This window comes from Chryseolinea sp. H1M3-3 (genome assembly GCF_029360725.1).
GTDB lineage: Bacteria > Bacteroidota > Bacteroidia > Cytophagales > Cyclobacteriaceae > Chryseolinea.
The window spans coordinates 1-57,671 of the sequence record NZ_JARKMY010000004.1 but is presented as its reverse complement, the minus strand read 5'-3'; the positions used below and the strand labels follow the sequence as shown (position 1 = coordinate 57,671).

The 57,671-nt window shown below is 43.4% G+C and carries 45 protein-coding genes (1 of these 45 running past the window's edge); 27 read left to right on the top strand and 18 right to left on the bottom strand.

The features are described 5' to 3' along the window. Positions 1-773: the 3' portion of an epoxide hydrolase family protein gene (locus P2W71_RS13845; protein WP_276371858.1), read on the top strand. Its footprint begins 322 nt before the window's first position; only the last 773 of its 1,095 coding nucleotides appear in the window; its start codon lies off the left edge, out of view; the stop codon is at positions 771-773. Positions 774-787: 14 nt separating this feature from the next. Here the strand turns inward: P2W71_RS13845 and P2W71_RS13840 are convergent, their stop codons facing one another. Continuing rightward, the gene (locus tag P2W71_RS13840) at positions 788-1,855 is read right to left on the bottom strand and encodes a sterol desaturase family protein (RefSeq protein ID WP_276371857.1); all 1,068 of its coding nucleotides are present in this window, start codon (positions 1,853-1,855) and stop codon (positions 788-790) included. A gap of 122 nt (positions 1,856-1,977) precedes the next feature. Here P2W71_RS13840 and P2W71_RS13835 point away from each other — a divergent pair, with 122 nt between their 5' ends. Further along, the gene (locus P2W71_RS13835) at positions 1,978-3,186 is read left to right on the top strand and encodes a VCBS repeat-containing protein (RefSeq protein WP_276371856.1); all 1,209 of its coding nucleotides are present in this window, start codon (positions 1,978-1,980) and stop codon (positions 3,184-3,186) included. 3 nt (positions 3,187-3,189) lie between these two features. On the opposite strand, the gene P2W71_RS13830 is transcribed toward P2W71_RS13835, so the two are convergent. Beyond that, the gene (locus P2W71_RS13830; protein ID WP_276371855.1) at positions 3,190-3,546 is read right to left on the bottom strand and encodes a hypothetical protein; all 357 of its coding nucleotides are present in this window, start codon (positions 3,544-3,546) and stop codon (positions 3,190-3,192) included. A gap of 362 nt (positions 3,547-3,908) precedes the next feature. Here P2W71_RS13830 and P2W71_RS13825 point away from each other — a divergent pair, with 362 nt between their 5' ends. The 9 genes from P2W71_RS13825 (at position 3,909) to P2W71_RS13785 (ending at position 15,435) form a co-directional block, all read left to right on the top strand. Then, complete coding sequence (locus P2W71_RS13825) at positions 3,909-4,667, top strand: acetylxylan esterase (RefSeq protein WP_276371854.1); 759 nt, start codon at positions 3,909-3,911, stop codon at positions 4,665-4,667. Between the two features lie 50 nt (positions 4,668-4,717). After that, entirely contained in the window at positions 4,718-6,157 is a 1,440-nt protein-coding gene (locus tag P2W71_RS13820) for a family 43 glycosylhydrolase (protein WP_276371853.1), read from the top strand. A 48-nt stretch (positions 6,158-6,205) separates the two neighbouring features. Beyond that, entirely contained in the window at positions 6,206-7,123 is a 918-nt protein-coding gene (locus P2W71_RS13815; protein WP_276371852.1) for an alpha/beta hydrolase, read from the top strand. A 152-nt stretch (positions 7,124-7,275) separates the two neighbouring features. Next, positions 7,276-8,451, top strand: coding sequence for an alpha/beta hydrolase-fold protein (locus P2W71_RS13810; protein WP_276371851.1), 1,176 nt, complete (start codon positions 7,276-7,278; stop codon positions 8,449-8,451). Positions 8,452-8,466: 15 nt separating this feature from the next. Continuing rightward, positions 8,467-9,390, top strand: coding sequence for an alpha/beta hydrolase (locus P2W71_RS13805; RefSeq protein WP_276371850.1), 924 nt, complete (start codon positions 8,467-8,469; stop codon positions 9,388-9,390). A 292-nt stretch (positions 9,391-9,682) separates the two neighbouring features. Then, positions 9,683-10,705 carry an LLM class flavin-dependent oxidoreductase gene (locus P2W71_RS13800; protein ID WP_276371849.1) on the top strand — a complete coding sequence of 341 codons (1,023 nt, stop codon included), beginning with the start codon at positions 9,683-9,685 and terminating at the stop codon, positions 10,703-10,705. 680 nt (positions 10,706-11,385) lie between these two features. Continuing rightward, positions 11,386-13,473: a hypothetical protein gene (locus P2W71_RS13795; RefSeq protein WP_276371848.1), complete on the top strand. Its 2,088-nt coding sequence runs from the start codon at positions 11,386-11,388 to the stop codon at positions 13,471-13,473. Between the two features lie 392 nt (positions 13,474-13,865). Continuing rightward, a complete protein-coding gene (locus P2W71_RS13790; RefSeq protein WP_276371847.1) occupies positions 13,866-14,366 on the top strand; it encodes a hypothetical protein in 501 nt (166 codons plus the stop codon). A 7-nt stretch (positions 14,367-14,373) separates the two neighbouring features. Beyond that, complete coding sequence (locus P2W71_RS13785) at positions 14,374-15,435, top strand: bifunctional transcriptional activator/DNA repair protein Ada (protein ID WP_276371846.1); 1,062 nt, start codon at positions 14,374-14,376, stop codon at positions 15,433-15,435. 377 nt (positions 15,436-15,812) lie between these two features. Here the strand turns inward: P2W71_RS13785 and P2W71_RS13780 are convergent, their stop codons facing one another. After that, positions 15,813-16,190: a hypothetical protein gene (locus P2W71_RS13780; protein WP_276371845.1), complete on the bottom strand. Its 378-nt coding sequence runs from the start codon at positions 16,188-16,190 to the stop codon at positions 15,813-15,815. A gap of 84 nt (positions 16,191-16,274) precedes the next feature. Between P2W71_RS13780 and P2W71_RS13775 the strand changes: the two genes are divergently transcribed. Continuing rightward, positions 16,275-16,682 (top strand): helix-turn-helix domain-containing protein, encoded by a 408-nt coding sequence (locus P2W71_RS13775; protein WP_276371844.1) that lies wholly within the window; start codon positions 16,275-16,277, stop codon positions 16,680-16,682. Between the two features lies 1 nt (position 16,683). On the opposite strand, the gene P2W71_RS13770 is transcribed toward P2W71_RS13775, so the two are convergent. Together P2W71_RS13770 and P2W71_RS13765 are read right to left on the bottom strand one after the other, a co-directional pair. Beyond that, positions 16,684-17,649, bottom strand: a complete 966-nt coding sequence (locus tag P2W71_RS13770; protein ID WP_276371843.1) for a helix-turn-helix domain-containing protein — start codon at positions 17,647-17,649, stop codon at positions 16,684-16,686. Between the two features lie 75 nt (positions 17,650-17,724). Beyond that, positions 17,725-18,960, bottom strand: coding sequence for a nuclear transport factor 2 family protein (locus tag P2W71_RS13765; protein ID WP_276371842.1), 1,236 nt, complete (start codon positions 18,958-18,960; stop codon positions 17,725-17,727). Positions 18,961-19,255: 295 nt separating this feature from the next. On the opposite strand from P2W71_RS13765, the gene P2W71_RS13760 reads away from it, so the two are divergent. The 3 genes from P2W71_RS13760 to P2W71_RS13750 all read left to right on the top strand — a co-directional run bounded on the left by P2W71_RS13760 (position 19,256) and on the right by P2W71_RS13750 (position 22,537). After that, the gene (locus tag P2W71_RS13760; RefSeq protein WP_276371841.1) at positions 19,256-19,669 is read left to right on the top strand and encodes a nuclear transport factor 2 family protein; all 414 of its coding nucleotides are present in this window, start codon (positions 19,256-19,258) and stop codon (positions 19,667-19,669) included. Positions 19,670-19,727: 58 nt separating this feature from the next. Continuing rightward, complete coding sequence (locus P2W71_RS13755; RefSeq protein WP_276371840.1) at positions 19,728-20,573, top strand: RNA polymerase sigma factor; 846 nt, start codon at positions 19,728-19,730, stop codon at positions 20,571-20,573. Positions 20,574-20,881: 308 nt separating this feature from the next. Next, entirely contained in the window at positions 20,882-22,537 is a 1,656-nt protein-coding gene (locus tag P2W71_RS13750) for a glutamine--tRNA ligase/YqeY domain fusion protein (RefSeq protein ID WP_276371839.1), read from the top strand. Positions 22,538-22,802: 265 nt separating this feature from the next. Here the strand turns inward: P2W71_RS13750 and P2W71_RS13745 are convergent, their stop codons facing one another. Further along, positions 22,803-25,220, bottom strand: a complete 2,418-nt coding sequence (locus tag P2W71_RS13745; protein WP_276371838.1) for an ABC transporter permease — start codon at positions 25,218-25,220, stop codon at positions 22,803-22,805. Between the two features lie 761 nt (positions 25,221-25,981). Between P2W71_RS13745 and P2W71_RS13740 the strand changes: the two genes are divergently transcribed. From P2W71_RS13740 to P2W71_RS13725, 4 genes are all read left to right on the top strand, one after another. Next, entirely contained in the window at positions 25,982-26,314 is a 333-nt protein-coding gene (locus P2W71_RS13740; protein WP_276371837.1) for a helix-turn-helix transcriptional regulator, read from the top strand. 5 nt (positions 26,315-26,319) lie between these two features. Beyond that, positions 26,320-29,013: an ABC transporter permease gene (locus P2W71_RS13735; protein WP_276371836.1), complete on the top strand. Its 2,694-nt coding sequence runs from the start codon at positions 26,320-26,322 to the stop codon at positions 29,011-29,013. A gap of 372 nt (positions 29,014-29,385) precedes the next feature. Continuing rightward, positions 29,386-29,706, top strand: coding sequence for a PadR family transcriptional regulator (locus P2W71_RS13730; RefSeq protein ID WP_276371835.1), 321 nt, complete (start codon positions 29,386-29,388; stop codon positions 29,704-29,706). Beyond that, entirely contained in the window at positions 29,706-32,360 is a 2,655-nt protein-coding gene (locus P2W71_RS13725) for an ABC transporter permease (RefSeq protein WP_276371834.1), read from the top strand. The genes P2W71_RS13730 and P2W71_RS13725 overlap by 1 nt, the downstream gene beginning before the upstream one ends. A gap of 55 nt (positions 32,361-32,415) precedes the next feature. On the opposite strand, the gene P2W71_RS13720 is transcribed toward P2W71_RS13725, so the two are convergent. The 7 genes from P2W71_RS13720 to P2W71_RS13690 form a co-directional block, all read right to left on the bottom strand. Beyond that, entirely contained in the window at positions 32,416-33,615 is a 1,200-nt protein-coding gene (locus tag P2W71_RS13720) for a hypothetical protein (protein WP_276371833.1), read from the bottom strand. A 583-nt stretch (positions 33,616-34,198) separates the two neighbouring features. After that, on the bottom strand, positions 34,199-35,410 hold the full coding sequence (locus P2W71_RS13715) for a hypothetical protein (RefSeq protein ID WP_276371832.1): 1,212 nt from the start codon (positions 35,408-35,410) through the stop codon (positions 34,199-34,201). Between the two features lie 925 nt (positions 35,411-36,335). Further along, entirely contained in the window at positions 36,336-38,885 is a 2,550-nt protein-coding gene (locus tag P2W71_RS13710; protein WP_276371831.1) for a hypothetical protein, read from the bottom strand. A gap of 732 nt (positions 38,886-39,617) precedes the next feature. Further along, entirely contained in the window at positions 39,618-40,097 is a 480-nt protein-coding gene (locus P2W71_RS13705; protein ID WP_276371830.1) for a cupin domain-containing protein, read from the bottom strand. Between the two features lie 20 nt (positions 40,098-40,117). Beyond that, the gene (locus P2W71_RS13700; RefSeq protein ID WP_276371829.1) at positions 40,118-40,594 is read right to left on the bottom strand and encodes a cyclophilin-like fold protein; all 477 of its coding nucleotides are present in this window, start codon (positions 40,592-40,594) and stop codon (positions 40,118-40,120) included. 8 nt (positions 40,595-40,602) lie between these two features. Then, positions 40,603-41,697 (bottom strand): NAD(P)-dependent alcohol dehydrogenase, encoded by a 1,095-nt coding sequence (locus P2W71_RS13695; protein WP_276371828.1) that lies wholly within the window; start codon positions 41,695-41,697, stop codon positions 40,603-40,605. A 386-nt stretch (positions 41,698-42,083) separates the two neighbouring features. After that, positions 42,084-42,308: a hypothetical protein gene (locus P2W71_RS13690; RefSeq protein WP_276371827.1), complete on the bottom strand. Its 225-nt coding sequence runs from the start codon at positions 42,306-42,308 to the stop codon at positions 42,084-42,086. A 176-nt stretch (positions 42,309-42,484) separates the two neighbouring features. Here P2W71_RS13690 and P2W71_RS13685 point away from each other — a divergent pair, with 176 nt between their 5' ends. The 3 genes from P2W71_RS13685 to P2W71_RS13675 are packed head-to-tail and all read left to right on the top strand — an operon-like array spanning position 42,485 to position 46,215. After that, complete coding sequence (locus P2W71_RS13685; protein ID WP_276371826.1) at positions 42,485-43,582, top strand: ATP-binding protein; 1,098 nt, start codon at positions 42,485-42,487, stop codon at positions 43,580-43,582. Beyond that, positions 43,575-44,258 carry a response regulator gene (locus tag P2W71_RS13680; RefSeq protein WP_276371825.1) on the top strand — a complete coding sequence of 228 codons (684 nt, stop codon included), beginning with the start codon at positions 43,575-43,577 and terminating at the stop codon, positions 44,256-44,258. Before P2W71_RS13685 ends, P2W71_RS13680 begins: the two co-directional genes overlap by 8 nt. Before the next feature lie 22 nt (positions 44,259-44,280). After that, positions 44,281-46,215, top strand: coding sequence for a KUP/HAK/KT family potassium transporter (locus P2W71_RS13675; RefSeq protein ID WP_276371824.1), 1,935 nt, complete (start codon positions 44,281-44,283; stop codon positions 46,213-46,215). 1,219 nt (positions 46,216-47,434) lie between these two features. Here P2W71_RS13675 and P2W71_RS13670 read toward each other — a convergent pair. Then, on the bottom strand, positions 47,435-47,995 hold the full coding sequence (locus P2W71_RS13670; protein ID WP_276371823.1) for a hypothetical protein: 561 nt from the start codon (positions 47,993-47,995) through the stop codon (positions 47,435-47,437). 248 nt (positions 47,996-48,243) lie between these two features. On the opposite strand from P2W71_RS13670, the gene P2W71_RS13665 reads away from it, so the two are divergent. The 3 genes from P2W71_RS13665 to P2W71_RS13655 all read left to right on the top strand — a co-directional run bounded on the left by P2W71_RS13665 (position 48,244) and on the right by P2W71_RS13655 (position 51,487). Beyond that, entirely contained in the window at positions 48,244-49,368 is a 1,125-nt protein-coding gene (locus tag P2W71_RS13665; RefSeq protein ID WP_276371822.1) for a WYL domain-containing protein, read from the top strand. A 500-nt stretch (positions 49,369-49,868) separates the two neighbouring features. Further along, positions 49,869-50,024: a hypothetical protein gene (locus P2W71_RS13660; protein WP_276371821.1), complete on the top strand. Its 156-nt coding sequence runs from the start codon at positions 49,869-49,871 to the stop codon at positions 50,022-50,024. Between the two features lie 8 nt (positions 50,025-50,032). Next, a complete protein-coding gene (locus P2W71_RS13655) occupies positions 50,033-51,487 on the top strand; it encodes a toll/interleukin-1 receptor domain-containing protein (protein ID WP_276371820.1) in 1,455 nt (484 codons plus the stop codon). A 167-nt stretch (positions 51,488-51,654) separates the two neighbouring features. Here the strand turns inward: P2W71_RS13655 and istB are convergent, their stop codons facing one another. The 3 genes from istB to P2W71_RS13640 form a co-directional block, all read right to left on the bottom strand. Continuing rightward, positions 51,655-52,410 (bottom strand): IS21-like element helper ATPase IstB, encoded by a 756-nt coding sequence (gene istB / locus P2W71_RS13650; protein WP_276371819.1) that lies wholly within the window; start codon positions 52,408-52,410, stop codon positions 51,655-51,657. A 186-nt stretch (positions 52,411-52,596) separates the two neighbouring features. Continuing rightward, complete coding sequence (gene istA, locus P2W71_RS13645; protein ID WP_276371818.1) at positions 52,597-54,156, bottom strand: IS21 family transposase; 1,560 nt, start codon at positions 54,154-54,156, stop codon at positions 52,597-52,599. Positions 54,157-54,655: 499 nt separating this feature from the next. Then, positions 54,656-55,156, bottom strand: a complete 501-nt coding sequence (locus P2W71_RS13640; RefSeq protein ID WP_276371817.1) for a hypothetical protein — start codon at positions 55,154-55,156, stop codon at positions 54,656-54,658. A gap of 96 nt (positions 55,157-55,252) precedes the next feature. On the opposite strand from P2W71_RS13640, the gene P2W71_RS13635 reads away from it, so the two are divergent. Next, positions 55,253-55,468: a hypothetical protein gene (locus tag P2W71_RS13635; protein ID WP_276371816.1), complete on the top strand. Its 216-nt coding sequence runs from the start codon at positions 55,253-55,255 to the stop codon at positions 55,466-55,468. 68 nt (positions 55,469-55,536) lie between these two features. Here P2W71_RS13635 and P2W71_RS13630 read toward each other — a convergent pair whose 3' ends face one another. Further along, positions 55,537-56,274 (bottom strand): hypothetical protein, encoded by a 738-nt coding sequence (locus P2W71_RS13630; protein WP_276371815.1) that lies wholly within the window; start codon positions 56,272-56,274, stop codon positions 55,537-55,539. A 292-nt stretch (positions 56,275-56,566) separates the two neighbouring features. Between P2W71_RS13630 and P2W71_RS13625 the strand changes: the two genes are divergently transcribed. Continuing rightward, positions 56,567-57,529: a DUF4268 domain-containing protein gene (locus tag P2W71_RS13625; protein WP_276371814.1), complete on the top strand. Its 963-nt coding sequence runs from the start codon at positions 56,567-56,569 to the stop codon at positions 57,527-57,529. Positions 57,530-57,671: the final 142 nt, after the last annotated feature.

The following is a 57,671-nucleotide window of genomic DNA, read 5'->3' as shown; positions in this document are numbered from 1 at the left end:
AAGTTATTCCCATGCTTCAAGACTCTTTCGATCTTGTAATCCCTTCAATACCAGGCTTTGGTTTCTCTCAACAAACTGCGATGGATATTGACCGCGTTGCAGTGTTGTTCAACAAGCTCATGACAAAGGTATTGGGCTATCAGAAGTATGTTGCAGCCGGCGGAGATATGGGTGCAGATGTGACCAAGTCACTCGCGGTGCAATACCCGGAAAATATTCAAGCCATACATTTAACAGATGTGGGTTATCCCAACGGCACTGAAGACTGGAGTACAATGACACCCGAAGAACAGGCATTCGGACAGCAGATCCAACACTGGTTTTTCGCGGAAGGTGCGTTTAATATGATACAGTCTACGAAACCACAGACATTGGGATATGGTTTGAATGATAGTCCGGTGGGGCTTGCTTCCTGGATCCTTGAGAAGTTTTATTCGTGGAGTGATCATGATGGCAACATCGAAAGCTGCATCACGAAAGATGAATTGATCACGAACATTATGATATATTGGGTTAGTCAGTCGATCAATTCATCAATTAGGGTATACGCCGAAAATGCACGAGCCAGTTATAGTGGCGGATTAAAATCATCTCAACGCGTTGAGGTACCAACAGGCATATCGTTGTTTCCTAAAGAAGCTCAGTTTCCAAAAGCATGGGCCGACAGAAAGGTTAATGTTGCAAACTTTGCGGTGATGAAAAAAGGTGGACACTTTGCAGCGTTGGAAGTACCCGATGTGTATGCGCAAGAACTAATCAACTTCCTCGGATAGCCAAAGTAAAGTTATCAAACAATTGACCCTGGCGAAGAAGTCGCCGGGTGTTCGGGATTGAGCTGGTCGTCGGATACTGGGTCGACCAATGGCTGGCCTGTATGCTCTTTGATGTACTGCTGCCGGATGTCTTTCGCCAGCTTATGATTGCCGGTGTGATCCCAACCAGGTGGCATGATCAGATACAGGAATTTATTCTTTATGCCGGGAGCCCGGATGACATCTTTTACCAGGTAATAAAATTCGCCAAAGTATACATCGAAAAAATTTCCCGCGTTGATGTTCCGGGTGATACCATATTGGATCTTGATGTTATCCTGTTCCGGTTGATAAGTCTTGAAAACGCGGTCCCAGATATTCAGCAGGTTGCAGAAATTGGTGTCCATGTACAAGGCGTTGCGCGCGTGGTGTACGCGGTGGTGCGAGGGTGTGAGGATGAATTTTCCGAGGAAACCAAAACGCGCATTCTTCATGAAGTTTTCACCAACGTGAATAAATCCGCCCCATGTGCCATCAATAAACATAATGGCGAACAGCATCACGGGAGGAACACCTGCCAGCATGCAAATGGATGTCCGGATAAAATCGGCGTATGGGCCTTCCAGGAAAAAATGAGCATACGTAACGGATAGATTCATTTGCTCCGGCGCGTGGTGAGAGGAGTGGAGGCACCAGAACAATCTCACCTTATGGGCAAGGTAATGATAGATGAAATGTGCAAACTCCCAGACGATGTATCCATAGATAAACCAGTACCACGTAAGGGAAACCGGCACCAATGCGTACGGCGAGAACAGGCCTACACAATAAGCGACTATCCCAAACGAAATAAATTTTCCAATAATCCGATTGAACACGTAAATGAAGAAAGGGATCTTATACTCCGCTCTGTTAAAATTTTTATGTGCAAACGCCAGCAGGATCTCTATCATAACAATGAATGGAATCAGGGGCGAAAGAACTGTTGTAATTCCTTTCCAGGTGCGCAGCGAGTCGTAGTCGCCTGAACGAATGAGGTCGACGATTCCCTTTATGGAAAAAAAGTCGGCGAACTCGTTCTGTAATGTTTCCAGTATTTCCAAAGCAGGCAGCGTTTTTGGTAAATCAAACTTAAGGATTTTCAAGGTAGAAGAAAAGCATCCGACGGGGCAATGGTCCCGGTCAATTTGTTTCACTAAATCCGAATTGTCCGTTACTTTTGGCCATGGTTAGAAATCTGTTGACGGCATTGTCTAGTTGTGTGTTGTGTGCTGCAACCCTGGTACAAGCACAGCAAAATGAAACTGCCTGGTTTAAAGATGTAACAACAACGCACGTGCCCGTCGATGGCAGAGAACATGCGCTCGATGTGGTTTTACTGGACGTGGATAGTGATCGTGACCTGGATGCGATACTGGCACTGGAATCGGAACCCAATCGCTTATACCTGAACGATGGTAAAGGAAAATTCACATGGAAAAAAGGCGCTTTTCCAAAGAAGGATCACGATTCAGAACATGTACGTATTGCAGATTTTAACAACGATAATATAGCCGACATTATTTTCGTAGCGGAAGACGACCAAACGCACGAATATTACATTGGCAAAGCCAATGGCACGTTTACTGACGTAAGCGACCGCCTGCCTGCTAAAAGCGAGGGTAATGGTCTTGACGTCGGTGATGTGAACGGTGACGGACTACCTGATATTATTATCGGCAACTCCGGTTCTAATGCGCAGGACTTTTTATGGATCAACAATTCCGAAAAACCCGGCTACTTTATCGATTATACAACGGCTGGTCTGCCGGCTAATGAAGACCAAACGCAAGCCATAAAACTCGTTGATTTAAATGGTGACTATAAGCTGGATGTGGTGGTAGGCAATGAAGCGCCGCCAAATCGTTTGTTTTTTAACGATGGAAACGGAAAATTTAAAGAGCATTCCGAAAAACTTGAACTATTGGTACCGTTGCACACCCGTGATGTGTTGGCGTTTGATGCTAACCGCGATGGACATACAGATATTTTATTTATAAACCTTACCAGTAACGGCGGCCCATGGGATAAAGATCCAACAGCCCGTTTGCTGATCAATGATGGCAAGGGAAGTTTTAAAGACGAAACAGAAAAAAGAATTCCGGCGCAGAAATTATCCAGCTATTCGGGTACGATTGTAGATTTTAATCACGACGGTTACTCGGATATTATTTTAAGTGCAGTTAAAACACCACCGTTCGAAGCCGCGCAGGTGCAAGCTTTGCAAAATGATGGCAATGGCGTATTTAACAACGTGACCAGCAAAGTAATTCCAGGCACCACCGTATCTCGCGGCTGGGGCATTGCTGTGGGAGATGTAAACGGCGACGCTGTGCTGGATTTGATGATTGGTGGCTGGGGGTCGCAGGTCCGTTTATTGCTCGGAAAAAAATAAAATCTATTTGGTAGCGTCCCGCTTCAATGTCAATGCCGTATCGCCCATAGGCGTTCCGGTAGCTTTCATGCTGATGGTATCGTCCTCTTGTAAGGTACAATGATGCTTGATTGTCATATCGTTGAAGGAAACATCAAATGAAAATTCTTTACCATTCACGTTGGTGTTTGTAATTTCAGTATCACCGTTCGGTGTTCGGACGACACCACTCAATTTTCCGTCTGTCAGTTTGAATACGAATGTCAATTCCATGTCGCCATCGGGTCCTTGCATTTTCGCTTTCCAGGTTCCTTCTATACCCGCCGCGTAAGTGGGAATTGCGGCTACCAATAAAATAATTGCAGACAAAATCTTCTTCATGGTCTTGATTTTTTAAGTGTTAATAACGAACGATAACCATTTCAGGACGATTAGCATATCCTGGAATTTCGCTCAAACTATCGTAAACCGTGAATACTTGAAAACAAATGAAAGTTTACTAGACCATCGTCCTCATTTTATCGATCGAAGCAACCTAATATTCGACTCTGGCGCCAGTCAAGTAATGAAGCAATGCGTGATCGTCTCTAGCGACAATATTTCACGCCTCATTCACTCAGCTTTTACGTTAGCGTTGTATTAGTGTAATTTATACATTTGTTCAAAAACGAAAGAGTAGTGGCAACCCGGCTCTTAACATGATCCCCTTTTCAAAACAGATAATCACTTCAAAAGAATCTTCGATGAACAGAAAAAACCAATCCCTAATGCCCGCTTTGGCTTTTGTCGTTTTATCAGTATTACTGGTAGATGCCAATACAGCTTTAGGCCAGCCGCCTGGTGGACGACCACGGGTAGTATTGCCTCCCATACCCATCAAGGGCGATACGACACATACCCTAACGAAACATTTTGTTCAGGCTTCCAACGTTAAGAAAACTCCGGACGACAATGGATTCATTCAACGTTGGCTGGTGCTTGAACCCATCAGGAAAGAAATTGTCCGAAATAATATACTCACGGAAAAATATCTGCGGACAACCTTTTCCGCCGATAATTTTTCCACCGATTTTACTGTCGTTCCTAAAAATGGCAAAAAAGTAAAGGTGGGAGGACAGGAACTAAAATGGTATGCGCTGGACAGCAAGACATACAACTTTAATTTATATCATTTTACGTATGCGATAAATAAGCCGCCATACGGTGTCCTCTTCTGGCTTGTCACGGTCATTGATTGCCCGGAAGAAATCAAAAATGTGAGAATGACTGCAGGCGTTAATTCGGGAGGCATGTTTTGGTTGAATGGCAAGGAAGCCCTGATACTTTCCGGTGACAGAGACATGATCGTTGATAATGTTACCTCTCCACTTTTAACGCTTAAAAAAGGAAAGAACATCGTCCGTGGGGCGGTAATCAACGGACCGGGTATGTGTAACTTCTCTGTTCGTTTTTTGGATGAAAAAGGATCGCCGGTAAAAAACTTCAGCATCAGTTACGAATAAAAATTTACGGGTCTATTTAAGGTATGAATTATTCTGAAATAAAAGCATTTATGATACGAATGAAAATAGTCGGCATGACGGCCTTGTTAGCAATATTGATAACACAGACAACAACAGCGCAGATCGGAAAGCCATTTATCCATGACCCCTCAACGGTTGTTGAATGTGAAGGAAAGTATTACACGTTTGGTACTGGTGGCGGTGGATTGATATCCGAAGACGGATGGAAATGGACAGGCGGTGGTGTAAGACCTGGTGGTGGCGCGGCTCCGGATGCCATGAAAATTGGTGACCGCTACCTTGTCGTGTATGGCGCAACGGGTGGTAGTAGCAATCATAAGGGTGCCATCCTTACCATGTGGAACAAGACGCTTGACCCAACTTCTCCCGATTTTAAATACACAGAACCTGTGGTGGTTGCTACATCCGATGGCTATGAGGAATGCGATGCCATCGACCCCGGCCTTATGCTGGATCCCACTACCGGCCGACTTTGGCTCGCCTATGGTACCTATTTTGGATTCATTCGCATTGTAGAGTTAGATCCTAAAACAGGCGAGCGGGTAAAAGGGAACGAACATGTTGATGTAGCCATTGTCTGCGAAGCTGCTGTTTTAACTTATCACGATGGATGGTACTATCTTCTTGCCACGCATGGCAGCTGCTGCGATGGCGCCAATTCCACCTATAACATTGTCGTGGGTCGTTCTAAAAACGTGACCGGCCCTTTCATAGATAATGTGGGAAGAGACATGATCCAAGGTGGTGGCAAAATGGTTGCTGCAACCAGCGGAAGACTTATTGGACCTGGCCATTTTGGACGGATTATGCTGGAGGATGGAATTGAAAAAATGTCTTTCCATTATGAAGCAGATCTGGATCAGAGCGGCCGCAGCGTTCTAGGCATCCGTCCGTTGGTATGGAAAAATGGATGGCCTGTTGCAGGCGACAATGTTAAAGCAGGAACTTATGAAATTGAATCTGAGCGAAGAGGATATGGGTTGGAACTGGCCGTTGATTTAGTAAGAATGCCTGGTGGTATGCGATTCGGCCGTGACAATAACGAACCAATAAAACCAGTTCCATCACAGGAATTAGCGGATGTCATCAACACCTGGCCTACCGGAAACATTGACGCAAGAATAGGCGATTATATGGCCCGCCCGAATCAAAAATGGACCATTACGCCTGCCCCTGATTCAAGCGGATATTTAGGCGCTCCGTATTATAAGATAGTTGTCGCTGGAACCGATAGGGCATTGGCTGCAACAGCAGATGCACGTGTTATAACAGTTCCAGCATTTACCGGTGCCCCTGAACAACTATGGCGAATTGATCAATTGACCGATGGAACATATAGAATAATGCCTAAGGAAGTTCCCAATTCAAAAGAGAAATTAGCGCTGGTATCTTCCGGTGATAGCACACCGACCCTTGCAAAATTTGATGTGAACAGTGACAACTCGAAATGGAATTTTAAAGCCCCTTGAAAAAATTCACACGATGTAGATCTGACATAACCACAAAACAATAATTTGATGATGAAAAAAATTAGCATGCTAGTTCTTTTACTGATAGGCACCGGATTTTATTTTATGAATCCTGTTTCGGCACAGAATTCTGCGCCTACCGCAGCCGTTACATCAAGAGTTATAGAGGACGGTGGAACAGGACCTTTCAAAGCCATTATGGTTTCAGAAAATTCTCTTCCGACGCATACGGTTTTTAAACCCGCAGACTTAACTGCTGCAACAAAGAAAGGCAAACTTCCAATCATTGTGTGGGGCAATGGTGCCTGCGCCAATTCACCGTGGGAGCATGTAAACTTTTTATCTGAAGTAGCATCTTACGGCTTTATGGTAATCGCGATTGGACCTATGCCGAAGGAAGGTGAGCGCACTCGCGATCGTTCGACATCATCTCAAATGACAGATGCTATCAATTGGGCTATCGCTCAAAACAGTGATAAAGCAAGTCCTTATTATGGCAAGTTAGATGTCAAAGAAATTGCAGTAAGTGGGATGTCATGTGGCGGACTCCAGGCGCTGGAGACTGCTCCCGACCCACGCGTCACGACGACAGTTATTTGTAACAGCGGTATTCTGGCTAACCCAGGAGGTGGAATGCCCGGTATGCCACCGCTGACGAAGGATCAATTGTCTAAGATCCATACACCAACACTTTATCTTTTAGGTGGAGAAAAAGATATCGCCTATGCAAATGGTATGGATGATTTTAATCGCATTAACCAAGTTCCTGTTTTTGTAGCCAATATGGATGTAGGACACGGAGGAACATACGGGCAACCTCACGGAGGAGAATTTGCCAAAGTTGCCACAGCATGGTTTCAGTGGCAGCTGAAGAATGATAAAGGTGCCGGCAAAATGTTCACTGGAAATCCCAGCGGTCTTTCAAAAAATCCTAACTGGAAAGTGGATAGCAAAAATTTCAAATAACAACAAAAAGCATGATCGCCTTCTTGATATCAAATGCAAGTAATTATCATCGAGCAAGGATATAGAAAGCGCGAGTGAATCAACTTAATACTTCGTCGTTAAAAATCAACAAGACTAGTATACCCCTTATGATGATGACATTAATTTATAAAATGAATCGAACAAATATTTTTGTTCTCATTGTTGCCATGCTAATGAGTGGCTATAGTTTCGCGCAATCGGATCAGGCGAAAGCCGTAGAGGATTTTAAGCCTGCGTCTACCAATCAACTAGGTAAGCAATTTCCCCAGGTGAATTCGGAGGGTCGCGTTCGCGCCAGTATTTCAGCGCCTGAAGCAACAAAGGTACTGTTCGATATTGGTGGCGTTAAATATGAGCTAGTCAAGGATGCCAACGGAGTATGGACGGGTGATACTAATCCGCAAGATGAGGGGTTTCACTACTATCAAATATGGATTGATGGCGCAGCCGTACCTGATCCGAATAGCGTATATTTTTATGGTGCAAGTCGCTGGGGAAGCGGCATTGAAATTCCGGCAAAGGATCAAGACTTTTACAGTTTGAAGAATGTTCCGCATGGTCAAATACGCGAGCATATCTATTTTTCGAAGAGCAATAACGCCATGCGCCGCTGCTTTGTGTATACACCACCGGGATATGATAAGGATGTTAAAAAGCGCTATCCTGTTCTTTACCTTCAACACGGCGGTGGTGAAGACGAGACGGGATGGGCGAGTCAGGGAAAAACTAATCTTATTATGGATAATCTGATCGCTGAAGGAAAAGCAAAACCCTTTATCATCGTGATGGATAATGGAACATGGCGCATGCCAGGACAGGCGGCACCCCCACGACCTCAGGATCGTGCTGCCGGTACTTGGCCTCCTAAGGGTTGGGCTGATGGCTTTATGAAAACTTTGTTAGAAGACATTATCCCCATGATCGATGCCGATTATCGTACGATAGCAGATCAAGGGCACCGCGCGATGGCAGGACTATCGATGGGTGGAATGCAGACCCGCATTATCACGCTTGCGAATCCTGATAAGTTCTCGCATATCGGAATCTTCAGTGGGGGAAGCATTAGTATGGAAGATGTTAATGAAGCACCGGCTTTCAAAACGAAAACAAAGCTTTTATTTGTCAGCTATGGCAGTCGCGAGCTTGAAAATCGAAGAAGCGGCATGGGTGGTGATCCAAAAGCAAATACGGAAGCACTTCAGGCAGCAGGAATCAATACTCATTTTTATGTTTCGCCCCTTACAGCGCACGAGTGGCAAAGCTGGCGAAGAAGCCTTCACGAATTCGCGCCATTGCTTTTTAAATGACAACAAAATAAAATTATGAAGCCGAATTCACCTCGGTTGTTGAAAACAATCGTAATTTTTATTGCTTTCTTTTTAACGTATTCCGGTGTTGCATCAGCGCAGGAAATCATTAATCTATATCCGGGAGATATCCCAAATTCGAAATCTCCAAAAGCGAAAGATTCGGAGAAGGAACCAACTGCCGGGCTAGTCCGAAAAGTAATTATCCCAACGCTGGAAGTTTATCTTCCTGAAAAGGAAAAATCGACTGGTACTGCGGTGATTATTTGCCCCGGGGGTAGTTATAAGGTAATTGTTTTTCAAGGCGAAGGTGTTTCTACAGCAAAGGAGTTGGCTAAAAGGGGTATTGCCGCATTTGTTTTAAAATATCGTCTTCCGGAAGATTCTATGCTTGTGGATAAGAAAATAGGGCCTCTTCAGGATGCACTACAAGCAATTAAGATAGTAAGGACAAATGCAGCGCGATGGGGACTTGATGTCCATAAAATTGGAATAATGGGTTTCTCTGCTGGGGGTCACCTGGCGTCGACCGCGGCAACGATGTATAAGGAAACATGGATTGAAAATAAGAGCGGTACCTCGCTTCGTCCCGACTTTCAAATATTAGTTTACCCCGTCATTAGTATGCAGGATAGTTTAACGCACCTGGATTCAAGGAGGAATCTTTTAGGAACAAATGCTGACAAAGAACTGATAGATAGATTTTCAAGCGAGCTTCGTGTTGATGAGCATACCCCTCCGGCATATATTACACATGCTGCTGATGATAAGTTGGTCGATGTTGATAACAGCATTGTTTATTTTCAAAAGCTTAGACATCATAGGGTTCCGGTAGAGATGCATATTTATCCCGCGGGAGGTCATGGATTTATTTTCAAACATCAAGGCTGGATGGAGCCACTCTTTGAATGGATGAAAAACTCAAAAATGATAAGGTAACATTTGACGTTACTGCTACGAATAGCATTGAACCTTACTATCCTTTTTCCATATAGGTACGAATTGCGTCTATATCCATTACTAAACTGTAAGGCGATCATGGATCATTATCCAACAAAATCATTACTTGATTGGATGCTGCATAACATTTTCATTCTCTCAGCCGCCATCCTGCAAGAACAAACGGATTTTAATTTTTTTAGCGACTAGATAAAGGCGCTGTGTTTGGTAACCCGCCACTTTACGCGCAAATTTTTATCTTTGCCCGCTGTTATAGACCGGAGCATTCATTATGAAGAAAATTGGATTTTTGTCTTTTGGACATTGGGCTAACCACCAGGGTTATCAAACGCGTACGGCAAGCGATGCATTGCTTCAGTCTATCGACCTTGCAGTAGCTGCTGAAGAAATTGGATTGGATGGCGCGTATTTCCGGGTGCATCATTTTGCTGCGCAGCTAGCGTCACCGTTTCCTTTATTGTCAGCCATCGGCGCGAAGACAAAGAAGATAGAGATCGGAACTGCTGTGATTGATATGCGCTATGAAAATCCGCTGTACATGGTAGAAGATGCGGGAGCTGCTGATCTCATATCAGGAGGCAGGCTGCAGCTGGGCATCAGCAGAGGTTCGCCCGAACAGGTCATTGATGGATGGCGCCACTTCGGTTATGAACCCGCGGCAGGCGAAACGGATGCGGACATGGGACGCAGGAATGCAATACAATTCCTGGCTAAGTTAAAGGGTATTGGATTCGCCCAGCCCAATCCAAATCCGATGTTTCCAAATCCTCCGGGGTTGCTGAGATTAGAACCTCACTCTGAAGGCTTGCGCGACCGGATCTGGTGGGGTGCTGCATCGAATGCTACCGCAGTGTGGGCAGCCGAAAATGGAATGTATCTGCAAAGTTCTACATTGAAATTTGATGAAAGCGGCAAACCTTTTCATGTACAGCAGGCAGAGCAAATCAGAATGTACAAAGAGGCATGGAAAAAGGCAGGGCATCAGCGTGAGGCAAGGGTTTCTGTAAGCCGATCCATCTTTGCCTTGGTAAACGATCAGGACAAGTATCTCTTTGGACAGGAAAGGAACCGCGCAGATCAAATCGGTTATATCGAAAGTGACAAACGTGCTATTTTCGGAAGAAGCTATGCTGCCGAACCTGATCAGCTCATAAAAGAGTTATCAACGGATGAGGCGATCCAGGAAGCGGATACACTACTCTTGACCATACCCAATACGTTAGGGGTTGATTATAATGTTCACGTATTGTCGTCCATTTTAAAGCATGTCGCACCCGGATTAGGCTGGCGGTAATTTTGCATCCATTCGTTCAAACGGTTTATGATCTCCTCTGTGAATAACGGGTGTTCTGGCCTTGAGCCGATGTGGCGATAGAAGAAATGGCACATTACCACTGGTGTCGATATATCCGTTCGGTCGTTGGAATTCTGCGCGCCGTCTTTTCATGTTATGCACTAAAAGTCCACAGCTAAAGACTGCCCAGTACATAATGGAATAATGGAGCCTTCTTGAATAGTTGTGTCCTATGCATATTTTTTCCTGTAATTATTCGCGCCCTTGAAAGTTATGTAAGTTGATGTGGAAACAAGTCGCCAGAAATAAAACCATTGTAATAATAACTGTACATCACAGGGCAGAGACAGATATCCTCAAGGCCTCGTTTCATCTATCCACTGTTTGTTGCTGTGCAAGTTTTTTGCTATCGCGCAATTGCAATTAAAAAGTTATATAACTTTTTTCCTCTACACTTTGCTAGGTGACGCGACTTATGGAATGAGCGCCACAATTTTAAGCCACATGCATATAATAAATCGTTTCGCGTAGTTTTTTCTCCTTTTAACGTAGGTCCCGTAGTCAAGCCTTTTCGTGTAAGCCTCAAAAAATGTGAACCTCAAAGCTTGGGTGGGTGACGGTCCCGTGGCGTCCGTAACTCGCCTTCACCATGTTGAAACATTTAAATCTTTTTAAACCATATGACAAACTTTCTTAAGCCCTTACTATTTGTATTTATTGTTGCCTTCATCGCCTCGTGCAAAGATGATGAGGACGAACCAAAACCAGTTGTTAATCAAAGCCCAAGTGCAAAGGTGGTGGGAACCCCATCAAATCTTTCTGTTAAAGTTGGGGACGATGTTGTACTTGATGGATCAGGTTCCAGCGATCCTGAAAAAGAAACACTAACATTCAAATGGGAGATTCTTTCGCAGCCCCAGGGAAGCACTGTTGTTCTTACCAATACCACCACCGACAAGATTACTTTTAAACCAACACATGCAGGCTCATACAAACTGAAACTCACAGTATCCGATGGAGAGAACACGTCAAGCGTTGAGGTTACCATTACTGCGACGGCCCCCGACGTACAATTCCCGGTGACGATCTCCGAACATGTCAACGCCGATGTTGTCTGGAAAAATATTAATCCAACACCAGGCGGAACCGATTACATTGTAACGAAGTCTATACACATTCGTGCGGGCCTGACGGTTGAGCCTGGCGTCGTCGTGCAGATGGCCGCAGGAAGTCAGCTTACCGTAGATTACACAGGCAAATTCATAGCTATTGGAAACGAACAAAACCACATTATCTTCAATGGAGGTCAATCAACTGCGCCAAGCTGGACCGGGATAATTGTGAACTCACCGAGCACGGAAAATGAATTCGATTTTGTAGAAATACACCAGGCAGGCAGTGGTTTACTGGAAGGACTTACCAATCTTTCTGCAAGTCTTGCTATCGACGGAGGCAACAACTCGGTGATGAAAGTTAAAAACACAACGATCGCCGACGGTGGTGGCTATGGTATCTACGTTGAAAATTACGCATCGCTCTCCGAGGCAAGTCACGTAACAATTAGTGGTAACGCAGGAACAAGTATCGCTTTGCCGATTAATCAAATTGGAAACCTTCAGTCTGACAACAGTTTCACAGGTAACAACGGATATGACGCTGTGGAAATAATAGGTTCGTTAACGTTGCATCAGAATGAAGTAGTTTGGCATGCGTTCCACGATGGAACTCCGTACTACATTTCGGGCAATCTCGATATTCGGTCAGGTTTAAAGATTCAGGCGGGTGTTAATATTGAATTTGCAGCGGAAAAGGGTCTGAATGTTTTGGATGCTGCTGCCTACATCAACGCAGTGGGTACTGCTGATAAGAAGATTACGTTTTCAGGCCGAACACATACGAAAGGATTCTGGCGCGGAATTTCAATTTCGTCAAGCAATGTTCTGAACGCTCTTGAGTTCGTCGAAATATCAAATGCTGGCAGCGGAACTTTGCCGAACATTCCAGGCATCACGGGCAGTATAGGCCTCGATGGAGGAAATGTAACAAGTCTCTCTATCAAGAACAGCGTGATTACAGATGGGAAGGGTTATGGACTTTACGCCGAATTAGGTTCAGTGATAGCATCGTTCTCTAACAATGAGATCAAGAACATCGATGGTGCTCCGCTTGCGTTGCCGGCCAACGAAGTCGGTAAACTTGACCCTGCTTCGCTTTTCTCAAATGGCAATACTACAAAGACAGTGGAGATCCTCGGCTCGGTACTACAACGTGCGGCGGAGGTAAGATGGAAAGCGTTCGCCGATGGGACAAAATACTATGTCAGTGGAAACGTTGAGATCAGATCCGGCGTAGTGATCGATCCGGGGGCGGTGTTTGAATTCGCTGCCGATAAAACTTTCATCGTGCAAAGAATCAACAACTCTTATATCATTGCTAAGGGTAATGCCACTAAAAGGATCGTCTTCACGGGTGTGAACAAGACCCAAGGTTACTGGGGAGGAATAGCAATCATTTCAAACGATGATCGTAATGAATTTGATTTTGTTGATGTTGCTTATGGAGGTAGCGTATTCTTAACAGGTTTATCCAACACGAAGGCAAACCTGGGTCTCGATGGAGACAATTCTGCGAAATTGATTCTTAAAAATTCAACGGTTGCTAACAGCGGTGGCTGGGGATTGGTGAAAGAATCCGGTGCGACGATGAATGGCGATTTCAAAACTTCGAATGCATTCGTTTCGAATATACAGGGAGCGGTTAAGGAATAGTTTTAGGCGATCAACGTATTGCAGCAAGGGAATCAAATTTGGTTCCCTTGCTTATTTGTTGGACGTTCCATATTTTCTTTCAAATATTTGCCTGCACAATTTCGCGTTGAGCATTCAGGAAACACTCTTTTCAAGTTAGCATTGCTTTTTAAATTGAAATAAGGAGTCATTTCAGGAATAAAGATCTCACATTAAATGAAAATTCTATTTATATGAATGACGCACCACACGTGAATCTGGTGATCTGCCCGATCGAATGTTGACAACACGTATTCCTGTTTCATTTTATTTCAACGGTCGTTTTAATAATCAGTTTACAAAAAAAATGTGTGTTAATTTTTCGGTAGCGACTGCCATCGCGATTCCCTTTCATTGCAGTATAATTTTAATCAATGAAAAAGATCGTCACGCTAATGCTTGCTTTAATGTTTTTTAAACAAGTTTCCGGCCAGGAGGTAAAAGTAGATTACTTCGTTCGCTTGCCCCATGTAGTAAATTACAATTTCACAAATGAAACTGCGTCGTATTCACCTATTATTTCCTCAGGGCTGACAATTAAAATGGGAAACTATTTCGCTGATGTGGGTGCGTATATAGATGAAGGGGATTCATATGGGTATTACACTTATCTTGGATCGCCGGTATATAGTAAAGCAATTGACCAGCAGTGGACATTTGTTACAAATTGGTTTAGTGAAATTTTGTTTTTTCCGCAACAAGCTGAACTTCCTGATTCATGGACTTACACGTTCGGAATCAGTCCTGTACTAGTTCGGCCGATTTCTTTCAGTACCTTTGCCATAGCCTTAACAGTAGGAGCTGGATTTAATGAGCATACGACCAGCGTTAACACCCGACTAATAATCAATTACTCCATCCCCCTTATAAAATAGCTATTACATGAAAAGTAATTTGTCTTTTGAGGAGAAATATAAAGCGATGCTAAATAGGGATGCGTCCTTCGAAGGCGTTTTTGTTACCGCTGTTAAGACTACTGGAATTTTTTGCCGCCCGGTGTGTGCGGCAAGAAAGCCGAAGCCTGAGAACGTTATATTTTATGACTCAACCCAGGAAGCATTACAGAATGGATATCGGCCTTGCCAAGTTTGCAAACCATTGGAGAAAGCCAACGAAACCCCAAAACATATCCAGGACTTGATGCACGAACTTTTGATAGACCCCTATTTACGAATAAGCGATTTGGATTTGAAAAATCGGAATATTGAGCCGAGTCAATTGAGGAGATGGTTTCAAAAAAATCATAAAATGAGCTTTCATTCGTATCAAAGATTACTTCGCATAAACTCGGCCTACCAAAGAATTTCGGTAGGTGACGCTGTTACCACAGCAGCTTTTGATGTAGGGTATAATTCAATGAGTGGGTTTAATGAACGTTATCGTTCTGTGTTTGGCAATGCTCCAACACATTCTAAAAGGAAGGCCGTAATTCATATTGCGAGATTCACTACGCCGCTGGGACCAATGTTTGCTTGTGCAACATCAGAGGGTTTGTGCTTGCTGGAATTTACAGATCGTAAGATGCTTGAAACCGAATTTAAAGATTTAACAAAAAGATTAAATGCGGTAATTCTACCAGGAAGTAATCATCACATTGTTCAAACGCAAAAGGAACTTGATGAATATTTTGAAGGCAAACGCATAGCGTTCAGCGTTCAAGTTTTTATGCCTGGCACTGATTTTCAACATACCGTTTGGAATTCCTTGCGTACTATTCCATATGGAGAAACAATATCGTATAAAGAACAAGCGATTAAAATGAATCAACTTCAAAAGGTAAGAGCAGTTGCCTCGGCCAATGGATGCAACAGAATATCAATCATTATACCATGTCACCGGGTGATTGGGCAGAATGGAGACCTTACAGGTTATGGGGGTGGTCTTGCAAGGAAAAAATGGCTGATTGACTTCGAAAGAAGCAACCTTCAAAAAGATCTAGCATAATTCCCATGCTACTAACTTCTGTCGGATTAAAAGAGATTCATTCTATTTGTATTTTGGTGATATTCCATTGTTCCAGAAGATTTAAAATTGAATCGTTCTTTTAGTAGCGATAAGTTAAATGAAGGTCACAATGCTGGACTAAATTGTAAATACATTTAACACGCAAAAAATATAACATCCCTAACGGGATTACGAGGCGCACAGAAATATTTTTTCTACCGATATGTCGTCCCTAACGGGACTTATGAAGATCACAAAAAAATTAGCATTGGGAATGTAATTTTCCTTGCTGCTCTATCTCATTCTGTTTCCCAATGCATGATACCATGTGACCGATGTGCTCTGACTGGTAAGCAGGTGCTATAAGGCATTTCAATTTACTTTAAATTCGACATGAAAGTTAGTGTGTCGAAGTACAACGTCAGTGATTGAAGCTTTCCATTTTTAACCGTCCAATTCTCAGAGACGTTACCATTAATTTTCTGGCCGTTCGGAAACTGAAAATCATAATTGCCAATTACGCTTGCCTTGTCTTCGTCGACGACCATTTGCTTTACTCGCATTGATTCGAACCTTTGTGAAAAACGTTTTATGATTTCAATGTATGCTTGTTTTCCGACTACTGGCTTTGTATTAGTCATGTCACCGCCTACATACTGAAAGTCATCGGCGATAGTGTCTTCCCAATTGCTCTTGGCAGCAAAACCTTTGTAATAGCTCTCGAGAAGTTGCTTTGTGATTGCTCGATTTTCCATAGATATAGAGTTTTAATTATTTGTTGTTGCAAAATGCAAGTACAAATATAGGAAGTTATTGCATTTTGCAATAACTTTGTAAATATGGACAAAAAAAGATCTGATTGCCCAATAAGCTGTTCCCTTGATGTCATTGGGGACAAATGGTCGCTTTTGATTATCAGGGATGTTATGCTGAGAGGGAAAATGTCTTACAGTGAGTTTTTGAAGTCAGAAGAAGGAATTGCTACAAATATTCTTGTCAGCCGGCTGGCCATCCTTGAAGATGAAGACATATTAGTTAGAGAAGTGGCGCCTGCGAATAAGTCAAAATACATTTATAGTCTTACCCAAAAGGGCGCGGACTTAATGCCAGTAATAATTGAACTGATGGACTGGGGGGCAAAGTATAATAAGAATTGCCCTAGAAAGGAATTGGGACAGAAAATCAAAAAAGATAAAGCCGCTGTTGTTCGAGAATTAAGTAAGGTATTAAAAAATAAGGTGAAGTAACTTAAACAAGTGAAAACTTTGACCTGTATTCTATCGGGGTTAGTCCTGTCTCTGATTTAAAAACTTTGTGGAAGGAACTTATATCATTGTAACCCACTCTCCAGGTAATTTCATTAAACGCTACCTTTTTTGATTCGAGCATGCGTTTTGCATTTTCCACTCTTAGCTTTTGGAGATATGACATGGGCGAGTCCCCTGTTACTTTTTTGAACCGTCTCGTCAAAGTTTTCTTGGTAAGGTTGCAAACCTGCGTCATTTTTTCGAGTGTAACGATCTTCGTGTAATTTGCCTCCAGCCATTCCTGCACTTGTATAACTTCTTCATCGCCATGATTTTTTGTTACATGAAACATTTGATAAGGTGTTTGAATTTTTCGCCCGGAGTCGACAAGAAAAACTTTTGCACTAGCAAGAGCCAATTCTTTGGATCCATATCGTTCTACCAAAGAAATCGCAAGGTTAAAATAGGCTGTGACGCCAGCGGCTGACAGTACTGGACCATTGTCGATCACGATTTTTTCAGGTTCTACAGTAATCTTTTTGTAACGCTGCTTAAACGTGTTAACCAAGCTCCAATGTGTGGTGGCTTTTCGTTTATCGAGTGCACCCGTTTCAGCAAGTAAGAAATTGCCATTGCAGGCAGCAGCCAGCGTTACGCCTTTTTGATACTGTTTTTTTACCCAGTCAATCAATTTTTTTTGTTGGATTATTATGCTTTCCAGGTCACCAACAAATCCTGGAATATATATGAGATCAAATTCGGATTTAGTTTTAATACTCCGCTGCGCTTGGATGGGAAACTTACTGAACCCATTCGCTGGTTGTCCGGTTTCAGTGATAATGGAAATATCAAACAAATCTTCCTTTTTGTTAGCTTGATAGCGATCGTTCGCAAAGGATAATATATCGAGTACGCCTGCGATCATTGAGGGTGTGCATCCATCATAAGCCAAAAGTCCGACTTTCATAGTGCATTATTTTATGAACAAGATAGCCTCGCAATTATGTAGTCACAAGGCTATCGCGTATTGTAGGTAAAATTATTACTTGCTCATCTCCGATTCAACCGTCACGCTTCGAAACACATTTTGAAATGTTTCCACAAAGTCTTGCTTGACATCACCTGCAATCCCTCTCTCATCCATTGCATGCGTCAGGATTTGCATAAAGACATTCCATTCCTCAGCGGTAATATTTAGCCCTTTGTGCACGGCATCCAGTGGTCTGCCAAGGTATATCGTGGGACCTTCAAGAGTACTTACTAATTTATCAATGATCAATTGTCTTTGACGGTATTTGCTATTGTCAGCGTGACCAATAAAATACTTCTGAAGTTGAGGATGCACAGATACACGTGGAAATGCCAGGTCTACAAATCCCGCAATGGCATCATAACCGCCAATTCTCTTGTAGAGGGATGCCTTGAAGAAGCCGTTTTCGTGGGCCATTTTTTCAGGCATTTCCTGTAACACATCCCAGTGTTCTACAATGACGCCATCCTCTATGCGGAACAGATCAAAGAATGCCGTATGCTTGCCCGCGAATTTTCCTTCAGAGCAAACCAATGTAAAATTGCCTTCGCCAAACACTTTAAAGATCTTCTTTATTTCGATTGAGATACCTTTCTTTTGCAGTTCTTCGACTCCCTTCAATAAACCAGGCACCGTGTTGTCAATGAATGGATTGTGCTGAATAATATCCGGATGATAAAATTCTGATAGTTTATCAAATTGGCTATTGATCAATACAGTTTGCATACAGGAAGCTGCAAATTCCTTATTCTTTTGAGTAAGATTCTTATCGGCAACTTCTGTTGGACCGTCGACCATTGAATGTCCATTGACTGTTGTTTCGGGGTGGTCAGCGATGCCACTCCAGTGCTCCGCAGCCAGGCCATTTTCAAATCTGTAAATTTCAAACATAGCTTTCCTGTTTGGCCAATTGACGTCGTGGTGGAGTATTACAAATTCGCCATCTTCGAAGACTCTTACATTGTTGATTTTCGGAGCAGGAATTTCCTTGTTCTTGATTTTGGTTACAAGTATTCGTAATCCACCTTTTCCATCAGGAACATTCGGGGTGTGTTGAATATAATTCTCTGTCACCAAAGCCGCCGCGCTTTCCGCGTCGCCGCTTTGAACTGCTTTGTTGATTGCAATTGCTTTTTCTTTGTTCGTTTTCATTTTGCGTGGTTTAAAGTCATTTCTAGAGTCGGCGCTTTCACTTTCGAAACTGATAAAGAGCAGCGCCAGCAACGAGTACGTTGTAAATGATTTCATATACGATTATTAACAAGGCAAATTTATCTGGATACGTATTGTACATTACTTGGCTAAATGGACAATAGACTGGGCGGGAGGGACAGTGGCTTTTTTCCTGCAGGTCGGGCCATGATCCTTATGCTAATTTAGCTGAGGGTCTGCGAAATACTTTTTAAAGCGAATTCAACTGTAACAGTCGTGTTTGGAAGGTGTCTAAATGAAAAACGGAACAATTATGAATTTAAAATTCGTGCTATTAACGGCCGGCTCGCTAATGGCTTGCCTAGTCATTAACGCTCAAACAAAAAACACTATGGAAAAAGTAAGAACATTCACCCCGGAACAAAATGAAGTCATGGAAGTCATCCTCAATATGACTGATGCGTTTCACAAGAAAGATCTCAAAAGCGTACTGGCAAGCTATGAGCCAAATGCCGTAATTGTCTTTGACCCGGAAAAGCCTTCTTCAGGAATAGACGCTATCAGCGAAGGTTTTAAAGGGTTCTTCGCTGTAAATCCAAAATTCGAGTATTCCGGCCATGAAGTATTTCTGAATGGAAGTCTCGCTATGCACTTTGCTCCATGGATAATGACAGGTAAGACGCCTGATGGAAATGAGATCAAACAATCTGGACTCTCCGTAGTCGTGCTGAGGAAACAGGTAAATGGAAAATGGTTAATGGTTTTCGATAATCCATTCGGACAACACTTGTTGGATCAACGTTAAACAATCGGAGACTTCTGTCAGCCTTGCAATCTGGCAGAAGGTTCTTAACTATAAGTTTATGGAGGATAGCGAATTAATCAATCGAGCAATAGAAGGGGATAGAAAAGCACTTGAAAACCTTCTCGAGCGATATCGGGACTGGATATTTAACGTGGCATTATCCTTTATTGCACATAGGGAAGATGCCGCGGATATCACGCAAGAGGTTTTGGTGAAGATCATGACTAAGCTTAGTACGTTCAGACAAGAAAGTGATTTTAAGACGTGGGTTTATCGGATCGTTAAGAATCATTTTCTTAACATGAAGCGGCGTCGGTATGAAATGTATTCCATGACATTCGATTCTTTTGCCCGAGATCTTGATGAAATACCAGATGAAGAATTTCCAGGGCATAAATATGAGGTAGAAGAAAATCTTTTAGTTCAGGAAGCGAAACTCGGCTGCATGAAAGCCATGCTGCTTTGTCTGGACAGGGAGCAAAGACTAATCTTTATTTTAGGGGAGTTGTTTGAGTTTCCTGATTCTGTTGGCAGTGAAGTCATGGAGATCTCCAAAGAAAACTTCAGGATTAAATTACACCGCGCGAAGCAGCAGCTTTATAATTTTATGAACAACAAATGCGGTTTGATCAACAAAAAGAATCCGTGTCGTTGTGCGCGTAAAACTGCCAGTTATATTAAACTAGGTTTTGTTGATCCCGTCAGTCTGCATTTTCAAAGAGATGCCATTGCCACAATTGACAGCGTCTCTCCTGATAAGGTTGAAACCTATTCTAATGATGTTCTGTCAGAGTACAGGACTTTATTTGCTCAACACCCATTTCTCAAACCGAAGGAGGTACAGGAATCCATCCAAACCCTGTTGTCATCGGAGACAATTCGGAAGACGTTTAATCTTGATTGAGTTCGCTGGAGACAAGGTACAACTTTCATTTCAACCCTCATCCCATTTGGGAAGAAACGAGCCCAGAAGGAGCAAGACAAGCCGCTGATGCATTTGCCGCCGGCGTTGTGCGAGGAATTCGGGAGTCTACGAAGAGAAACTTCTCGTCAATTCTATGTAAGTTCAGATATCGCGTGCGACATCTCCAGGAGTCTCAGCGCATTTTCAAAACTGCACAGGGCCACAGATAAAAAAAATCCCAGGTTACGTAGCCCTGCCTGTTTAATGAAGGCACAATATTTTATCTTTACGCTCTTTTAAAATTCAATATGGCCGAAGAAAAGAGTTTGAACTTCCTGGAAGAGATCGTTGAGTCTGACTTGAAGAATGGAAAATATAAGAACATTGCTACGCGGTTTCCGCCGGAACCCAATGGCTACCTGCATTTGGGCCACGCCAAAAGCATTTGCCTGAACTTTGGTCTGGCGTTGAAGTATGGCGGCAAAACAAATCTGCGTTTTGATGACACTAACCCGGTAACAGAAGAAACCGAGTATGTGGAGAGCATTAAAAAGGACATTCAGTGGTTGGGATTTAATTGGGCTGAAGAATTATATGCCTCCGACTACTTCGACCAACTGTACACCTATGCTAACATTTTGATCGACAAGGGACTGGCCTATGTAGATGACAGCACAAGCGAAGAGATGGCAGCTCAGAAAGGAACGCCTACGCAGCCAGGAACAGACAGCCCTTATCGCCGGCGATCGATTGAGGAAAACAAAAGGCTTTTCGCCGAGATGAAGGATGGTAAATACCCGGATGGGTCAAAAGTTCTTCGCGCCAAAATAGACATGTCGCACACCAATATGCTGATGCGCGATCCCGTGATGTATCGCGTCAAACATGCCCATCATCACCGAACAGGTGACAAGTGGTGCATTTATCCGATGTACGATTTTGCACACGGCCAAAGTGATTCTATCGAGCAGATTACGCACAGCATTTGCACCCTGGAGTTTGTTCCCCATCGCGAATTGTATGACTGGTTTATAGCCAAACTCGAGATATACCCTTCCCATCAGTATGAGTTCGCCAGACTCAACATGACGTATACCATGATGAGTAAGCGCAAACTTTTGCAACTGGTGAATGAGAAGCATGTCAATGGCTGGGATGATCCTCGCATGCCAACGTTAAGTGCTGCACGTCGGAGGGGCTACACGCCCGAGGCTATCCGCGAATTTTGCGATCGGATTGGGGTGGCCAAACGCGACAATCTGATTGATATCGGTTTGCTTGAATTCTGTCTGCGAGAACACCTGAATAAAATTGCCGAGCGGCGAATGGTAGTGTTCGATCCATTGAAAGTAGTAATCACTAATTATCCCGAAGGGAAATCTGAGTTATTACGGAGCGAGAATTTGCCGGAAGGAGATTCCACCCGCGAGCTTCCCTTTGGGCGAGAACTGTGGATTGAACGTGAGGACTTTATGGAGGTGCCAGCGAAAAAATATTTCCGCCTTGCGCCAGGGCAAATGGTGCGTTTAAAGAGCGCGTTCATTATCAAGTGCGAAGATTTCATCAAAGACGCGAATGGAACGGTAACAGAGCTGCGTTGTACTTACGTGCCCGAAAGCCGTAGCGGTTCCGATACGTCGGGAATTAATGTGAAGGGCGTCATTCATTGGGTGAGCGCGCAGCACGCAGTACCAGCGGAAATTCGCTTGTATGATCGCCTTTTCTTAACAGAGGACATGAATGCTATCGAAGATGATTTCACAAATCACCTTAATCCCAACTCACTGCAAATTTTGAAAACTGTGTATGCTGAACCCGAGCTTGCCAAATCAAGACCAGGTGAACATTTCCAGTTTTTGCGCATGGGATATTTTTGCCTCGACGCTGATGCTACTTCGAATAAGTTGATCTTTAACCGTACCGTGACGTTAAGGGATACGTGGACGAAAGGGGCGGGGAAGTAATTCTTTTACTCCCGATAGCTATCGGGTTAGAGGTTTACATTTTACGGTTTGAATATCCAACCGATAGTTATCGGTTGTAAAATGTGAAATTGTTTCCATACCGCACACCCTTTCCCCCCTCAGAGTCACCGGTCTCCGGGACTCTGAGGACTACAATCTCTCGGTTGTAGGAAAGACCAGCATGAATTAACTTCCAGAAAAAATAAACCCGTTGTGCTACGCGCTTTACATACCAAGTGTTTCTGGTTCTATATCACCTTAAAGACTACTCGCTCTTCAACGTAGTGGCCGGGTTGATTCTTGCCAATGTCAGCGTGAGGTAGCCTAATGTAATCCATGAAAGTAAAATCAAAAACATTCCCGCGCCAATGAAAGTGATTGGATTCAACGTAACGCGATACGCAAAATTCTGAAGCCAGTTTTGCATGATCCAGATTACAACGGGTGTAGCGATGATTACGGCAATCAAAATCAGCATAGTAAAATCCTTAAGCAACAAAACCACGAGATTATGGAACTCAGCACCGAGAACTTTTCTCACACTGATTTCTTTAGTCTTGTTGCGGAATGTGAGCGCTGCGATTCCCAGCAGTCCAAAGCAGGCAATCAAAATGGCTACTCCGGAGAATGCAATGATAACGCGATTGATATTTTGCTCATTGCGATATTGCTGGTTAAGATTATCAGCCAGAAAAAAGAACTCGAACGTAAACCTGTTGTCGAATTTTTTCCAGGTCCCCTCTATTTCCTTAATCGTTTTGTTGAAATCATTGGTGTTGAGTTTTAGAACGATGTAATTGAAACCATTATTTCCCAATTTGATCAACAATGGTTTTACTGTGTGATGCAGGGATTGAAAATTAAAATCTTTCACAACACCGATCACAGTCGCCTTCAGGGCATCGCCGTCTCGCTCCCAGGTAATTTGCTTTCCAACCGGATGATCGAGATGAAGATTGCGCGCCGTAGTTTCGTTAATCAGAAATGCATTGTCTGCATCTGCAGGATTCTCCCTTAGAAAATCACGTCCTTCCGCCAGCGAAATGTTTAATACTTTAAGAAAATCGTGATCAACAACGAGTTCGGAAGCATCAATGTCATTTTCAGGATGAGTCGATTCAAAAATTTCATTTTGATTGAATGATCGACCCGGAATGCTAGATGCGGCTGAAACTTCCTTCACACCGGCAAGTTGCCTGAATTCTGTCTGAACGTGTGCGAAGCGATCTCTCAATGCATCCTGATTTTTTACTGGTATGACGATCACTTCTTCTTTGTTAAAACCAACGGATCTGTTTTGAACTGCCTGAAGCTGATTGAAGATAACGACTGCCGCACAAATCAGTACCATCGATGCACTGAACTGAAAAACAGTAAAAGCTTTGCGTACCAAAATTCCCTTTGGACTTTGCAGAAATTTTCCTTTCAGCACTGCGGTTGGTTTTACTGACGATAAGTAAAGTGACGGATAAATACCGGCAACAAGTCCAACCACTATTCCGATGGCTATCAAAATCGCGATCAATGAGATCATCGAAAACTGAATTGCACTTTCCGTCATAAAGTTGAACATTGGAACCAGTGTCTGAATCATAACAAGCGACACGAGCATCGCTGCCAAAGCCACCAGCACCGATTCACCGGTGAACTGAATGATGAGTTGCCTTCTTAAAGCGCCAAGTGATTTGCGTATACCAATCTCCTTTGCGCGCTCTGCTGATTGTGCGGTCGTAAGATTAATAAAGTTGATGCACGCGATAACAAGAATCAGAATTGCAGCAGCAATCATCATATAAACATAATCGATGTTGCCATTGCCCTCCAGTTCCCAGCGAACATTTGATTTGAGGTGAATATCCGTAATGGGTTGAAGTTTCAGTCCATAGTGATTGTCCTCAAAGTATTTGAAATCTTCAGCTGACCAATCCACATAATTTTTGAGCCAGGGCATTAACTGACTTTCAAGTTTTTTTGCATCTGCTCCAGGCTTCAGTCTTACATAATTATAGTGTCCGAAATCTGCCCAGGTGTAGTACTGACTTTGCGGATCTTCGTCAGCTTTTTCAAGAACATAGGAAACGAGGAAGTCGAAATGAAAATGCGAAAGCTCAGGAACATCTTTGAATACCGCTACTACCTCGGTAAGCGTTTTGTCGTCATTGACCGAGAGAAATTTCCCGATAGGATTTTCATCACCGAAGTATTTGTGTGCGGCTTTTTCGGATATCAGCAAGCCGCCCATTTTTTTCAGCGCCTTGTCGGGATCACCTTTTACGATCGGAAATGAAAAAACTTTGAAAAATGTGGTGTCAACTGCCAGCACACCGGTTTCATCGTATTGAATATTTTTCTGTGGGTTGCGGATGGAGAACGTTTCGCGTGTAAGGCCAGGGCCCCAGAGAGGAGAAAGGCTTACGGCATTTTCTACTTCAGGAAAGTCATGCACCATAGCCTGTGCGAGCGGATGAGGAGTTCGTGTTTGTGGATTATCGTTTTCCCAGATAACGCGATAGATATTTTCTGAACCTTCATGAAATTTATCGTACGCAAGCTCTCTGCTAAGATATTGGATGATGAGGAACACACATGTAATACCCAACGCAAGTCCCAGAATGTTGATGAGACTGTAATATTTGTTCTTGACCAGATTGCGAAGCGAGATATTTAAATAGTTGATGATCATAAGTCAGGTTAAGGGTTCCGATGCTTTTGCCATTTTCGGGCCAGTGTGTAAAACTTGCAATTACTGGATGTATTAAGGTATTTTGAAGATTTACCGTTCAGTTGCGAGGTTTGGTGTTCGGTGGCGGCCATTGGTCCCGTTTCTTTACGTGTCTGTTTCTGCCTTGCTGCGTCAGCAAGTGACTACGTGTGCCATCATTCCTCCGTGTCGCAACTTTTTTGTTACTCACCGCTTCCGGATTTCGAGTAACAACATGTAACAAAAATTGCCTAGACCTGCCATAAGAATGCCTAAGCATTCCAGATCTATTCATGCTAACGCATTGTGAAAGAAATAAATGAGTATAATACTCGATGATCAATTACTTGCCGATACAAAATGTGCCCTTCATTGAACGCCAGTACCTTGCGTACTGTGAGTAACAAAATGGTAACAAGAATTACCAAGAAAACACTTAACATATGTAAACATGCGTAAAGATTTTTTGAGTGTTCTGTTACGCGATGCAAAGGTAACGGAGTGAGGCGAGGCCGTCTAAGTTGATCAGTGGAGGCAGTGAACCTCCGCTACATTTTTGCAACAATCGTTCTCCGCCTCCTTGTATTCTTAAATCACTATTCGTCTCAATCTGTTTTCGCGAATTGCTGATCGCAAAACGTTACTGATGCATTATAATATGATAAAGTTTGATATTATTTACTACAAAGTAGTATTTAGTCCAAACTCTGACTATTATTACTTCAAAATAGTATTATTCACAGATGAAACGTATTCAACTAGGTGAATTTGAAGAGATCGTCCTGTTGACTGTAGGGATTCTTCACGGCAACGCGTTTGGGGTGACTATCAAAGATGAGATCGAACAACGATTGGATCGCGAGGTAGCCATCGGTGCGTTGCAGGTCACATTGCGAAGGCTGGAGTCGAAGGGTTTTCTAAAGTCAAAGCAGGGAGATACAAATGAAGCAAGACGCGGCCGTCCGAAGCTTTTTTTTGAAATCACTGCGTATGGAAAGAAAGCGCTTGACTATAGCAAGGAATCACGAGATGAACTTTGGAAGGCGCTTCCTAAACTGGTGTTGAAGCTTAAATAACTGCAATGAGAAGAGCCGATCCACCGCGTTTTATCATGCGCTTCCTGAAATGGTTTTGTAAACCGGAGTATCACGCTGACATTGAAGGCGATTTGCTTGAGATCTATGACAGGAGAGTAGCAGAACTCGGCCGAAGCCAGGCGAATTTGCGCCTGTATAAAGACGTCATCTTACTATGCAGACCCGGAATTCTCAGGTCCGCAACATTCGATCAACCACTAGCCAATAACGGTATGTTCAAAAGTTATTTTGTAATGGGGTGGAGAAACCTCTGGAAAAGCAAACTGTATTCTACACTTAACGTACTCGGCCTTACATTCGGGATGGTCTGCTTCCTATTGATAGGCCTTTACGTTTATGATGAACTGAACTTTGACACGCAGCATCAGAAAGGACATAGAATCTATCGGGTGATCACACATGAGAAGAATCCGAATAACGAAGCCACTACCGTTGCGGCCGCCGGATATATGCTCGCGGAAGAAGCGCCACAGGCGTTGCCGGAAGTAGAGATGACAACGAGGATGCAGAGATCAGGCAGAAGCAATCTCATTGATCCTGAAAATCCTGTTCACGTGCAGGAGACGGTTACCGTCGCCGATGAAAACTTCCTGATGGTATTTGATTTTCCAGTTCTTGAAGGCGACAGACGGAATGCCTTGAAGGAACCTAATACTATTGTCATCACAGAGGACCTTGCCATGCGAATCTTTGGGCGGAAGGATGTAATCAACAAATATGTTCAGTTTGACTACTCGCAAACTCCGCTAAAGATTACTGCAGTTTTGAAGGATCACCCGCAGAACTCAAGCTTTTCATTTACGAGCGTGATGTCTATAGCAACGTGGTTAAACGATGAGGATTTCAAACGCGAAGTACAGAGCGATTGGGCTTCCACGGGCTTCACGGTCTTTGCCTTGCTACGTCCCAACGCTAATCCCGATTCTGTTTCGCGAAAGATCACCCGGCTCGTACACGCCAATGCAACGCTGGAGCCGGGGGCAATCCTTTCACATTCAATGCAACCATTAAAGGACATACACCTCAAGTCGGCGGGGATCGCTGATGGCGCCCGCAATTCAAATGTTGATAGCATCCCGCAGGGAAACCCTGTCTATATCACCGTGTTCTCTTTTACAGCAATTTTTGTTCTACTCATCGCTGGAATCAACTATACAAACCTCACAACCGCAAGGGCATCGAGCAGGCTAAAAGAAATTGGTGTGCGAAAGGCAATTGGTGCGGTTCGTGGTAACTTGGTTAAACAGTTCCTGGTTGAATCGCTGATCACAACGGTGATTGCTTTCTTTTTTTCTGTACTGATTGTTGCCCTTTTATTGCCGGTGTTCAATGATTTCGTCCACAAGAAGTTTGAGCTTTTCACCTCTGTTGGCTTTCAGTTCTGGAGTGCTGCCGTAGCGCTTATCATTGCCATTGGATTGTTGTCGGGAGGGTATGCAGCGATTTTACTTTCGCGCTTCAATCCCGTTTCGTTGTTGAAGGGTTTGAAGTTGAAGTCAGGAGGCGATTTCTCGGTGAGAAAAGCTCTGGTCGTTCTGCAGTTTACCATTTCTACAGTCATGATCATTGGTACAATCGTGCTGTTCATGCAAGTTCGTTTTCTGAACGACAGCGAACTTGGCTTCGACAAAGATCTGATGGTGGTGATCGATGTGAATGTTGCAAAGGCGCGTTCAAACTTCGAGTGGGTAAAGAATGAGATGTCCAGGGTAAGCGCCGTGAAGCATGTTTCAGCAACATCGCGCGTGCCAGGAGAGTGGAAATCTATACCGAGGATCAAATTGAAAAAGGAGGGGAGCGTCCGTGAACTGCAAACGGCCTATACCATTGCAGCTGATAGGGATTTTCTCAGCACCTATGAAATCGAGTTACTCAAGGGGCGAAATTTCCAAAATGATACAGATACGATGTCTGTCATTATCAACGAAGCTGCTGCGGGGATCCTTGGCATCACCGATGTTTCCGATGAAGTAATGATACCGCAGGTGGCGCGAAATCAATTCTTTACGCCAATCTATGATGACGCGAATGCTTCATTTAACCCACGGGTCGTAGGAATCGTGAAAGATTTTCACTTCCAATCGCTGCGTGCGAAGATAGAACCTTTGATCCTCACGTATCATTCCAACCCGATCTTTCCGATTGATTATTACTCTGTGAAGATCCACCCGCACAACATCCAGGCAACGCTCGACAAACTGAAGGCGATCATGGTGGTCAATGATGAGCACGAGCCGTTTGAATATCACTTTCTTGACGACCAGCTTGCCTTGTTCTACATTGAAGATCAGCGGAGCCAAACTATTCTTGGTTGGGTGGCAATTGCCAGCGTCGTGATTGCATGCCTTGGCCTCTTTGGGCTTGCCACCTATTCCGCTGAACAGCGGTTGAAAGAAATCGGTATGCGAAAGGTGTTAGGTGCGAGTATGTTAAGTATTATGGCATTGCTGTCGAAAGACTTCGTTAAGCTGGTTCTGATTGCCTGCTGCATTGCATTTCCGGTTGCATGGCTTGGTGCAAGCCGATGGCTTCAGGAGTACGCCTACCATATCGATATTGAATGGTGGATCTTCGCCCTCGCAGGTGTTATTGCAACAGGGATTGCTTTACTAACCGTGAGCTACCAGGCGATCAAGGCTGCAGTTGTAAATCCAGTGAAGATATTAAGGTCGGAGTAAACGGATTGAGTTAGGCATCTACAGGAAGACGTTTGATTTCAGACTAAAAGCAAGAAGCCACAAACAAGGTCAGACAACTACTTCCGATACAAAACTTCCAGAAAATATTACCCAATAGGTCATCCGTTGGAATAGTGCCAGTAACACAGCCAAGTTTTTGATTATTCCCATTTCTTTGTTCGCGGTAGCCTTCACTCGTTATCATAGGCAACCCCGCATCCCAATGCAATGTTAAAACGCAAAACCTTCCAACTGTTCACTACCGTCCACCTGCCGTTATTTTTTCGTACACAAAGGCTTCTGATTTCCTTTAAAATCCGCTGATTTTGCATCGGCCTGCTATTTGGTCTACAAATGTTGAAATAATAACGCATGTCCGGACGCATTTACCTTGGCGAACTAGAAGAACTCATTTTATTAATGGTCGCCCTCATCGATAAGGAGGCCTATGGAGTTTCGATCACAGCAGCGCTGGAAGCGCAAACTGGCCGCGTGATTTCCATTAGCGCCGTGCACGCTGCGCTGCACAGACTGGAAGAAAAAGGATTTGTCAAATCGAAAATGGGAGGTGCTTCGATGGAGCGTGGCGGACGACGAAAGAGGTTGTTTCAAATCACAGCATACGGTCGCCAGACATTGGAGGAACTTCGTGATGTGCGCAATATGATCTGGACGCAAATACTAAATACCTGATGGCGACTTATCCGCAACCTCCGAAATGGGCTGAGACGCTTATCGAACGTCTGGCTCCTGAACATCTCGCTGAAGAGATCAAAGGCGATCTGTACGAGATGTTTTTAACGGATATGAAACGTTTCAATGAACGCAACGCGCGACGAAGATATGCATGGCGCGTGATTGGTTTTCTTGGTAAAACATTTTTTTGGAAAGGACCAACTTATCAAACGCAAAATATGACCGGAAACTATTTTAAGATGGCGAAGCGAAGCCTGCTCGCCAACAAAGGTACAACCACCATTAATGTTCTTGGATTGGTGATCGGAATCGCATCGGCACTAGCGATTATTTCTATCATCCGATTCGAACTGAGCTTCGACACATTTCACACCGATCATCAGAACATTTACAGACTCGTGAGGGTAAGCGGTGCCGACCTTTCCGAATTTCGCACGGGCGTCCCTTATGCCATCACACCTGCGATGAAAGATATTTCTTCCATCAAGAAAATGACGAAGCTGGAATACCTGCGCGGCGCCAGTGTCGATGTTCTTAGTGCCGATGGTAAATTCGAAAGACAGTTCATTGAAGAAGAGGGTGTGGTAACGGTCGAGCCGGAATTCTTCGATGTTATTGATTTTGCAGGCAGTCCGATAAAATGGATTTCCGGAGATCCAAAGACATCGCTGCGTGAGCCCAGCAGTCTTGTGATTACCCGTACCGTTGCGAAGAAATATTTCGGCGACGAAAGTCCCATTGGCAGAACACTTCGTTTTCAAAAAGTCTTCGATTTTAAAATTACAGGAGTCATCGAGGATTTTCCATCGAATACAGATTTTCCGTTCAGGATGCTGGTGTCGTATGCATCGATGCCGTTGTTGTTTAAAGACCGTATGTCGGACTGGGTGAGCGTGAATGATGGACATGCGGTGTACGTTGTGCTTCATGACGGCGTGGAAGTGAAGGATGTGGAAGCACAAATTGCAAAAATACATGCGGCCAACGTTGGAAAAGATTTGGCGGAGTATCGTCATTATTTCCTCCAGCCGCTTCGTGAAGTGCACTTTGATCCGAAGTTTGGAACATTCAGCAGACGAACCATCACACATGAAACTATTTTAGCATTGAAGTTGATCGTACTTTGCCTATTGGCAGTGGGTTGTATTAACTACGTAAATCTGTCAACAGCACATTCGACGATGCGCTCGAAGGAGATCGGCATGCGCAAGATCATGGGAAGCACGCAGGGAAATTTGATCCTGCAGTTTCTCGCGGAGACGTTGATCATTGTTCTTGTTGCATCATTCGCAGCGCTCGGACTCGTCGCCGTGTTCATGCCATCGCTTGCTGCCATGCTTGGCCTGCAGGTAAGCATCAATTTCTCCGACCCCTTCCTTTGGATTACGCTAGCATTGATCATCGCGATCGTTACGATTTCCGCGGGACTGTATCCGGCATTATTGATCTCGAGATTCAATCCGCTCACGGCTATCAAAAATCGGTTTGCTGCGGGACGTGTTGCTGGAATCAGTCTTAGGAAAACGCTGGTTGTTTTTCAATTCACAGCAACGCAGGTCCTGGCGGTTGCGACTTTTATTGTTGTCGCGCAAATGGATTTTTTCAGGAACGTTGACATGGGCTTCGATCGAAACGCCGCTGTAGTTACCATCAGGCTGTTGAACAACGATCAAGCTTCACTCAGTTCATTCGAATCTGAACTAAGAAGACTTCCTTTTGTAGAGAACGTTGCTAAAAGCTTTACGTTGCCTTCCGGTGTAGACCGCAATAGAAATTCGCGCAACATTGGTAAACCAGAGGCGAATGATGTGCAGGATTTTCAGAACTACGAGTACTCCGCAATTGACGAAAATTTTCTTGACCTGTACGGGATCCGATTGATCGCTGGACGAAATCTCACGCCGGCTGATTCCAGCAAAAATATTCTTGTGAACGAGGCGCTGATGAAAAATTTAGGATACACCAATCCGCAGGATATCGTTGGTGCAGAACTAAAGTTGGGCGGTGACGGTCTGGTTCATGTGGTTGGTGTGATCAACGACTACTACGGGAATTCTTTAAAGGAACGCGTCGACAACATTGCGCTGGACGCTAACGCTGATCGTTATCGGCAGGTGAGCGTCAGGCTCAATCTTGCCGCCGGTCAGAACATGACCGATGTGCTGACCCAGTTGGAACAGACATGGAAATCGATTTATCCGGAACATGTGTTTCAGTTTCGTTTTTTGGATGATAACATCGCGATGTTCTATGAACAGGAATTGAAGTACTCCCGGCTGTTCCAGGTCTTTTCAACGATGTTCGTTCTTATTGGATGTTTGGGTTTGTATGGCCTGATCACATTTGTAGCGAACAGAAAAGGGAAGGAGATTGCAGTACGAAAAACACTTGGCGCAAGTGTCGCTAATATTATCGTAATGTTTTCGCGTGAATATATTGTACTGATAACGGTATCATTCGCGTTGGCGGTTCCGATTGCCTGGTACGGAGTCAATGAATGGCTAATGAATTTCGAGAACCACATCGATGTGCAATGGTGGTTATTTGCTGCACCGGGTGCTATCGTATTGGCCATCGCGCTGGCAGTAGTATGCATGAAATCATTCAACGCGGCAATAGCCAACCCGGTAGATAAACTCAGGAATGAGTAAACGACCTTCGGATGTTAGACGCTTTCAATCAGCGGGATTCGATTGGACCTGCAATCTACTTTAAAACGTTGACTATTCGTTGACGAGCGCTCGTGACCAACGGTTTTGTAGAGTAGTATTTAAAGTAATTGCCTGCTTCCTCGAAGCCGTCCAGATCGTTAAGCTGAAAATATTTTAATGTGAAAGCTGACAAGTCGAGTTTTGGCATAGGAACTACGCCAGAAAAATCGGGTATCGAAAAATTGTTGGTGTTCTCAGCGCCGTAAACATGTATGAATGTTTTGTTATCTGCGGTCGTGTAATACGCATAGAAATAATCAAACTTACCGGTAAAGGTTGCGCTAAAGTTAGCTGGGTTTGGATTTACGATTTCAGCATTGAAGTCGATCGGCTGATAGTCCAGATTAAGAGATCCGTCCCTGACTTCGATGTATTGGTGTGTATCCGTGTAGTAAGAGAAGGAACTTCTGTATCTTGAGAATGACTTTGATGGATAGAAAACATCTAATCCAGCACCAATATAGGATCTTTCCATAAACAAATAGTTTGATTCATAACCTCCAACTGTCTCGAAGCCCCAAAGAAAGAAGTGGCCGCTCAATACACCAGAAATTGGTGCGACAACATTTTTCTTCACAGATGACTGCAATGATGAAAGGTCAACGGTTGCGCTATGGTTAGTTTCATCGATATCAAAGAAACCATGTTTGCCTTCCCCGTTGTGGATGACTTGCGCGTAAGCTTTCCCGGCCTCAATATAATTAAAGCTGGTTCTCCCGGTAGTATCACTGATATTGCTCGCTGTCCACGAAACGTAGTTCGTTCCATAAGTCAGGTACGAGAAGCTCGGGATGTTTAATAGTTTAATTTTTATTGGATTCTTAACACCACGTAAACCCTCGGTTGACGGAGGGCCCCAATCGCTTCCGCGCTTTATATTGAGATAGGCAGAAGTATGATAATAAGGCGGCGTCTGATTGACCACATAGAGGTTGATTGTCTCGCCCGCATAGTCGTCCGTTGCATAATACGAAGTATCTGTGCCATTAATGATTTTTTGGGCGCAAAGTACATTGGCATCCATGTCCGTGATCACCACGTACGCATCACCGTTATAATATCCAGGTGTCACGTGCATCCTGATCAGCGCTTGATCTGGTCCTTTATCCGGTGCGGGATCATCGCTGGAACAGCTCGTCAACAGGCAAGCGAGCGATAACAAAAAGATTGCTTTCAATGCGATATTATTGATCATAAACACAACATTTTTAGGTCTTAATCAAAATTGCCAGAAGATAGTAACCAGGAGATTATTTAAAAAATTTGATGCTGACATTGTCCTTTAGTACCCCCTCAGAGTCACCGGTCTCCGGGACTCTGAGAATTCTGAGCATTACAATCTCTCGGTTGTGGCAAAGACCAGAATGACTTAACTAGAGTTTTACATTTTGCTGGTTTCATATCCAGCCGAAGCTATCGGGTGGAAAAATATAAAATTGTTTACAGTACTTCAAGGAGTTGAACAGGTAGGCTTAACGTTGGTAGTCCTCAGAGTCCCGGAGGCCGGTGACTCTGAGGGGGAAGAGGTCTGCAGGTATTCAAGTCTCTCGGTTGTAGGAAGGACCAGAATGAATTAACCAGAGTTTTACATTTTGCGGTTTCATATCCACCCAAAGCTATCGGACGAAAAATGTAAAATTGGTTTCCAGTACTTCAAGGAGCTGAACCAATAGGCTTAACGTTAGCAATTCTCAGAGTCCCGGAGGCCGGTGACTCTGAGGGGGAAGAAAGGATGTTACATTCCTGAAGCTTTGCGGGAAACCGCCTTTATTCCGACGTTAAAATAACCTATAGCCAAAAATGATTGACATTTTCTGATAGTCATTACTCAACGGAATAAAGATGGTCTCATTTGGAGTAGAAATATCTGCCCGGCCGTCAGTGGTTCGAGTGGTGTAATAGCGGGCTTCAACAGAAAATCGTTTGAAGGTTCCACCCAGCCCTGCTGCAGCACAGATGGAAGTTGTCTCCATCCTGTTGGAGCTTTCCTGATAGCTTGATAGATACTCAGTCGGTACGTCGAGTACTGCAGCACCGTTTATAAAAATGCTGGTTTTTTTATTCCGGATGAAATAGTACCGTAGTCCCATCGCCAGTTCAATGGAGGTGTATTTTACAGTGAGTTTCTCATCGACGTGACCTTTCGACGAATAGGATTGGATGGCCGGCTCTAGCAGCAGCGCCCATTCCTTACGATGAAACGGTAACGAAAATTCAAAGTCAGCACCTAATCTCAAACCTGTACCTGGGTCATAATCCTGGTATTTTTTACCTGCAGCATATCCTTCAGCATGGGCAAAGCTAAGACCAGGTGTCAATTTAATATGGAGGATCCCGCGGTCTGTGGCATCAATAGACGATACTTCACTTCCCCAACATTCGTTTTGTTGTTTAAAAAAAGTTATCAGCACACCGATGTTATAGTGGAGACCTTTCAATCTTTCATCCGAAAAACCCCGGCAATTGACCTCATTTTTTAGCTGATTTCTATAGGTGTTATTTGTCGCAATGCGCGGTTCCTGCGTGTTACCTCTAGGAACCCGGTAAAGTTTATGGACAAGTTGTGTAACTGGCCCATCATCAACCCTGAAGAAAAACCTGTCTTCACCCTTTCGTTTGCAGTAAAACAAGTCAGCTTTACTATCCACCAGGACGGATAGGAAGAGCGTGTCGCGCGTCCATTGCGGCGATGAATTTTCTTTGATGCTATCAGGATTGCTTGAAGACTTATCAACCTGCACGTCAAATCGAAGATATCGTGTCTCGCCAATGCCAATTTCCCTTACGGTTCTGATCGAACCCAGCATGGCCTTTCCTTCGGTTAGCTTGTAACTAAATATCTTGGGATCTTGGGACCATTCTTTGTCATTGATATAACATTCCGTTCGTGTTCCTTCATTGTCGATGAAGTAGCCTTTCTGAAAATATTTCTGTGCGGAGGTTGAAAATGAAATGAAAACGGAGAAAAGAGCAATACAAATGCGATACATCAGGTAACGTTTATAAAGTTAATGTAAGGTCAAGTAGCAAAAAGCTTACTATACGACAATCATTGATGTAAATATTGTCGATGAATCACCTTTTCTGTAGCTTGTTTGATATTCATTACATGTTTTAAAAATATCCTTCCTATCGTACCGTAATTGGTGAGATTTTCGATGGAAGATGTAAGGCGCTAAACGCCATGTGCCGGCGAATATTTCTGAATACCTCGGTAAATCTCCTCAAGAGGAGGTGTATGCCAGGCAGTTCGTGCCTCAGGCTCAACGTTACGAGAGCTGCTCCAGCGTGTCCATGTCTATTTTGTTGGGAACAAATACTTAATGCGAACAGATCCGTAATCAATCTAAGGCCGTTGTCGGTTGGTTAGAACCTAATTTAAATAATTCCCCATTCTTTTTACTTGCTGGATTGCTCGTCTGTCACAGGCTCCAGCCATGTTACAATTCCGTTTTCTGTTTTCGGTAAATATACAGTTGGGTAGACTGCTGTTTTCTGTTGCCCCGTGCCAATGCTTTACGGTCGGTGGGCACTTTAGTACCCCCTCAGAGTCACCGGTCTCCGGGACTCTGAGGATTCTGAGCACTACAATCTCTCGGTTGTAGGAAGGACCAGAATGAATTAATTAGAGTTTTACATTTTGCGGTTTCATATCCACCAGAATCTATCGGACGAAAAATGTAAAATTGGTTTCCAGTACTTCAAGGAGTTGAACCAATAGGCTTAACGTTAGCAATTCTCAGAGTCCCGGAGGCCGGTGACTCTGAGGGGGAAGAAATGCATGAAATCATTCAACGCGGCAATAGCCAACCCGGTAGATAAACTCAGGAATGAGTAAACGACCTTCGGTTGTTAGATTTCTGAATCTTTGCGGGCAGGTAGGAGCAGTGCTTTCGCCGTCTTTATGGTTATCTTTCAATCCAGCTTTATCCAGGCATCTCCCTTGCAAGTACTGCAACGTGTCCCGATAGTCTCCGTTTTTGTTTCCCACTCGCGTGTGTACAAATAGATATTCAGACTCTTCTGTTCCCAATCCGACCAGCCTGATGTTGTCTGTTTCGAAAACTCCATCGGATAGCCGTGGCACAACGGACAGACTGCATGCGACTTTTTAACTTTGATATATCCCTGGGAAGAAAGCTCTTCTTCTGTAATGGGAAAAAGCCGACTTACCTGTACCATGCTATTAGTTCCTGGGTAAAGAAGTGAGCGTCTAGCCACTACGTAAGCTTTTCGATCGCAATCGTATCCAAGCACAATCGACGCTGGGTGACTTGCCGATCCAATATTGTCACCCGGGCCATAAGACCTTTTCTTCTCCTCACATGGGAGTGACGCGTACTTGAACGCCGCCGCTTTTTCTGCATTTTCCTTCTCGATGTATGCGGATCTTGGTTCGGACATCAGATATGGAGTGATCTCCCCGGTTTTCACGTCAATGGTAAATGCAGAGGCACCCGGGTCGTTTTCCGTTGCGTTGGGCCGTGTGAAGACCGGCACCGAAGTCCATACCAAAAGCTTATTGATTCCTGGTAAAAATATTACGTGGTTGTCGGTCATCCAACCAGGATAAATTGGTTTTTCATTAATTGTCTTTTTCTGTTTCAGGTCATAAATATAATAGCCTTCGTTAAAGTAAAACGCAATCAGAAAGTTCGATTGAACCTTTGATTCATCTACCCCTGTCAATGGTTTGATTCCGGGTAACACTGTTTCATTTCCAGTGGCATTGTCTACTAAGGTCCAGCGTTTCAAGTCGTATCTAGCCGCATCACTCTCCGGAAGCTGAGTGATAGGAGTATACCTGATTTCGGATGGAGAAGCAGGATCGATTATTCCGATCCGTTCTTTTTCTTTGATGGTGAACACGCCTGGATTTATCCGGGGATCTGCGCCTACTGCATCTCTTTCACCCTTAGTCTTAACCTTGCCTATTGTTTTTCCTGTAGCTGGATCAACGACAATCACATCCTTGTAATTATAGTCGCTTAACAAGGCAGCATTGTCTAGTAATCCCAGTAAAATCCGCTTTGCAAATACAGATGTCTGAACCTCACCTGCATAAAACAACAAAGCCCCATTTGTTTCCAGGGCGATAACTTTTCCCCCAGGACTAATAGAGGCTTTCTGAATATTTCCGGGAACAAGAACTGCCGATTCTGACGCGCCGCGCGCTGAACTTAGTTGGTCACGAAAGGCGGCTATCGGCATGCCTTCCGGGAATGACCAGACAATCACAGAACCGCCATCTCCGTATTTCGAATACACGACAACCTTTCCGTTGTCCGAGTAGCTTGATATCTTGTGTGTGATATAGGGCTCTATAACGTTAACGATAGGCGGCGTCTTCATCGTGCTTAGCTTCTCCAGCGCTTCATTGCCGATTTTCACATTGCGCTCGCGATCTGATACCTCTGCATTCAAATCTTCCTGGGACGGAACATAGGCAACTGAAATCGGGACTTTGATCTCATGCGTTTTGATATCCCGGCCTCCGCCAGCGCTATAGAAGACGCCTTTATCAGGGTCGAAATTAAGGCTGTGCGGGCTTGCGAAACCAGTCCATCGTGTATCAATCCGTTCCAGTTTTTTAAAGTCAGGATATCCAAACGTCAGCGCATGATGAACACTGTATGTCCCATCGTTCTCCCATGCAATACTAAACACATAAAACATCGACAGATCCGACTTAAAAAACACACGGCCGCCGTAGTGTTTAAATACTTCGTTTCCAGTTTTGCGATCTACAAAAGATAGTCCGTCCCGGCCAGAGAATACGATATACTTTTTATCAGGCGTTACGATCGATGCCTCAAAACCGCCAGTTGCGGTAAACTGCATTTTCTCACCCGTTACAAAATTGACCAGGTACTTTTTGTCCTTGGGACCGAATACGACAAGTGTATTGAGTTCGTTAATGAAAGGGCCCGTACTTCCTTCAGAGATCAACTTCATCTTGCCGGTAGTTACCTCCACCTGATAAATTTTTCCGACGGTTTCAGCGAGTGCCGCGAAGGTAGAATCTGCATTGAAATAGATATTAAAACTTGAGGCGCTTAGAACTTTCCGAAATGCCTTTCGCTTGTCCTCGGAGAGCAAATTAAGAAACGCTATCTCAGGGTTAACAACCAGACTCTTACGCCCGAGATCATAAAGGTCATTGTTCCCTTGTATCTGTACACCTGACTCGCGTATTACTCTCACCAACCGCGGGTTGTCTGTTCCGCCCGCAAGAGGATGCATGAACCCAGGGATCTCTTCCACAACTTTGCTCGTCGCGATGTCCCATTTTTTTAGTGTCACACGGTCAGACGTGTACAAATATTTTCGATCTGCAGAAAGTGCAGACGTCAAACCACAATTCCCGTGGTATCCGCCCATCGGATAGCTTTTACAAGGTATGTTTTGCGAGTAGGAAGTGCTTACAATAAAAACGAGAATCAGGATAGCAGGAACTCTGAACATGCGTTAGGATGATTATATGTTAAATGCAACGTCACAATCACGAATAAATAAAGATGCCAACTTCGGGCAATACAAGGAAATTTTGTCGGTGCCGTAAACAAGGGATGGATGTAATGAAAGTTATCGTTGGTGAAGATTTCGATTTGTTTTTTTGTTTTTTGATAAGAAAATTCTCGAAGGCGACCTTTTTAACGGAATGTTGGATTTCCTTTTCGGCTATCAGAATCAATCTTCTGTTGATATTTTCTTATTGTCAGGCATCGTAACTGGATGCTGCATTTCTTTTATTGTACTCGATTTATTTCCCATTAGACGAATCTCCCTGCGCTTAATTTTTTTTTGAATTCAAAACTTATACGCTACCCGAGTGGAAAAATTATTTTGCTAAGGCTGAGGTAAGTTGCTGCTGAAACCGGCAACTTCTGCCAGGCGGGCCGGATTTTAAATTTTTCGCGGAGATTTGTGGCGGTTGTCAGAAATAAGTTGACTCAGACATATAGGGGATCGATTATCGAGAAGAAATTGAAATTCGATTTTTTGATAATGATGGGATGTCGTATAAACAAAGGATATGCCAAGCAGTTCGTGACTCAGGCTCAACATTATAAGAACTGCGCCAGCGTGTGCATGTCTATTTAGTTGGAAACAAATACTTAATGCGAACAGATCCGTAATCAATCTAAGGCCGTTGTCGGTTGGTTAAAACCTAATTTAAATAATTTCCCATTCTTTTTAGTTGCTGGATTTATACTGCTCGTCTGTCACAGGCTCCAGCCATGTTACAATTCCGTTTTCTGTTTTTGGTAAAATATACAGTTGGGTAAGACTGCTGTTTTCCGTTGCCCCGTGCCAATGCTTTACGGTCGGTGGGCACTTGATCACATCACCTTTCCTCATCGTTTGCCTGGGCTGTCCCTCTAGTTGATGATATCCCTCACCATCAAGTACGATAAGAATTTGTCCACTAGGATGCACGTGCCAGTTTGATCGTGCGCTTTTCTCGAAGTACACATTACCGACAAGCGTATTGTACGTTGAATCCGAAGGAACCAAACTGAAGTTATACGCATTCCCGGTAAAATTTTCCTTTGCCCCAGGTTCGCCTTTAGGAAATATCGAATGTTCGTTGATGTCCGCATTTTCAGTACCACATTGCAAAAAGAGCGTGGACAAGCATAATGCTAAGATTGAAACATGCATAGCGTTTTTCATGACATAGTTGTTTAAGCGTATTATTTTACACTGATCGTAACGGTTACGTTCCCTTTCCCTACGGCTGCGGCCAAGCCCGTAGACTCGTTGATTCTTCCAAGCTTCGTGTAGCGATATGAGGTTGAAAAACCTTCGTAAAAAAGTACAAATGTATTCGAGCCGTAAAGCATCAAGTCACCGGTGTTGATTGTTCCAGGGGTCGACTCATTCGTCGGCAGGCTCCTTGAAAGACGAAAGTATTTTTCGTTTCTATTTAACTCCACCATGTTGACCGTTAATGGCAGCAGCGCTTTGAATGCAGCTGTTGTCGGATTATGAAGGAGTGTAGCTGTAAATTCCTTATCGCCGATTTTAAGTAGGAGTGTATCGTTCATCGCGTTAAGATTTTCGATGCTCGCATGTTGCTTGTCATTTGTCGGCATTGGTGTATACTGATCACATGCAGCTCCCATCAGAAAAGGAAAAAAGAACAGGACGACAACACTGGTGCTTTTCACAGTTTACTTTATTTTTTTATAGAAGCCATATCAATGACGAACCGATATTTTACGTCGCCTTTTAATAACCGCGCATAGGCCTCGTTGATCTGTTGTATGTTGATCATTTCAATGTCGGAAACAATATTATGTTTTCCGCAGAACTCCAGCATTTCCTGTGTTTCCGGAATGCCTCCGATCATTGATCCCGCGAAACTTCTTCTCATCGGTATCAGGCTAAAGGGTGCTACCGGGAGTGGATGCTCAGGAGCGCCCACCAGCGTGAGTGAACCATCGACGCGCAAGAGGCTGAGATATTCATTGATGTCGTGCTGTGCGGAAACCGCATCCAATACAAAGTGGAGCTTCCCTGCATAACGCGCCATTTGTTTTTCATCCTTTGACAGCACAACATCATCCGCGCCTAAACGCTTCGCGTCTTCTATTTTGGAGGAAGAGGTAGTGAAAACGATCACCTCTGCACCCATCGCTTTTGCGAGTTTAACACCCATATGACCTAGTCCACCGAGACCAACCACACCAACTTTTTTTCCTTTGCCGACATTCCAATGCTTCAACGGAGAATAGGTGGTTATACCTGCACAAAGTAGCGGTGCTACGGCTGCGAGATCGAGGTTCTCAGGTACGCGCAATACGAAGTCTTCATGCACAACGATACTTTCTGAATAGCCACCGTAGGTTGCTGTCCCGAGATACGGATCGACAGAATTATATGTTTGCACCTGGCCCGCTTCACAATACTGCTCCAAACCGTCATTACAATATTGACATTCCCGACAGCTATCGACAAGACAACCTACTGCACCGACATCACCGACTTTAAATTTCTTTACATGGCTACCCACGCTTACGATTCGCCCCACAATTTCATGGCCGGGCACACACGGGTAAATCGTTCCGTGCCATTCGTTTCGGGCGGTATGAAGATCGGAATGACAAACACCACAGTACAAAATTTCAATTTCCACATCATGTGGTGTTGGCTTTCTCCGTTGAATATTCAGTTGGTTCAGGTCCGCGTTTGCCGCTGCTGTTCCATACGCTTTTACATTTTTCGTAGCAATTTTTGTCGCTCCTTCTGCCGTTGTTTTTACTGCTTCCATCTTAAATTTTTGTTAAACCTTCGACTAATATGGTGATTTATTTTCCTTTTGTGGGTTCTGCCCTTGCTTTACTTTTGACTCAACTTTCAGGTTTTCGTTAAAAAATGTCTCCAACTTATTGAATGGGATGACATCAATTTATCGTATAAATCCACGTGCGCTTCACCAGGCATGATTACCAATGCTTTTGGTTTGGCTGCTGCTTTATAAGATCCTCACTCCGGTCCCCCTCAGAGTCACCGGTCTCCGGGACTCTGAGGATTCTGAGCGCCACAATCTCTCGGTTGTAGCCAAGACCAGAATGAATTATCGTACAGAAAAAATAAACTCGTTATGCTACACGCTTTACATCTTGTATCCCCTCAGAGTCTTAACGTTAGCAGTCCTCAGAGTCCCGTAGACCGGTGACTCTGAGGGGGAAGAAGTCCATTGGCATCCATGTCTGTGATCACCAGGTACGCATCATCGTTATAATATCCAGGTGGTACGTGCATCCTGATCAGCGCTTGATCTGGTCCTTTATCCGCTGAGGGATCATAGCTGAAACAGCTCGTCAACAGGTAAGCGAGCGATAACAAAAAGATTGCTTTCAATACGATATTATTGATCATAAACACAACATTTTAAGGTCTTAAACAACATTCACGGAAGATGGTAACCCAGAGGTTATTTTATGTGCTGCAACGCCATGCTTTTCAATCTTTATAAATTCCTTATACTGGTCTTGAATGATTTAATATTTTCTTTATAAACGTAGGTGTACCTTCGTTTTGTCAAAGGGAAAGAAATGGATCACAGGGCATTGAAAGTTTACTTGTTTCATAAACCTGGCAAGGCAACCCAGTACGTTGTCAGTGTTGGGGGAGTAATCCTTGTAGTATTGCTCGGACTCGCGGTCAGGGATTACGTTGGATACCGTGTTATAGCATTATTACTAATGCTAATGGTTTCAGTAGTTGCCATCTTCCTCGATATCGTACCTGTTCTTGTCGCTGCGTCGCTGAGCGCAGTGCTGTGGAATTTTCTTTTTATTCCACCAAGGTTCACGCTCACGGTAGGAGATGCGGAAGATCGTTTGTTATTCATCATGTATTTTGTGATCGCCTTAATCAATGGTGTTGCTACCTACAAGATCCGAGAGATGCAAAAGGAGATAAGGAGAAAGGAGGCGAGGGCTAATGCCGTAAAGTTTTACAACGCGCTGTTCAATTCGTTATCACACGAGCTCCGAACACCCATCACGACTATCATTGGCGCTGCCGATAATCTTCAGGCATTGAACGGCAAGTTAAAGGCAGAAAATCGCAAAGAGTTAATAAACGAAATCTCCGTGGCGGGACTGCGGCTCAATCAGCAAGTTGAAAATTTGTTGAGTATGTCGAGACTTGAGTCTGGGTTCCTACAAGTGAAAAAAGATTGGGTAGACATGCACGACCTGATTTACAAAACATTAAACCAGCTTGACGTTCCATTGCAAAACTTCCACGTGGCTGTTCACATCCCTGAAAGTTTTCCACTCTGTAAACTCGATTATGGATTGATGGAGCACGTGCTTTTTAACCTGGTCAGCAATGCGGTGAATCATACACCCGAGGATTCAAAGATCACAATTCAAACAGAGATCGAACAGAATGAAATGGTATTGATTGTAGCAGATAACGGACCTGGATTTCCACAAAAGGAGATCGATAAAGTGTTCGATAAGTTTTACCGACTTCAGGGCGCGAAGCCCGGAGGAACGGGACTTGGCCTTTCTATCGCAAGAGGATTTGTAGAAGCACATGGTGGGACGATCACGTTAGGGAATCTTCCTGTTTGTGGTGCCAAGTTTACAATCAGAATTCCAACAGAGTTTTCATATTTAAGCGGACTCAAAAATGAATGACGCCAACATTCTGATAGTTGATGATGAGCCGCAGATCAGGAAGATGCTTTCAATAACCCTGCAGTCAAGCGGATATCGTGTGATAGAAGCGGAGACAGGCAAAGAAGCACTTACACTGGTTGCAAACCATCCGCCTGATCTGATTCTTCTCGACCTCGGGTTGCCTGATCAAAATGGACAGGAGGTGTTACGCCATTTGCGCGAATGGTACTCGAATCCAATCATCATTCTATCTGTCCAGTCCAGTGAGACTGAAATCGTGACTGCGCTCGACAGTGGCGCGAACGACTACTTGGTGAAACCGTTCCGCACGGGTGAATTGCTGGCGAGAATAAGGTCAGCCATCAGAAAAACTTCTGAGCGGGAGAATGCGCATGCAAGCGAGTTCGGAGACCTCACCATTGACTTTGCTTCACGAACAGTAAAAAGAAATAATCAAATCTTAAAGCTGACATCGACCGAATACTCGCTTCTGATTCTTTTCGCAAAGAATGAAGGTAAGGTATTGACACATCAGTATCTTCTTAAGCAGGTGTGGGGACCGACCTACATCAACGAGTCGCAATACCTGCGGGTATTCGTTGCACAGCTAAGAAAGAAAATTGAAATGAACGTAAACAGACCAACACATATCGTAACGGAATCCGGTGTCGGGTACCGATTCCTCAGTAATTAACTAACACTAATATTGATAAAAAATGAAATCGAATAATCATTCGAACAGGATCACTATTGCCTCACTGCTCGTAGCCCTTGGGATTATTTATGGAGATATTGGCACAAGTCCATTGTATGTTCTCAAGGCAATTGTCGGTGAGCGCGAGATAACAGAGACACTCGTGCTTGGCGGAGTTTCCTGCATCTTCTGGACGCTTGTGCTTCAGACGACAGTTAAGTACATCATCATCACGTTGATGGCAGACAACGAAGGGGAAGGCGGAATTTTTTCTCTGTACGCGCTGGTGAGAAGATTCAGGAAAGGCCTCGTGATCCCGACAATACTTGGAGCTACAACATTACTGGCAGATGGAATCATTACACCGCCCATCTCGGTAGCGTCCGCTGTTGAAGGGCTGGAGATAGTGGTTCCGGATCTTCCGACTGTGCCCATTGTAATTATTATTCTCTCTGGTCTTTTCTTCTTCCAACGTTTTGGGACGGCGAAAGTCGGTATCACCTTCGGTCCGGTAATGATGATATGGTTTACGATGTTGCTCGTGATCGGCATTAGTCAAATCATTCACTTTCCTGAGATCATCAAAGCCCTGAGTCCACGTTATGCGTACGAGCTGCTCGTAAATTATCCTCACGGTTTTTGGTTGTTGGGTGCTGTCTTTCTGGCTACTACCGGAGCTGAGGCTCTTTACTCAGATCTAGGCCATTGCGGAAGAAAAAACATCAGGATAACATGGGGGTTTGTAAAAGCAGCATTGATGACAAATTATATGGGACAAGCTGCCTGGCTGATGCATCAAGGAGATCAATTTCTGAGTGGACGAAACCCCTTCTATGAAATGATGCCACATTGGTTTCTGATTCCCGGCATCGTCATCGCTACATGCGCAGCGATCATTGCGTCGCAGGCATTAATCAGCGGATCATATACATTAATTAGCGAAGCCATGAGCCTGAACTTCTGGCCGCGCGTTACTGTGCGGCAGCCAACAGAACTGAAAGGACAGATTTACATTCCGAGTGTGAATATTATCCTTTGGGTGGGATGCGTGCTCATGATCTTATATTTTAAGAGCTCCACGCATATGGAAGCTGCCTACGGATTTTCTATTACTGTCGCGATGATGATGACCACTATTCTGCTTTCATATTTCATGATTTACAGATTGAAGTGGAACATCATCTGGGTTGTGCTGTTTGTCGTGGTGTTTGGAATCATTGAATTTTCTTTCTTCATCACTAACGCAGTCAAGATAAAAGAGCGGTGGATGTTCCTCTTTTTCGAATTGTTCATTTTTACGGTGATGTATGTCTGGTACTATGCGAGGAAAATTAACAACAAGCATGTTCGATTCGTTGAGCTTGGCAAATACACATCGCTCATCAATGAATTGAGTGAAGATGACGCCATCCCCAAGTTTTCAACACACCTGATCTTTTTAACCAAAGCCAATCACCGTGAACAAATCGAAGAAAAGATCATCCTGTCAATTTTTTCAAAGAAACCAAAACGTGCCGATGTCTACTGGTTCTTGCACATTGAACGAACTGATGAGCCTTACACACTAGCATACGATGTATCCGAACTGCTCGACGACAAAGTCATAAAAATTAATATTAAAGTCGGCTTCAGAATTCAGCCGAGATCAGAAATGTTCTTCAAGAAGATCGTGCAACAACTGGTAGCGAACAAAGAATTAAATCTTCATGTTCGTCCGGACGGCTCGACAAAGTACAATCCCGAGCCTGACTTCAAGTTTGTCGTGATCGAGAAATTTATCTCGGTGGAAAACGAATTTTCATTGAAGGAAGGCTTGATGTTGAACAGCTACTTCTTTCTAAAATCCCTGAGCTTAAATGATGAGCGCGCTTTTGGACTAGACAAGAGTGATGTGGTAGTGGAGTACATTCCGCTGGTGTATAACAAGAATCAGAAGTGGGAGTTGAAGCGAGTTTAGGAGTCTGAGGACTGATGGCGCCACCGCACGATTAAATGATTCTTTCTTCCTTCGTCAAGTGGTGCATTTATCCCCTGTACGATTTTGCCCACCGCAAAGTGATTCTAGCGAGCAGATTACGTAGTACCCCCTCAGAGTCACCGGTCTCCGGGACTTTGAGGATTCTGAGCACCTCAATCTCTCGGTTGTAGCAAAGACCAGAATGAATTAACTATCCATTTTGTATTTTACTCGGTAGCCATCGGGTTAGCGTTTTACATTTTGCGGTTTAATTTCCACCCGATGGCTATGGGGTGTAGAATGTAAAATTGTTTACAGTACTTCAAGGAGTTAGTACCCCCTCAGAGTCACCGGTCTCCGGGACTCTGAGGATTTTGAGCACTACAATCTCTCGGTTGTAGCAAAGACCAGAATGAATTAACTATCCATTTTGTATTTTATACCCGATAGCTATCGGGTTAGCGTTTTACATTTAGCGGTTTAATTTCCACCTGATAGCTATGGGGTGTAGAATGTAAAAATTGTTTCCAGTACTTCAAGGAGTTAGTACCCCCTCAGGGTCACCGGTCTCCGGGACTCTGAGGATTCTGAGCACCACAATCTCTCGTTTGTAGCAAAGACCAGAATGAATTAACTATCCATTTTGTATTTTACACCCGATAGCCATCGGGTTAGCGTTTTACATTTTGCGGTTTAATTTCCACCTGATAGCTATGGGGTGTAGAATGTAAAATTGTTTACAGTACTCCAAGGAGTTAGTACCCCCTCAGAGTCACCGGTCTCCGGGACTCTGAGGATTTTGAGCACTACAATCTCTCGGTTGTAGCAAAGAGTCCCGAGGACCGGTGAATCGAGGGGGAAGGACATTCAAGTGCAGGCTTCTATGAATTGGGTAACCGTGGAAATTTTGATGTTGTTCATTATAAGGAGTTGAACAGGTAGGGTTCACGTTGGTCCTTAGCGTCACAGAACTCCTCAGAGTCCCGGAGGCCGGTGACTCTGAGAGGGAGGTAAGGCCGGTGACTCTGAGGGGGAAGAAGTCCGCAGGTATTCATAACAAAAAAAAGCGTCCCGCAACTTCAGGCGGGACGCAAAGTCATATTGACTCATAGGTTGTTTTTGATTTAATGGTGATACGTTATTTGTCCTTCTTTTTCTTCATGCAGTTTTTGTTTAAAGTTTAATAATAATTTCCCGTTTTACGTCGACAACAGACGGTTTACAATACCTGATCAACAGTCGACTCTTTTCCTTGCCTGTCGCGGGCAACAAGCACAAGGCGTGATCCGCGTACCTGTGGATTAGGGGTGGTAGCGGTATACCGCCACTTGAGTTCAAACGGTACAGCCTTGCCCGTTTCAATCACCGCGCCTGTTGCGCTAAGGATAGTCACCGTCAGGTCAACGATCTTGAATTTTACTTTTCCAATGATCGTGATCAAATCACCAGCGTTGCCGTTGTATTCGCCAGCGAATGCGTTGCCAATCTCCGGCATGGTGAGGTAATCCGTTACCGCTGCGAGATAGGCGCTCTTTAATCCCTGGAGATCGGCCATCACTTTGTAGTCCAGACTTCGCTGCGGATGTGCAATCGCACTGGAGGCATACATGGATGCGCTGTTGAAGCGCGCCCGCGCTGCCAGTTGACTTTCCGTTGGCGGCTTGCTACTAACCGAACGCCTTGAAAAGATTGTCTGCTTGTCAACCTTACGAAATACCAGGTCTTCATTGTACTTACCACGAAACCCTTTCGTGATAATGTTTTCATCGATTTTTCCCATAATTTTTTAAGTGTTTAAGTGTTTAAGTTTTACCACCTGCAGTGTGATGACACAAAACTATGGCGTCACTCCGCCAGCTAGTGTCGGAGTGAAAATAAAGGGAGAGATATTGATAAATATTTTTTAACTCGTTGAGTTACAGTGAGATTTTTTTTCTGTGGGGAGGGAGGTGCTGATAGTGCCGGATGGAAGATGTAAGGCTGTGTGCGAACACGACGCTGTTTTGTTGCATCAATGGAAAATCACGTTTGAAATTTTACACGAAGCGAACTATCTTGAATGATAAAGTTTACATCGGGTCATTATCCGGAAGTTACCTTGATGTTTATGCTTTTAGCCTTTACACTTTACCTATGCCTGTTGGAAAGCAACCGTTCATGCGCTACAAAATCATTAACGCATGTCTCACTAATAAACAGAAACCTTATCCTTCACTAGAGGAAATCAAATCAACGCTCGCCACACACGACATCGTGGTCGACACCCGGTCCATTGAAAGAGACCTGGAGGCCATGCGTCACGACCGGCGATTAGGCTATAATGCACCCATCGCTTTTTGTCGCAGGAACAGAGGCTATCATTACACCGACGCTGACTACACCATCGACAACCTTCCGTTGACGCCCGGAGAAATCGAGGCCTTTGCCCTGATTGTAGAATCCTTAAAAAGCTTTCGCGGTGCAGCGGTGTTTAACAGCGTAGCCGGTATCTTCGACAAGCTCGATAAAGTAGTCATGCATCAGGCGAGGCGGGAGAGGAGGGACCCACAACATCCTGTAGCCGATTTTGAAAAAGTGCCGTACGTCAAAGGCATTGAGCATTTCGATAAGCTCTACCACGCCACAACGCGCAAGCAACCTGTACTGGTGACCTACCGGAAATTTAACCAACCTGTTCGCGACCATGTCTTCCATCCCTACTTGCTAAAGGAATATAGATTCCTGTGGTATGTATTAGGCTATAGCGAACGCAGCAAAAAGATTATCATCCTGGCGCTGGACCGCATCGAGACCATCTCGAACAAAAAGGTACCTTTCAAAGACAACACTGGCATCGACCTGCAGAAATACTTTGATCACACCATCGGCGTCACCTTGCGGCCTGGAGGTGTGAAAGAAGTGCAGTTGTGGTGTTCCGTATCGCAAGGCCACTATTTTAAAACACAACCCTTGCACCCCACGCAGCAAATCGTACGCGATGATGAAGCCGGCCTAGTCCTCAGCCTGCAACTCATTCCCAACTACGAACTGCTACAAACCCTGCTCGCCTTTGGCGCGGAAGTAAAAGTGCTGAAGCCGCTTTCTCTCCAGCAAGAAGTAAAAGAAATGATCAGCCGCAGTACGAAGCTTTATTCGGTTGAGTCTGATGTGTAGCAGGTTCACTTCGAAATTCGGTTTTCGGTGTTCGATATTCGGTGTTCACTTCGTTTCTGGGGAGTTGAACATCGAATCATGAATTTTCGAATATTGAACACCGATCGGAAGTTCCTTCGAAATTTATTTTATATACTGTAACACACCTGGAATACAAACACACTACGCTATAGCAAGCCCCTTCGACATTCGGTGTTCGGTGTTCGTTATTCGGTGTTCAATTCAAGGCATGAACACAACGAACTGCATATCCCGAGCGTGTGCCCAGAGAGTGCCTGGCGAGTGCCATGCGAAACGATGCCTGGCATGAAGGCTGCTATGAACCACATCTGAACAACATCTATACAACATCTGAACACCATGCATCTCCATCGCATGCCGGATGCATGAACAATGCATCAACGATGATACATGAATGATACCTGGATGCATGTTTATCGCTAGGCACTCGGTAGGCACTCTATAGGTAGTCGGAGGGATGGGCATACAGAACTATGTGAATGCGCCAGATATTGCTGGGTTTACTGATTGCCCGTGTCTATCAGTATATTGGTGTTGATAAAACTATTATTGACAAGAGATTGCAGAACAGATTTCATTTCGGAGATCCCCAGCAAAAGAATAAATTAGGTCAGGTAATTCGTAAACGTAAATAAAACTTAAGATGTCTCAAGTACCTCAAACACCACCAAAAGTATTCATCTCTTATAGCTGGAGCAATCAAGACCATATTAACTGGGTCATTAATCTTGCCAAGCGTCTCCGGTCTGATTTTGTCGAGGTCATAATCGACAAATGGCATCTCAAAGAAGGGCACGACAAATATCATTTCATGGAGCAGATGGTAAACGACCCTACTATTTTTCGAGTACTTATGATATTAGATCAACAATATGCTGAAAAAGCAAATGAACGAAGAGGTGGTGCCGGAACGGAAACACAAATCATCAGTGCCGAAATATATAATAAGATAAGGCAGGAAAAATTTATACCGATCATTGCACAACGAGACGATGAGGGTAACCCATTCATTCCTACCTATCTAAAAACAATCATTTATAGAGATTTGTCAAGCGACGAAACATTCGAAGATGAATACGATGAAATTCTGAGGAATATTTTTCAGCAACCAACTTATGTAATGCCTCAACTTGGGAAGCCACCGGCTCATTTATTTGAAGAATTACCAAATGATTTTCGCACCAGTGCAATACTTCGAAAAATAGATACGGTCACATCCAAGAATCCTTCTATGCTTGGTGTTCTTACGCGTGATTTTCTAGAAGAATTATATTCTCTTCTGTCTAACTCGGGAATAATTGAGAAACCCTCAAAGATATATATGGAGTTAGGAAAGCAACTTTATGATAACATTCAAGTATGTTTGCCACTTCGCGACGATTACATTAAGCTTGTCGATTATATTTCAAAGTCACCTGTAGCAATTGACTTCGATATTATCGCAGGATTCTTTGAGAAACTTACTCTCCTGAAAGACTCTCAAGATGGTTGCGGAAGCTCGTTTGCTGAAGCGTTCTCCAACTTCGTCTTCATGTATCAAGAACTTTTTCTCTACACGGTAGCCATTGCTCTTAAAAATGAAAATTACATTTTACTTGGAGACTTGTTCCATTCGAAGTATTTTTTTCAAGACAAATATGAAAGAGAAGCTCAGCCACAGCCGTTCACAGAATTGAATAGGCCAATTAGCGCTTTCGATGCATACATACGAAAAACATTTAATAGCAACTTTATATCGCCAAGGGCGGAAATAATAATTCGAAGGCTGCATCCGAACGTATCAAGAGTTACGTTAGTAACCGCCGACTTGCTATGCCACTATATTGCAAGTCTTTCCGGGCATCATTGGTTTCCATGGACATACATTTATCTTGAAAGAAGCCGGATCGCTTTATTTGACCGATTAATCTCGAAGAGATACTTTGATAAAGTTAAGCCAGTATTCAACGTTTCGACCATAGATGAATTGAAGGCCAAACTTTCTGAGTTAAGCTCAAGACCATCAGAGCAACGATCCTACGGTTACTCAGGGGCATGGAATAGTGTAGTTCCACTAACAAGACTAATTAATGTTGAAGGGATTGCCAAAGAAAGGTAAGCTCATGTGAAAGCCAAAATATTACTTCTAATGAAAGATTTAATCCCGCTGCTTATTTATTTAATGTCTATATGTAATCGGTAAACAACAATGTGCAATTATTGGCAATTAGGATTGTCCAGTTTTTGGCAACAAGGTTGTCCAGTTTGGAGGTTTAAAGGAAGGGATTAATTGGCAGATTCAAAAATAGTTTTGCGGTTGTTTATCCGATAACTTTTGCCGGATAGATTAACGACCTCACACCTAAACAGGAGCCTGTCCAGTAGGGCAGTTGCGAGCACTTCATCGTCAAGGGTTTTAGCCCAGTCAGCGGGCATTTTATTGGTGGTGATGATAAAGGAGGTGTTTTCATAAACCTGGTTGACAAAGTTAAAGAAGCTCACTGCTAGATTTTTTTCCATCGGGAAGAGCATGATATCATCAATGACAATCAGATTTGCTTTAGCGAGTCGTCTATGTTCATTCATGGCAGTCCGGGTAACATCCTTGAGTTTAAGCATGTTGATAATTTCCTCCATTGTTCTGAAGTAGGCCTTGAAGCCTCGGGCTGTGGCATCTGCACAAAGACCTGCAGCTAAAAACGTTTTCCCTGTTCCTGATGGACCCATAAGCATAAGGTTGTATATCTGATCTACCCATGCCAGGTCGCGCAATTGATTAAACTGCGTTCTGCTCAATCCATTTTCCACGCCATGGTTATATGCATCCAGGTTGCTGTTGAGCGGAAGTTGTGCAGCTTTCAACCTGCGTTTAAATTCATTTTGCTGTCGATGATGCGTCTCAGCTTCAAACAGGCTGATGATAAAATCCAGGTAGGATTTATTCTGCTGTTGCGCAGCGATTACAAGCTGATCGATGTTTGTGCTGACACCGGTAATCTTAAATTGGTGACAGTAATTTTTGATTTGTTGGTTGTGTTCCATAGGTTTTATTTGTTTGTAAAAATTAGTTTTGTGTTTCCTTAACGGCGCCATGCTGATGGATATACCTTGATCACGATGAGCAGTTGGCTTGTATCATCCCGATAAAAGCGAAAAGCATTTGGGTTGCTTACGAACTTTTCAGGCGTTGCTGATTTGCTTTTCCCTTTTACCGGGACGTGAACCTTTTTACTTTGATGTTTTCTTGATAATATTCTGATAGTCGGCTATCGAGCTCTTCTCAGGTTCAATGATGGCACTTGTTAAATGGTTACCTGAGAGTGGATTTAGAGGAACCACTTTCTGATCATTATTAGTACTGGTACGGTGATGCTGTTTTATAATGGCATCAAAATCAACTGCGCTTGCGATTTTGTTAATACGACAGTATTGAATGGTCCGGGTAATTAAGTTAGTGTCATTAGCTTGAATCGTTTTTCGGATCATGAGCAACTGATCTCTTACGTAGCGGGGTTTTGCTGCATAGATTGTTTTAAGCCATTCTATGGCCTGATCAGGAACTTGCGTGAGCATGGATATGCCCTGAATCAACTCTTCAATGGCCGTTGTCCTATCGCGTTTATGGTGGGTATTGATAATTTTAAGTCCTTTACCCAATGCCAGTCTGTGCATGCAGATAGCCTCTCCGGTAGATGATGAGATTTGCAATGTATCATTTAAAATCGTTACGGAGACTTGTGTTCCTCTGCCCGCATAGGTGCCAAGCGGAAGTGAATAAAGATTACTCTTGAATGAGATGGTGTTATCTTTCCGGACGGTATACAGCACTGTTTCTGGTTTTTTTGGAAGATCGGTATGCGTTTTCAGAAATGCCTTTTCTATTACCCATTCACTATGCGGAACTTTCTGAGTGAAGCTGTGCGGGATCATATTGGCAGTTCTGCCTAACCACCCCAATGCTTCCTCATTGAGTGTCTCTATGTTGTAGTAGGTGCGGTTGTAGAGGAAGTTTTGCTTGACATACTTCACAACGTTTTCAACCTTACCTTTACTTTGAGGATCAGACTTACGACAGAAGTGCAACCTGAACGACTTATCGCGGATGTAGCTTCGGAATAAATCGGTGAGAATAATATCTCCACTGTTTTCGGTGACGATGAAGACTTTGTCCTGATCGTAAACAATTTCATCGGGCACACCGTGGATGTAGCTGAAGGCAAGTTCATGAGCTTGTATAGCCAGATCAGTAGTAAAATACCGATCGGTGAACCACAAGTACTTATAACGCGAGCGGGACAGCACGAAGGTGAAGAAGAAAACTTTTACGCGTTTTCCTGTCGAGGCTCGCATATTATATTGTCCGAAGTCAACCTGAGCTTGCTGGCCATAAGGTAATTCTTCAACTACCTGGTGCTGACGTTTTACCGATAGCTTCGGAATATTGTATTTGTTTCTGACCCAGTGCACGAAGTTGAATATGGTTTTGGAATTAACGCTAGGAAACGAGTGGTGATGTTCCTTCAACCAATCGTGCATCTGCGCAGCCGATGTTTCAGGATAAAGCCTAAGGCGTTCTCTTACAAATTCTTCGTAAGGATCCAGTTCTTTCCTTCGTTCACTTTGTTTGATCAGCAGGGCCTCGTAATCCGCTTCGCTCATGGAGAGATAGTTGCGGATTGTGTTCCGGTGAAGCCCTAATAAGTCGTTGATTTTTGAGATAGAATACCCCTCGCGGTGCATTCGGTGTACTTCATGATACATGATCCATTTGGCTAAGTGTGCATTCATTTTAATTCGCTGGTTTTAAACCTGCGAATCTCCATTACCTGGACACTATTGTTGCCATTTTCTGTACACTCTTATTTGCCAAAAACTGGACAATGTTATTTACCAGTTACAGTCTATACTAAGTTTCACCTACGAATCACACGACGCGTGATTACTTCATTTGACTTACTGGTGAGCGTTTAGGTGAGTTTGATTTTTCGCTTCTGTTTCTTCTTGTAAATGAATCGTTAGAAAATATTTACGATCTCTGCCAGGGCTACAGATTTTTTCTTTTTTAAAAAATGCCAATTATTTACGAGAAAAATTCTTCTTTTTGTGGATGCAGTTACGGACATATTGGCTCTTTGCACTCACTTAAATAATAAGGCAGTTCTAATCCCAGCGGGATTACAAAGTATTTACAAAAAATGACTCTAGGACACCCCCGGAGGCATTTTTCATTTAACAGATACACGCTCCCGAACTTGTATCTCCCGAATCAGTATAGACTACCTTGAGTCTATTGTGGTGTCTCCTCAACCCATATGGCGTACGGAGTAACGGAGTCCAAAGCTTCTAGATGTTTCAATCTTTTCCCCCATTCGCTGTCAACCCAAGATGCAATGCGACCTTCTCCGTCCATGATTTTATATACTGTTATCCAATGGTATTGTCCTTTTATTTTTTGAATAAACATGAATGCCGTTCTCACTTTGTTATTGTAGAGTGAATCACTAAATCCGTAAGATCTTTGTGTTCCTCCGGCTGGTATCTGAACATAAATAAGTTCTTCGGAGCGAAAGTAGTGGTAATGGTCGCTCCAATAAAAAGGAATCGTTTTCTTTTCGCCTCTAATTGTCACTTCACAAATTAAAGTGTGTCCGTTATCTTCAATTACGAAACATTCCAGCATCATTTGATTTTTAAATATTTCAAAGATAGGCAGAAATAGCCAGCTTGGATTTTTTGAAACACCTTGTGATATTTGCAACCAGAATTCTGTTCCGATAGGACATGTCATGCAACTCTCTGCATGACGCTATAGACGGCCCTAATTCATATCGCACATAACTGTTGTAAGAGTTTTCAGGGTTCAGTTTTCCGCGATGTGCGCCATATGAGTAAAACAAGTGAAGTATCTGAATTCTTCCAGGAAGAAAACAGATTACAAGCCGCGAGAACCTCTGATGACCTTTTTGATCAGTCGCCGTTTGAACCAGCCTTCGTCTGTCATGGAGTTGAAGTTCCTTTGAGAAATCCGTATGGCCAGGAGAGAATATTTGATATTCAGATGATGTTTCGAATTCATCGTATTTCCATTGTATTCCGATAAGATGCGTTATTTTTATCCGTTTCAAAAGGGTGATCACGAAGTCATACGCAATCCTGGGGGTTTTAAAATTATTTAACGTCGGCCTCTTGACTAGCTTCAGGAAACACTCCACGAAACATCTTGTTCAAAAAAGATTCCATATCCGCCAAATCAGGAGGTGATTTAAAGATTTCTAATCTTGCTTTTATTTTTTTAGCAGTTTTGCGATCTATTTTTTGTGTCAACTCAAGTATAATGTAGTCGATATCAGATATTGTCTCATTGACAAGATTTGGTTCTATTTTATTAAAGGCATTTTTGAACTCCTCAACATCGCTTACATTGTTTGTTAGTTCCCCTACAATTGGATGAGACTGGACATAAATGCTTTTAAGCGCCTCTCGGATGTTTTGCTTTCCATGAAGGCGGAAAGCAAGGGTAGGATCAATTTCTGCTAACGTATCTATACACTCATTGAGTTTGCTATTCAAATTTTTTAAGTCACTGTCATTGAACAATGGATTATGGCTAGCTACTTGTTTAATGTATTTGTTTAGAAGCTCTCCAATATTAAAATTGTCATACTGATCAGAAAGGCGACTGAATTTCTTTTTAAAGATGGCAATAAACGCGGCTATCTCGGCGTCGTGTGTAAATAAAAAACCAAGACCGTGTCTAACTTCAAGTAGATAGAATATAGTTCGTTTGATTTTTCTTCTATCTTCGCGATTAACTTTGTTGCGCTCACCCCACTGGGTTAATAACCAGCCAATAAACACCCCGAATAAAGGTAGTGTACCAGTGAATAGTTTTGTGATTTCTTCCATTCACAATTGCATTTTATTTAGATGAATTTCAGAAAAAAGTTGTAAGATCCAAATGCCATGATCAATAAGCGTCAATTTATAGTCTCGATGATCAATGATTTCAGAAACTTCAGGCAACCGTTTTATTTCATCAATTGACAGTTCTTTGTCCGACTTGATAAGATAGGTATTTGATTGAGGTTCTGACCATAGTACACAATTATTAGACAAATATTAATTGCTTTTCTTTTAAAGTAAATCAGGTTTTCCTGACAATATCCGTAGATTGTAAGTCTTAACAATTTTAACTGTTATGGAGTTAGGCGAATTAAGAGCTGTTTCAGCTAGACAAAAATGGACAAGCGAAGCTAGGGAATTTACACCTTGGCTATTCCAAAATATTGAACAACTAAACGAGGCAATAGGCGTTGAATTAGAGGTAGAAAACATGGAGGTGGCTTGTGGCCCTTATGCGGCAGATATACTGGCAAAGGATACAGGCACAGGAAAATACGTTGTAATCGAAAATCAGCTTGAAAGAACTGATCACGATCATCTAGGTAAAGCACTAACATATGTATCAGTGCTGGATGCTTCAACAATAGTTTGGATTGCAACTGAATTCACAGAAGAGCACATTAAAGCGCTGGATTGGTTAAATGATCACACTACTGAGGACATTTCATTTTACGGAGTTCAAATAGAGTTGTGGCAAATCGATGATAGCAAACCAGCTCTGAAATTCCAAGTGCTTAGTAAACCTAATGAAGCAGTTCGCCAAGCCGCTCGAACCAAATCAAGCGAAGAGTTATCAGACAGTAAAAAATTTCAGTTTGATTTTTGGACAAAGTTGCGCGCTAAACTTGAAAAGACAAAAAGAATCCCATCATTGCAATCTCCGGCACCTCAATATTGGTATAACATCGCGTTAGGAAGAGCGCACTGCCATTTATCCATTACTTGTAATACGGATCAAAATACAGTTGGTGTTCGGGTTTATATCGGTAATAAAGTTGTGGATACGATATTGCCGTACTTGGAAACCAAAAAAGAGGAAATCGAAAAAATGATTGGCCAAAAATTATTATGGAATCCAAATCCCCAAAACAGAGATAAAATAATTGTTCTGCATCATGTGACAGATTTCGACAATGAAAAAAAGATCGAAGAAGCGTTAGATTGGCTTGTAGAATATACTATCAGATTTCAAGACGCATTTAGGAAAGCATTGCTGCAAATGAATGGTCAAATGAATAGTTCGCTAACGTCTAAATGAGTTCGTTATGTTAATGTGAAGTAGTTTCGACTTAATCTGACAGTTGGGTTAACTTAGAAGTGCAAACTATCAAAAGTTGAACCCTTTAAACTGTCAGAAAAATGAGAACAGAAACGAAGTTAATCAAAACGAAATTAGGTCT

Coding starts and splice junctions, on each gene's coding strand:
- P2W71_RS13835 (WP_276371856.1), top strand. CDS start 1,978: ATGGTTAGAAATCTGTTGACGGCATTGTCTAGTTGTGTGTTGTGTGCT.
- P2W71_RS13830 (WP_276371855.1), bottom strand. CDS start 3,546: ATGAAGAAGATTTTGTCTGCAATTATTTTATTGGTAGCCGCAATTCCC.
- P2W71_RS13825 (WP_276371854.1), top strand. CDS start 3,909: ATGAACAGAAAAAACCAATCCCTAATGCCCGCTTTGGCTTTTGTCGTT.
- P2W71_RS13820 (WP_276371853.1), top strand. CDS start 4,718: ATGATACGAATGAAAATAGTCGGCATGACGGCCTTGTTAGCAATATTG.
- P2W71_RS13815 (WP_276371852.1), top strand. CDS start 6,206: ATGATGAAAAAAATTAGCATGCTAGTTCTTTTACTGATAGGCACCGGA.
- P2W71_RS13810 (WP_276371851.1), top strand. CDS start 7,276: ATGAATCGAACAAATATTTTTGTTCTCATTGTTGCCATGCTAATGAGT.
- P2W71_RS13805 (WP_276371850.1), top strand. CDS start 8,467: ATGAAGCCGAATTCACCTCGGTTGTTGAAAACAATCGTAATTTTTATT.
- P2W71_RS13800 (WP_276371849.1), top strand. CDS start 9,683: ATGAAGAAAATTGGATTTTTGTCTTTTGGACATTGGGCTAACCACCAG.
- P2W71_RS13795 (WP_276371848.1), top strand. CDS start 11,386: ATGACAAACTTTCTTAAGCCCTTACTATTTGTATTTATTGTTGCCTTC.
- P2W71_RS13790 (WP_276371847.1), top strand. CDS start 13,866: ATGAAAAAGATCGTCACGCTAATGCTTGCTTTAATGTTTTTTAAACAA.
- P2W71_RS13785 (WP_276371846.1), top strand. CDS start 14,374: ATGAAAAGTAATTTGTCTTTTGAGGAGAAATATAAAGCGATGCTAAAT.
- P2W71_RS13780 (WP_276371845.1), bottom strand. CDS start 16,190: ATGGAAAATCGAGCAATCACAAAGCAACTTCTCGAGAGCTATTACAAA.
- P2W71_RS13775 (WP_276371844.1), top strand. CDS start 16,275: ATGGACAAAAAAAGATCTGATTGCCCAATAAGCTGTTCCCTTGATGTC.
- P2W71_RS13770 (WP_276371843.1), bottom strand. CDS start 17,649: ATGAAAGTCGGACTTTTGGCTTATGATGGATGCACACCCTCAATGATC.
- P2W71_RS13765 (WP_276371842.1), bottom strand. CDS start 18,960: ATGAAATCATTTACAACGTACTCGTTGCTGGCGCTGCTCTTTATCAGT.
- P2W71_RS13760 (WP_276371841.1), top strand. CDS start 19,256: ATGGAAAAAGTAAGAACATTCACCCCGGAACAAAATGAAGTCATGGAA.
- P2W71_RS13755 (WP_276371840.1), top strand. CDS start 19,728: ATGGAGGATAGCGAATTAATCAATCGAGCAATAGAAGGGGATAGAAAA.
- P2W71_RS13750 (WP_276371839.1), top strand. CDS start 20,882: ATGGCCGAAGAAAAGAGTTTGAACTTCCTGGAAGAGATCGTTGAGTCT.
- P2W71_RS13745 (WP_276371838.1), bottom strand. CDS start 25,220: ATGATCATCAACTATTTAAATATCTCGCTTCGCAATCTGGTCAAGAAC.
- P2W71_RS13740 (WP_276371837.1), top strand. CDS start 25,982: ATGAAACGTATTCAACTAGGTGAATTTGAAGAGATCGTCCTGTTGACT.
- P2W71_RS13735 (WP_276371836.1), top strand. CDS start 26,320: ATGAGAAGAGCCGATCCACCGCGTTTTATCATGCGCTTCCTGAAATGG.
- P2W71_RS13730 (WP_276371835.1), top strand. CDS start 29,386: ATGTCCGGACGCATTTACCTTGGCGAACTAGAAGAACTCATTTTATTA.
- P2W71_RS13725 (WP_276371834.1), top strand. CDS start 29,706: ATGGCGACTTATCCGCAACCTCCGAAATGGGCTGAGACGCTTATCGAA.
- P2W71_RS13720 (WP_276371833.1), bottom strand. CDS start 33,615: ATGATCAATAATATCGCATTGAAAGCAATCTTTTTGTTATCGCTCGCT.
- P2W71_RS13715 (WP_276371832.1), bottom strand. CDS start 35,410: ATGTATCGCATTTGTATTGCTCTTTTCTCCGTTTTCATTTCATTTTCA.
- P2W71_RS13710 (WP_276371831.1), bottom strand. CDS start 38,885: ATGTTCAGAGTTCCTGCTATCCTGATTCTCGTTTTTATTGTAAGCACT.
- P2W71_RS13705 (WP_276371830.1), bottom strand. CDS start 40,097: ATGAAAAACGCTATGCATGTTTCAATCTTAGCATTATGCTTGTCCACG.
- P2W71_RS13695 (WP_276371828.1), bottom strand. CDS start 41,697: ATGGAAGCAGTAAAAACAACGGCAGAAGGAGCGACAAAAATTGCTACG.
- P2W71_RS13690 (WP_276371827.1), bottom strand. CDS start 42,308: ATGATCAATAATATCGTATTGAAAGCAATCTTTTTGTTATCGCTCGCT.
- P2W71_RS13685 (WP_276371826.1), top strand. CDS start 42,485: ATGGATCACAGGGCATTGAAAGTTTACTTGTTTCATAAACCTGGCAAG.
- P2W71_RS13680 (WP_276371825.1), top strand. CDS start 43,575: ATGAATGACGCCAACATTCTGATAGTTGATGATGAGCCGCAGATCAGG.
- P2W71_RS13675 (WP_276371824.1), top strand. CDS start 44,281: ATGAAATCGAATAATCATTCGAACAGGATCACTATTGCCTCACTGCTC.
- P2W71_RS13670 (WP_276371823.1), bottom strand. CDS start 47,995: ATGGGAAAAATCGATGAAAACATTATCACGAAAGGGTTTCGTGGTAAG.
- P2W71_RS13660 (WP_276371821.1), top strand. CDS start 49,869: ATGCGCCAGATATTGCTGGGTTTACTGATTGCCCGTGTCTATCAGTAT.
- P2W71_RS13655 (WP_276371820.1), top strand. CDS start 50,033: ATGTCTCAAGTACCTCAAACACCACCAAAAGTATTCATCTCTTATAGC.
- istB (WP_276371819.1), bottom strand. CDS start 52,410: ATGGAACACAACCAACAAATCAAAAATTACTGTCACCAATTTAAGATT.
- istA (WP_276371818.1), bottom strand. CDS start 54,156: ATGAATGCACACTTAGCCAAATGGATCATGTATCATGAAGTACACCGA.
- P2W71_RS13640 (WP_276371817.1), bottom strand. CDS start 55,156: ATGACATGTCCTATCGGAACAGAATTCTGGTTGCAAATATCACAAGGT.
- P2W71_RS13635 (WP_276371816.1), top strand. CDS start 55,253: ATGAGTAAAACAAGTGAAGTATCTGAATTCTTCCAGGAAGAAAACAGA.
- P2W71_RS13630 (WP_276371815.1), bottom strand. CDS start 56,274: ATGGAAGAAATCACAAAACTATTCACTGGTACACTACCTTTATTCGGG.
- P2W71_RS13625 (WP_276371814.1), top strand. CDS start 56,567: ATGGAGTTAGGCGAATTAAGAGCTGTTTCAGCTAGACAAAAATGGACA.